Source organism: Stenotrophomonas sp. YJH_SMC_43 (genome assembly GCF_059372535.1).
Window position 1 is genome coordinate 111,044 of sequence record NZ_JCAFVQ010000006.1, and the last position, 44,589, is coordinate 155,632.

General features: G+C 66.2%; 42 protein-coding genes and 2 rRNA genes (1 of these 44 running past the window's edge). 21 read left to right on the top strand and 23 right to left on the bottom strand.

Annotated elements, in window-relative coordinates:
- From AC5QAH_RS19995 to AC5QAH_RS20020, 6 genes are all read left to right on the top strand, one after another.
- Positions 1-1,255, top strand: partial view of an SH3 domain-containing protein gene (locus AC5QAH_RS19995; protein ID WP_311068877.1) — the 3' portion only. Its footprint begins 185 nt before the window's first position; the window shows 1,255 of its 1,440 coding nt (coding positions 186-1,440); its start codon lies beyond the left edge, outside the window; the stop codon is at positions 1,253-1,255.
- On the top strand, positions 1,252-2,346 hold the full coding sequence (locus AC5QAH_RS20000) for a dipeptide epimerase (RefSeq protein ID WP_012478950.1): 1,095 nt from the start codon (positions 1,252-1,254) through the stop codon (positions 2,344-2,346). Before AC5QAH_RS19995 ends, AC5QAH_RS20000 begins: the two co-directional genes overlap by 4 nt.
- A gap of 247 nt (positions 2,347-2,593) precedes the next feature.
- Entirely contained in the window at positions 2,594-3,442 is an 849-nt protein-coding gene (locus AC5QAH_RS20005) for a MurR/RpiR family transcriptional regulator (RefSeq protein WP_010484212.1), read from the top strand.
- A 15-nt stretch (positions 3,443-3,457) separates the two neighbouring features.
- On the top strand, positions 3,458-4,219 hold the full coding sequence (locus AC5QAH_RS20010; RefSeq protein WP_495232534.1) for a L,D-transpeptidase family protein: 762 nt from the start codon (positions 3,458-3,460) through the stop codon (positions 4,217-4,219).
- Positions 4,216-5,517, top strand: coding sequence for an APC family permease (locus AC5QAH_RS20015; protein WP_010484214.1), 1,302 nt, complete (start codon positions 4,216-4,218; stop codon positions 5,515-5,517). The genes AC5QAH_RS20010 and AC5QAH_RS20015 overlap by 4 nt, the downstream gene beginning before the upstream one ends.
- A 110-nt stretch (positions 5,518-5,627) precedes the next feature.
- Positions 5,628-5,951, top strand: a complete 324-nt coding sequence (locus AC5QAH_RS20020; RefSeq protein WP_010484215.1) for a hypothetical protein — start codon at positions 5,628-5,630, stop codon at positions 5,949-5,951.
- A 107-nt stretch (positions 5,952-6,058) separates the two neighbouring features.
- Here AC5QAH_RS20020 and yiaA read toward each other — a convergent pair whose 3' ends face one another.
- A complete protein-coding gene (gene yiaA / locus AC5QAH_RS20025) occupies positions 6,059-6,514 on the bottom strand; it encodes an inner membrane protein YiaA (RefSeq protein WP_010484216.1) in 456 nt (151 codons plus the stop codon).
- 169 nt (positions 6,515-6,683) lie between these two features.
- On the opposite strand from yiaA, the gene AC5QAH_RS20030 reads away from it, so the two are divergent.
- The gene (locus AC5QAH_RS20030; protein WP_019336754.1) at positions 6,684-7,853 is read left to right on the top strand and encodes a PQQ-dependent sugar dehydrogenase; all 1,170 of its coding nucleotides are present in this window, start codon (positions 6,684-6,686) and stop codon (positions 7,851-7,853) included.
- 46 nt (positions 7,854-7,899) lie between these two features.
- On the opposite strand, the gene AC5QAH_RS20035 is transcribed toward AC5QAH_RS20030, so the two are convergent.
- The 4 genes from AC5QAH_RS20035 to folB form a co-directional block, all read right to left on the bottom strand.
- Positions 7,900-8,442: a hypothetical protein gene (locus AC5QAH_RS20035; RefSeq protein ID WP_311068876.1), complete on the bottom strand. Its 543-nt coding sequence runs from the start codon at positions 8,440-8,442 to the stop codon at positions 7,900-7,902.
- 144 nt (positions 8,443-8,586) lie between these two features.
- A complete protein-coding gene (locus AC5QAH_RS20040) occupies positions 8,587-10,761 on the bottom strand; it encodes a glycoside hydrolase family 3 N-terminal domain-containing protein (RefSeq protein WP_311068875.1) in 2,175 nt (724 codons plus the stop codon).
- A 128-nt stretch (positions 10,762-10,889) separates the two neighbouring features.
- Positions 10,890-12,161, bottom strand: a complete 1,272-nt coding sequence (locus AC5QAH_RS20045; protein WP_241874453.1) for a mechanosensitive ion channel family protein — start codon at positions 12,159-12,161, stop codon at positions 10,890-10,892.
- A 62-nt stretch (positions 12,162-12,223) separates the two neighbouring features.
- Entirely contained in the window at positions 12,224-12,577 is a 354-nt protein-coding gene (folB, locus tag AC5QAH_RS20050; protein ID WP_019336361.1) for a dihydroneopterin aldolase, read from the bottom strand.
- A gap of 359 nt (positions 12,578-12,936) precedes the next feature.
- Between folB and AC5QAH_RS20055 the strand changes: the two genes are divergently transcribed.
- Positions 12,937-13,602: a hypothetical protein gene (locus AC5QAH_RS20055; RefSeq protein WP_241874454.1), complete on the top strand. Its 666-nt coding sequence runs from the start codon at positions 12,937-12,939 to the stop codon at positions 13,600-13,602.
- A gap of 33 nt (positions 13,603-13,635) precedes the next feature.
- Here the strand turns inward: AC5QAH_RS20055 and tsaD are convergent, their stop codons facing one another.
- Complete coding sequence (tsaD, locus tag AC5QAH_RS20060) at positions 13,636-14,661, bottom strand: tRNA (adenosine(37)-N6)-threonylcarbamoyltransferase complex transferase subunit TsaD (protein ID WP_010484223.1); 1,026 nt, start codon at positions 14,659-14,661, stop codon at positions 13,636-13,638.
- 166 nt (positions 14,662-14,827) lie between these two features.
- On the opposite strand from tsaD, the gene rpsU reads away from it, so the two are divergent.
- The 6 genes from rpsU (at position 14,828) to AC5QAH_RS20090 (ending at position 19,997) form a co-directional block, all read left to right on the top strand.
- Entirely contained in the window at positions 14,828-15,043 is a 216-nt protein-coding gene (rpsU, locus tag AC5QAH_RS20065) for a 30S ribosomal protein S21 (protein ID WP_002808376.1), read from the top strand.
- A 133-nt stretch (positions 15,044-15,176) separates the two neighbouring features.
- Positions 15,177-15,620 carry a GatB/YqeY domain-containing protein gene (locus AC5QAH_RS20070; protein ID WP_043400028.1) on the top strand — a complete coding sequence of 148 codons (444 nt, stop codon included), beginning with the start codon at positions 15,177-15,179 and terminating at the stop codon, positions 15,618-15,620.
- 103 nt (positions 15,621-15,723) lie between these two features.
- Entirely contained in the window at positions 15,724-16,668 is a 945-nt protein-coding gene (locus AC5QAH_RS20075; protein ID WP_049454527.1) for a YihY/virulence factor BrkB family protein, read from the top strand.
- 60 nt (positions 16,669-16,728) lie between these two features.
- Positions 16,729-18,468: a DNA primase gene (gene dnaG, locus AC5QAH_RS20080; protein ID WP_311068874.1), complete on the top strand. Its 1,740-nt coding sequence runs from the start codon at positions 16,729-16,731 to the stop codon at positions 18,466-18,468.
- A gap of 28 nt (positions 18,469-18,496) precedes the next feature.
- Positions 18,497-18,997: a protein tyrosine phosphatase family protein gene (locus AC5QAH_RS20085; protein ID WP_010484227.1), complete on the top strand. Its 501-nt coding sequence runs from the start codon at positions 18,497-18,499 to the stop codon at positions 18,995-18,997.
- Positions 18,998-19,025: 28 nt separating this feature from the next.
- Positions 19,026-19,997 carry a bile acid:sodium symporter family protein gene (locus AC5QAH_RS20090; protein WP_043400036.1) on the top strand — a complete coding sequence of 324 codons (972 nt, stop codon included), beginning with the start codon at positions 19,026-19,028 and terminating at the stop codon, positions 19,995-19,997.
- Between the two features lie 135 nt (positions 19,998-20,132).
- Here AC5QAH_RS20090 and AC5QAH_RS20095 read toward each other — a convergent pair whose 3' ends face one another.
- The 5 genes from AC5QAH_RS20095 to AC5QAH_RS20115 form a co-directional block, all read right to left on the bottom strand.
- Positions 20,133-20,954, bottom strand: a complete 822-nt coding sequence (locus AC5QAH_RS20095; protein WP_241874455.1) for a calcium-binding protein — start codon at positions 20,952-20,954, stop codon at positions 20,133-20,135.
- A 141-nt stretch (positions 20,955-21,095) separates the two neighbouring features.
- Entirely contained in the window at positions 21,096-21,989 is an 894-nt protein-coding gene (gene cyoE / locus AC5QAH_RS20100; RefSeq protein ID WP_014035731.1) for a heme o synthase, read from the bottom strand.
- Positions 21,990-21,993: 4 nt separating this feature from the next.
- The gene (locus AC5QAH_RS20105) at positions 21,994-23,157 is read right to left on the bottom strand and encodes a COX15/CtaA family protein (RefSeq protein ID WP_019662221.1); all 1,164 of its coding nucleotides are present in this window, start codon (positions 23,155-23,157) and stop codon (positions 21,994-21,996) included.
- 10 nt (positions 23,158-23,167) lie between these two features.
- Positions 23,168-23,737: a redox-active disulfide-containing membrane protein gene (locus AC5QAH_RS20110; protein ID WP_026347289.1), complete on the bottom strand. Its 570-nt coding sequence runs from the start codon at positions 23,735-23,737 to the stop codon at positions 23,168-23,170.
- Positions 23,738-23,750: 13 nt separating this feature from the next.
- Entirely contained in the window at positions 23,751-24,488 is a 738-nt protein-coding gene (locus AC5QAH_RS20115) for an SURF1 family protein (protein ID WP_312386554.1), read from the bottom strand.
- A 57-nt stretch (positions 24,489-24,545) separates the two neighbouring features.
- Between AC5QAH_RS20115 and AC5QAH_RS20120 the strand changes: the two genes are divergently transcribed.
- Positions 24,546-24,764, top strand: coding sequence for a twin transmembrane helix small protein (locus AC5QAH_RS20120; RefSeq protein ID WP_010484233.1), 219 nt, complete (start codon positions 24,546-24,548; stop codon positions 24,762-24,764).
- Between the two features lie 20 nt (positions 24,765-24,784).
- Here AC5QAH_RS20120 and AC5QAH_RS20125 read toward each other — a convergent pair whose 3' ends face one another.
- The 6 genes from AC5QAH_RS20125 to AC5QAH_RS20150 are packed head-to-tail and all read right to left on the bottom strand — an operon-like array spanning position 24,785 to position 29,599.
- Positions 24,785-25,660 (bottom strand): cytochrome c oxidase subunit 3, encoded by an 876-nt coding sequence (locus AC5QAH_RS20125; protein ID WP_049468562.1) that lies wholly within the window; start codon positions 25,658-25,660, stop codon positions 24,785-24,787.
- A gap of 13 nt (positions 25,661-25,673) precedes the next feature.
- The gene (locus tag AC5QAH_RS20130) at positions 25,674-26,264 is read right to left on the bottom strand and encodes a cytochrome c oxidase assembly protein (RefSeq protein ID WP_019336368.1); all 591 of its coding nucleotides are present in this window, start codon (positions 26,262-26,264) and stop codon (positions 25,674-25,676) included.
- Entirely contained in the window at positions 26,261-26,479 is a 219-nt protein-coding gene (locus AC5QAH_RS20135) for a hypothetical protein (RefSeq protein WP_043400048.1), read from the bottom strand. The genes AC5QAH_RS20130 and AC5QAH_RS20135 overlap by 4 nt, the downstream gene beginning before the upstream one ends.
- Positions 26,480-26,487: 8 nt before the next feature.
- The gene (gene ctaD, locus AC5QAH_RS20140; RefSeq protein ID WP_005407790.1) at positions 26,488-28,095 is read right to left on the bottom strand and encodes a cytochrome c oxidase subunit I; all 1,608 of its coding nucleotides are present in this window, start codon (positions 28,093-28,095) and stop codon (positions 26,488-26,490) included.
- Positions 28,096-28,154: 59 nt separating this feature from the next.
- Positions 28,155-29,111, bottom strand: coding sequence for a cytochrome c oxidase subunit II (coxB, locus tag AC5QAH_RS20145; protein ID WP_029379934.1), 957 nt, complete (start codon positions 29,109-29,111; stop codon positions 28,155-28,157).
- 11 nt (positions 29,112-29,122) lie between these two features.
- Entirely contained in the window at positions 29,123-29,599 is a 477-nt protein-coding gene (locus AC5QAH_RS20150; protein WP_004153894.1) for a DUF2244 domain-containing protein, read from the bottom strand.
- Between the two features lie 274 nt (positions 29,600-29,873).
- Between AC5QAH_RS20150 and putA the strand changes: the two genes are divergently transcribed.
- Positions 29,874-33,092 (top strand): bifunctional proline dehydrogenase/L-glutamate gamma-semialdehyde dehydrogenase PutA, encoded by a 3,219-nt coding sequence (gene putA, locus AC5QAH_RS20155; RefSeq protein ID WP_311068871.1) that lies wholly within the window; start codon positions 29,874-29,876, stop codon positions 33,090-33,092.
- Positions 33,093-33,210: 118 nt separating this feature from the next.
- On the opposite strand, the gene pnuC is transcribed toward putA, so the two are convergent.
- Positions 33,211-33,783 carry a nicotinamide riboside transporter PnuC gene (gene pnuC, locus AC5QAH_RS20160; protein WP_019338979.1) on the bottom strand — a complete coding sequence of 191 codons (573 nt, stop codon included), beginning with the start codon at positions 33,781-33,783 and terminating at the stop codon, positions 33,211-33,213.
- Positions 33,784-33,856: 73 nt separating this feature from the next.
- Here pnuC and AC5QAH_RS20165 point away from each other — a divergent pair, with 73 nt between their 5' ends.
- Positions 33,857-35,638, top strand: coding sequence for an FG-GAP-like repeat-containing protein (locus tag AC5QAH_RS20165; protein ID WP_313310998.1), 1,782 nt, complete (start codon positions 33,857-33,859; stop codon positions 35,636-35,638).
- Positions 35,632-36,090 (top strand): FG-GAP repeat domain-containing protein, encoded by a 459-nt coding sequence (locus tag AC5QAH_RS20170; protein ID WP_313310997.1) that lies wholly within the window; start codon positions 35,632-35,634, stop codon positions 36,088-36,090. The genes AC5QAH_RS20165 and AC5QAH_RS20170 overlap by 7 nt, the downstream gene beginning before the upstream one ends.
- 59 nt (positions 36,091-36,149) lie before the next feature.
- Here the strand turns inward: AC5QAH_RS20170 and AC5QAH_RS20175 are convergent, their stop codons facing one another.
- Positions 36,150-37,499, bottom strand: a complete 1,350-nt coding sequence (locus AC5QAH_RS20175; RefSeq protein WP_010484240.1) for an outer membrane protein transport protein — start codon at positions 37,497-37,499, stop codon at positions 36,150-36,152.
- Between the two features lie 227 nt (positions 37,500-37,726).
- Between AC5QAH_RS20175 and AC5QAH_RS20180 the strand changes: the two genes are divergently transcribed.
- Positions 37,727-38,419 carry a rhomboid family intramembrane serine protease gene (locus tag AC5QAH_RS20180; RefSeq protein WP_019662230.1) on the top strand — a complete coding sequence of 231 codons (693 nt, stop codon included), beginning with the start codon at positions 37,727-37,729 and terminating at the stop codon, positions 38,417-38,419.
- 91 nt (positions 38,420-38,510) lie between these two features.
- Here AC5QAH_RS20180 and AC5QAH_RS20185 read toward each other — a convergent pair whose 3' ends face one another.
- Together AC5QAH_RS20185 and AC5QAH_RS20190 are read right to left on the bottom strand one after the other, a co-directional pair.
- A complete protein-coding gene (locus AC5QAH_RS20185; RefSeq protein WP_461288784.1) occupies positions 38,511-40,001 on the bottom strand; it encodes a S41 family peptidase in 1,491 nt (496 codons plus the stop codon).
- Between the two features lie 108 nt (positions 40,002-40,109).
- Positions 40,110-41,408 carry a murein hydrolase activator EnvC family protein gene (locus AC5QAH_RS20190; RefSeq protein ID WP_159359689.1) on the bottom strand — a complete coding sequence of 433 codons (1,299 nt, stop codon included), beginning with the start codon at positions 41,406-41,408 and terminating at the stop codon, positions 40,110-40,112.
- A gap of 95 nt (positions 41,409-41,503) precedes the next feature.
- Here AC5QAH_RS20190 and AC5QAH_RS20195 point away from each other — a divergent pair, with 95 nt between their 5' ends.
- Together AC5QAH_RS20195 and AC5QAH_RS20200 are read left to right on the top strand one after the other, a co-directional pair.
- Positions 41,504-42,166, top strand: a complete 663-nt coding sequence (locus AC5QAH_RS20195) for a DUF4097 family beta strand repeat-containing protein (protein ID WP_143994167.1) — start codon at positions 41,504-41,506, stop codon at positions 42,164-42,166.
- An 86-nt stretch (positions 42,167-42,252) separates the two neighbouring features.
- Entirely contained in the window at positions 42,253-43,962 is a 1,710-nt protein-coding gene (locus AC5QAH_RS20200; protein ID WP_495232535.1) for a M28 family metallopeptidase, read from the top strand.
- Between the two features lie 282 nt (positions 43,963-44,244).
- Here AC5QAH_RS20200 and rrf (AC5QAH_RS20205) read toward each other — a convergent pair.
- Together rrf (AC5QAH_RS20205) and rrf (AC5QAH_RS20210) are read right to left on the bottom strand one after the other, a co-directional pair.
- Positions 44,245-44,359, bottom strand: a 5S ribosomal RNA gene (rrf, locus tag AC5QAH_RS20205).
- A gap of 132 nt (positions 44,360-44,491) precedes the next feature.
- Positions 44,492-44,589: ribosomal RNA gene (gene rrf, locus AC5QAH_RS20210) — 5S ribosomal RNA — on the bottom strand; the annotation flags it as partial.

A 44,589-nucleotide genomic window follows, 5' to 3' on the forward strand; every position in this document is an offset into this window, starting at 1 on the left:
CAACGCCGATGCGCCGATTCTGGACCGCGCGCAGATCGAGGCACAGAACGCGCGGATGCGGGCACAGGACAGCCACATCCAGGACATCGCCGCACTGCCCGCCCAGCTTGATGCAGCGACGGTGCGTGCCAGCATCACCGCGCTGTCGAGTTGGCCCACCCGCGCCCTCTACAACGACAAGGGCCAGGCGATCGCGACCGCACTGCGCAGCGCGATCGAAGCCAACCTCGGCCTCGATGCGATTCCTGCCCAGGTGGCACCGGCCTACGGGCTGGTGGTGAAGCGCGCGGCACTGCGTACCTTCCCCACCCGCGAGCGGGTCTTCAGCACTGCCGGTGACACCGACATCGACCGCTTCCAGGAATCGGCACTGTTCCCCGGCGACAAGGTCGCGGTGGTCCATCGCAGTACCGATGGCCGTTGGCTGTTCGTGCACAGCGAGCGCTACAGCGCATGGATCGAGGCCGATGCCATCGCCAGCGGCGACAAGGCCACGGTGCTCGGCTATGGCACGAAGGGCCCGTACCGCATCGTCACCGGCGCCACCGCGCAGACCGCCTACACCCCGGAGGAACCGCGCGTCTCGCGCCTGCAGCTGGACATGGGCGTGCGCCTGCCGGTGCTGGCCGACTGGCCCGCTTCAGAACCCGTGAACGGCCAGCAGGCGCACGCGTCGTGGGTGGTGCAGCTGCCGGTGCGCGAGGCCAACGGGCGCCTGAAGCTGGTGCCGGCGCTGCTGCCGCGCTCGCAGGACACCGCCGCCGACTACCTGCCGCTGACCCCGCGCCTGCTGCTGCAGCAGGCCTTCAAGTTCCTGGGCGAACGCTACGGATGGGGCCACGACTACGACACCCGCGACTGCAGCGGGTTCGTTTCCGAGATCTACCGCAGCTTCGGCGTGCTGCTGCCGCGCAATACCAGTGCACAGGCGGTCAGCCCCGCGCTGGATCGCCTGCCCTTCACCGGCAAGGACGGCAAAGCGGTACGCGACCGCGCCGTCACCGACCTGCAGGTGGGCGACCTCGTCTACATTCCCGGGCACGTGATGATGGCCATCGGCCATGTCGACGGCCGCACCTGGGTGATCCACGATACGGCGGGCGGCAGCTGGTTCGGTACCGACGGCACGCGCGTACAGGCCCACCTCAATGGTGTTTCGGTCACGCCGCTGGAGCCGATGATGGCCAGCGATACCGTCCGCTACATCGACCGCATCACCAACATCCAGCGCCTGCGGGCCAAGACTCCTGAATGAAGATCACTGCCATCGAACTGGGCATGCTGCGCGTGCCGCTGAAGACGCCGTTCAAGACTGCCCTGCGCACGGTGGAAACCGTGGAAGACGTGGTGGTTCTGATCCGCACCGACACCGGCCACACCGGTTACGGTGAAGCCCCGGCCACTGCGGTGATCACCGGCGATACGCACGGCTCGATCATCGAAGCGATCCGCCACTTCATCGCCCCGCGCCTGATCGGCCAGGACGTGGTCAATCTCAACCATCTGTGCACGCTGGTGCAGACCGCGATGGAGCGCAACACCAGCGCCAAGGCCGCGGTGGAAATCGCGCTGTACGACCTGTGGGCGCAGCTGCACGGTGCGCCGCTGTACCAGATGCTCGGTGGCGGCGACCCGGTGATTACTACCGACATCACCATCAGCGTGGACTACATCGACAAGATGGTGGCCGACTCGCTTTCAGCGATCGAACGCGGCTTCGAGTCGCTGAAAATCAAAGTCGGCAAGGACATCGGCCTGGACATCGAACGGGTCAAGGCGATCCATGCGGCGGTGGAAGGCCGCGCCCTGCTGCGCCTGGACGCCAACCAGGGCTGGACCGCCAAGCAGGCGGTGCATGCGATGCGCACGCTGGAAGAGGCCGGCGTGGTACTGGAGCTGCTGGAGCAGCCGGTGAAGGCGGCGGACATCAGTGGCCTGAAGTACGTCACCGACCGCGTCAACACGCCGGTGATGGCCGACGAAAGCGTGTTCAGCCCCAGCCAGGTGATGGACCTGATCCAGCAGCGCGCGGCCGACATCATCAACATCAAGCTGATGAAGACCGGCGGCCTGTCCAACGCGATCCGCATCGCCGACATCGCCGGCATCTACGGCGTGCCGTGCATGATCGGCTGCATGATCGAATCGAGCATCAGCGTGGCCGCCGCCGTGCACCTGGCGGTGGCCAAGAGCGATGTGATCACCAAGGTCGACCTGGACGGCCCGTCGCTGGGCCAGTTCGACCCGGTCAGCGGGGGCGTGCATTTCAACGAATCGGAGATCAGCATCAGCGACGTGCCGGGCTTGGGCATCACCGAAGTGCGTGGGCTGGAGATGCTGGGGTGACTTCTGCCTTGCGGCTGGCCTGGCGTGCCACTGACGTTGGGTCGGGCGTTACTTTTCTTTTCGCGAAAAGAAAAGCAACCAGAAGACACGCTCCGCCGGCCGCGGGCCGACGTGCTTCGCACGCCGGTGCCCTGTGCTTCTCGGTCGTACGTGCGGCATCCCCCGCAAACCCGACCCGCCCGACCCACTCCATGACACGCTCTACGCTGCCAACCGCAACGCGCCTACACATGTCCGGACACCCCGCATGCCGCCCCTGCTGAAGATCCGTTCCGAGCGCGGGCAGATGTCGGCCATCGAGCGACGCATCGCCGACTTCATCCTCGACAACGCCCACCTGCTGCGCGACTACTCGTCCCAGCAACTGGCCAGTGCGCTCGGCATCAGCCAGTCCAGCGTCGTGAAGTTCAGCCAGAAGCTCGGCTTCAAGGGCTACCCGGACCTGAAGTACTCGATCGGCCAGGACGTGGCTCGCGCCGGTGCCAATCCACAACAGGCCCCCAGCGAACCCGACAGCGGCGATGACTACCTGCGCCTGGGCGACGCCCTGCGCCGCAGCAAGGCGCAGGCCGAAGAGGAAACCCGCCAGGCCAACCCACGCGAGGAAATCGAGCGCATCGTGCAGCTGCTCGACGGCGCACCGAAGCTGTTCGTCCATGGCCTGGGTGACGATGGCCTGTTCGCCCGCGAGTTCGCCATGCGGCTGTCACTGCTCGGCCTGCTGGTAGTGCCGCATACCGACCCGATCCTGATGCTGGCCAATCTGTCGGCCGCACGCCCGGGCGATGCGCTGCTGATGTTCTCCGAGTTCGGCAACCTGCCCCAGCTTTCGCAGCTGTCACGGCAGTTCCAGGACATGGGTGGCAAGGTGATTTCCATCACCCGCCACACCGCCAACCCGCTGCGCGCGCATGCTGATGCTGCGCTGGTGGTGTGTGCGCACGATCGCACGCCGCAGGTCGCGCAGCTGCTGTACCGTAGCGCCATGCACGCCCTGCTCGATTTCCTGTTCGTGCTGCTCTGCCACACCAATCCGGATCGCCAGCAGCAGCTGGCGGTGAACCTGGAGCGGATCGACCACCTGCTGGATTCCTGACCGGAGCACCTGTTGATGAAATCGCTGGTTCGCCTCGCTACCGCTGCGCTGCTGCTTGCTGCGGCGGTGTCCGTCCACGCCGCGCCGCTGGAGGGTGCGCGCCAGCTGATCGTGGTCACCAGCGATGGCTGGGACAGCACCCAGGGCCAGCTGCAGGCCTATGTGCGCGATGGCAAGGGCTGGCACGCGCATGGACAGGCGTTCCCGGTGGCGCTCGGCCGCACTGGCAGTGCCTGGGGCCTGGGCCTGCACCCGGCGCAGGCCGACGGCCCGCAGAAACAGGAAGGCGATGGCCGCAGCCCTGCGGGCGTGTTCGCGCTCGGCAGTTCGTTCGGCTATGCCGTCACCCGCCCGGGTACCGCAATGCCCTACCAGCCGATGCTGGACAGCAGCTACTGCATGGACGTACCCGGTTCACCGTTCTACAACCGCATCGTCGATGAAAGGAAAGTCGGCAGTGCGGCGATCAAGGGCTCCACCGAGCCCATGCGGCTGGACCTGCACAACAAGGGCGACGTGCGCTACCAGGAAGGCTTCGTGATCGCCCACAATCCGGACAACCAGCCGGGCAAGGGCAGCTGCATCTTCGCCCATCTGTGGCGCCAGCCGGGTGAGGCCACCGCCGGCTGCACCGCCATGCCGCAGGCGCGCATGCAGGCCCTGCTGAACTGGTTGCGGCCGCAGGATGCGCCGCGCTTCGTGCTGCTGCCGCGTGCCGAGTACACGCGCCTGCAGGCCCAGTGGCAACTGCCCGCACTGAGCGGAGACGCCCGTTGAGCGCGCAGGACGAACCGCAGCTGCAGCGCGCGGTCAGCCGCTGGCAGATCGTCGGCCTGTCGATCAACGATGTGATCGGCAGCGGCATCTACCTGCTGCCGGCCGCCACCGTCGCCCTGCTCGGTCCCTTCAGCCTGTGGGGCGTGGTCGCCGCCGGCATCGTGGTCGCGCTGCTGGTGCTGTGCTACGCGCAGGCCGCCAGCTACTTCGATGAACCCGGTGGCAGCTACCTGTATGCACGCGAGGCGTTCGGGCGATTCGCCGGGTTCGAGATCGGCTGGATGATCTGGTTGACCCGCATCAGTTCGGCGGCCGCACTGAGTAATGCACTGGCCGATGCGGTCGCGCGCTTCTGGCCGTGGGCCGGCGCCGGCATGGGCCGCATCGCGGTGATCGTGGTGTCGCTGGGCTTCCTCACCGGCGTCAACATCATCGGCGTGCGCTCGGCCGCGCGTACCGGCGTGGTGCTGGTGATCGGCAAGATGCTGCCGCTGCTGCTGTTCGTGGCCATCGGCGCGTTCTACATCGATCCGCAACTTGCGTTCTCCGGCCAGCGCCCGGACCCGCATGACCTGCAGCGCATGGGCGAAGCCGCGCTCCTGTTGCTGTACGCCTACGCGGGCTTCGAGAACATCCCGGCCGCGGCCGGCGAGTACCGCAATCCGCGCCGCGACATTCCGTTCGCGCTGATCACCATGATCATCACCGTCACCGTCATCTACGGCGCGGTGCAGGTGGTGGCGCAGGGCACGCTGGCCGGCCTGTCCAGCTCGGCCACGCCGCTGGCCGATGCCGCCGCCGGCTTCGGTGGCGAAGCGCTTGCGCTGATCCTGACGGTCGGCGCCACCATCTCCATCCTCGGCACCAACAGCAACACGATGATGATGGGCCCGCGCTTCCTGTTCGCGCTGGCCCGCGATGGCTACGGGCCGAAGATCCTGGCGCAGGTGCACCCACGCTTCCACACCCCGGCCGCCTCGATCCTCTGCCAGGGCCTGATCGCGCTCGGCCTGGCCCTGTCCGGTTCGTTCGTGCAGCTGGCCCTGCTGTCGATGACCACGCGCTTGTTCGCCTACATCGGAACGGCCGCTGCGGTGCTGGTGCTGGCCAAGCGCTACGCCGACCGGCCAGGTGCGCTGAAGCTGCCGGGTGGCCCGCTTATTCCGGTGCTGGCGCTGCTGCTGTGCCTGGCGCTGTTCGCCAGTGCCAGCTGGCAGAACATCGCCGCGGCACTGGTGGCGTTTGCCATCGGCGCGGTGATCTACAAGCTGCCGCGCAAGGATGCCGACGCCGGGTGATCGGTAACGCCGCGGCATGCCCGGCGGATTGATCTGGTGATCACGCTGCCGGACCGGGCCGTTAACCGCCACGCAGGCACGATCGGGCTTCGTCCACAACGGAGCCTTCCATGACCGAGTACCAGATCCCCGGCCGCGTACCGGACGACAGCACCCCGCGCGATGCGGTCAGCAACTACTGGCGCGAACGCTACACGGCCGAGCCCTACTACGACGACCAGTTGTTCTTCGAGGACTACGAGCCTGCCTACCGTATCGGCCATGCGGCTCGCGCACAGGACATGATCCGCGCCTACGAACAGGTCGAAGCCGAGCTGGAATCGCGCTGGGCCAATGAACGTGGCCGCAGCCGGCTGGAATGGGCGCAGGCGCGCGGTGCGGTGCGCCGTGGCTGGGAGGATGCACAGCTGGCGGACCCGCGGTTGAAGCGATAGCGCCATGCTCCTGTAGAGCCGAGCCCATGCTCGGCTCTCGCACCACGTCTGTAGAGTCGAGCCATGCTCGACTGAGCCGAGCATGGCTCGGCTCTACACCGGATCGATCACTCCTGTTCCGGCAGCGGCGGCACGCCTGCGCTGCGCTTGCTCTCACCGCCACCGGCGGCGATCAGGTCGCGGGTGTTCTTCTGCACCGCCACCGCACCGAACAGCGACAGCGCGTAGGCCATGCCATAGAAGCCCTTCTCGCTCGATGCCAGGGTGGCATTCCACAGGCCGACCAGCAGCAGCATCAGCGCCGACAGCAGCGCGAACCAGCACAGCGCGTAGTACAAACCACTCACCGGAATACCCTCGACGCGGTCACGCACACTCTTCTGCAGCGACACCGCCGCGAACAGGCCGAACAGCAGCAGGGTCAGGTAGTAGCCCTTCTCGTTGAGCGCCATCGTGGCGGCGTTGAACAGGCCGATCAGGTAGGCCGCCGCGCCCAGCAACAGGGCCACCCACGAGGCGGCGATGAAGGCGGTGGACGGCTTGTGGGGCATGGCAGTGTTCATTGCAGATCCTTGGCAGGCAGTCGGGCACGCGTTGCCCGGGCGTGCCCACCCTAGACGATCCCGCCGCCGTCGCACAGGGGGGCGCAGGACCTTCGGGCCACGACGGTCACCGCTCCAGTGGTATACAAGGGACAGCCCGGCCATCCGCATCCCCGCCCTGGAGATACCCATGACCCGCATGCCCCTGCTGCTCGCCCTCGGCCTGGTGCCGATCCTCGCCACCTCCGCCTGCAATGCCGCCGACCCCGGCGCCAACGGCGCCCAGACCAGCGCGCCCGCAGCCTCCTCCGCCGCCGACCAGCGCCCGTTCACCGCCACCGAAGTCAGCCGTTTTGACCAGCCGTGGGCGATGACCTTCCTGCCCGACGGCAGCCTGCTGGTCACCGAGAAGCGCGGCAAGCTGCAGCACCTGGATCTGGCCAGCGGCCAGAAGCACGAGATCACCGGCGTTCCGAAGGTCGCCTACGGTGGCCAGGGCGGTTTCGGCGACATCATCCTGCATCCCGATTTCGCCCGTAATCACGTTGTGTACCTCAGCTACGCCGAGGAAGGCACGCTGGACACCCGCGGTGCTGCCGTGGCCCGTGCCACGCTGGCGCTGGACGCCAACGGCGCCGGTCAGCTCAAGGACCTGAAGGTGATCTGGCGGCAGAGCCCCAAGGTCAGCGGTGAGGGCCACTACGGCCACCGCCTCGCTTTCGGCCCGGACGGCAAGCTGTGGATCAGCTCCAGCGAGCGGCAGAAGTTCGATCCGGCGCAGGACATGGGCGGCAACCTCGGCAAGATCATCCGCCTCAACGATGACGGCAGCCTGCCGGCCGACAACCCGTTCGCCTCGCAGGGCGGCGTGGCCGCGCAGGTGTGGTCGCTGGGCCACCGCAACATCCTCGGCATGGCCTTCGACGCCAACGGCAAGCTGTGGGCACACGAGATGGGCCCGGCCGGCGGCGACGAACTGAACCTGATCGTGCGCGGCGCCAACTACGGTTACCCGATCGTCTCCAACGGCGACCATTACGACGGCCGACCGATACCTGACCACGACACGCGTCCGGAATTCGCCGCCCCGAAGGTGACCTGGACGCCGGTGATCTCGCCGGCCGGCTTCGTGATCTACAGCGGCAGCCTGTTCCCGCAGTGGAAGGGCAGCGGCTTCATCGGTGGGCTGTCGTCGACCTCGCTGGTGCGTGTGGCGTTCGACGGCGACAGCGCGCGCGAGGCCGAACGCTTCAACATGGGCGAGCGCATCCGCGAAGTGGAACAGGGTCCGGATGGCGCGCTGTGGCTGCTGGAAGATGGCAGCAAGGCGCGCCTGTTGAAGCTGACGCCGAAGGCCTGATCGGCACCTTTTCCCGGAACGGCCCCGCATGCGGGGCCGTTTCCGTTTACTGGATGGTGATGACCTTCACCTCGGTCTTCGTGCAGGCCTGGTCCAGGCACTGCCCGTTCAACCACACCTGTCCATCGCCAATCATCACGCCCTGCTGGTTGACGAAGACCTTGCCGAAGTCCTGCTCGGACACCGCCTTGACCACCGCCGGGGTGATGATCTTCTCGTAGTTGCGCTGGAACTCACCGGGGCGGGTGATCTTCTTTCCGCCGCTGATGTTCAACGGGAAGTGCACTTCCTCGACCACGGCAGCACGATCACCGCCGACCACCGCGGTCTTGAACGCGTTGAACACCTTTTCGTACTGCGCCGCATCGCCAAGCAGCGACTCGATGCGCGCGCGTGCGTCTTCGGAGGGCGCTTCCGCTTCGGACGCGGCCGGTGCGGCGGCGGTGGGCTCAGCGGGGGGTGCCGCAGGCGTCGCTGCAGCACTGGCCTCCATCGGCGGCGGAGCATCCGCCGCAGGCTCGGCCGGCGGCGCCGGCTGCGAACAGGCGGCCAGCATGAGGGCAGGAATCAGACAGGCCATCCGGCGCATGCGCGCGCTCCATCGAAACAGGGAACCCGATGGTAGCGCCGGGCGACGCCCGGCGTGTTCGTGCAATGTGAGCACAGCAACACCGGGCGTGGCCCGGCGCTACCGCTTGCCGTAGATCCACGCCATGCGTGGATGAGGGCGCAATCAGCCCTTCAGCAGCTCGAACTGCACCGCTTCACCGACCGCCGACGAGGCGCATACCCACACGTCGAACACGCCCGGCTCGGCGCGCAGCACGCCGTCGCGGCCGGTGAACGACAGCTGCTCGCGGGTGAGAGTGAACACCACCTCGGTCGACTCGCCCGGCTGCAGTGCCACCTTGCGGAAGTCCTTCAACTCACGCACAGGACGCACGCGGCTGGCCACGCGGTCATGGATGTACAACTGCACCACTTCCTCGCCGGCCACATCACCGCTGTTGGTCAGCGTGGTGGTGAGGGTCAGGGTGTCGTCCCAGCCCAACTGCGCCGCGCTGAGCTGCGGCACGCCGTAGGCGAAGCTGGTGTAGCCGATGCCATGGCCGAACGGGTACAGCGGTTCGTTCGGAATCTCGCGCCAACGGGCCTTGAACTCCGACATGGTCGGCAGTTCCGGGCGACCGGTGCGCGGGTGGTTGTAGAAGTACGGCTGCTGGCCGGATACCTGCGGGAAGCTGACCGGCAGGCGGCCGGACGGACTGTAGTCGCCGAACAGCACATCGGCCACGGCATGGCCGGTCTGCGTGCCCAGGTACCAGGTGACCGCCACGGCGTGCGCGTTGCGCACCGCGCCCTGCAGCGCCAGCGCGCGGCCATTGCGCAGCAACACCACCAGCGGTTTGCCGGTCATCGCCACCGCTTCGGCCAGCGCCTGCTGTGCCGGCGGCAGAGTGATCTCCACGCGCGACTGCGCTTCGCCGCTGTAACGCTGCGGTTCGCCCAGTGCCAGCACCACCACGTCGGCACGCAGAGCGGCAGCCACGGCTGCTTCGGTGCCGCCCGGAATGGCAGTTTCCAGTTCGCAGCCCGGCACGATTTCCAGCAGCGCTTCGTCACCGATGGCGGCACGGACGCCGGTTTCCAGATCCACGTAGCGCTGCTTGTCACCGAACAGCGTCCAGCAGCCTTCAATGTTCTCGCGGTCCTGCACGAACGGGCCGATAAGCGCGATCTTCTGCCCGGTCTTCTGCAGCGGCAGCACGTTGTCGCGGTTGTTCAGCAGCACGATCGAACGGCGCGCGGCGTCGCGCGACAGTTCGTCATGCGCGGCGAGGTGCGAGGTATCCGCTTCGCGCGCCGGGTCCAGCGAACGGTACGGGTCGTCGAACAGGCCGATGGTTTCCTTCAGCCACAGGATGCGGCGCACGCCCTCATCCAGCACCGCCATTGGCACCTCGCCGCTCTCGACCAGGCCCGGCAGGTGCTCGGCGTAGAAGCCGCTCTGCATGCTCAGGTCCAGGCCGGCGGTGAATGCCTTGGCGGTGGCATCGCGATCATCGGCGGCATAGCCGTGCGCGACCAGTTCCATGTCGGCGGTGTAATCAGAGATCACCACGCCCGGGAACTTCCATTCGCCGCGCAGGATGTCGGTCAGCAGTTCGGCATTGGCGCTGGCCGGCACGCCGTTGATGTCGTTGAACGAGGACATCACGGTGATCGCGCCGGCGTCGAAGGCGGCCTTGAACGGCGGCAGGTGCACATCGCGCAGGGTCTGCGGCGAGATGTCCACCATGTTGTATTCCATGCCGGCCATCACCGCGCCGTAGGCGGCGAAGTGCTTCGGCGTGGCCAGCAGCGAATCGGCGGCGCGCAGGTCGCTGCCCTGGAAGCCGCGCACGCGGGCGGCGGCGAACGCACAGCCCAGCACCACGTCCTCACCGGCACCTTCGGCGCCACGGCCCCAGCGCTGGTCGCGGGCGATGTCCACGGCCGGGGCATAGGTCCAGTGCAGGCCGGCAGCGGTGGCCTCGATGGCAGTGGCACGCGCGGTGCGCTCGGCCAGGTCCGGCTCGAAGCTGGCGGCCTCGCCCAGCGGGATCGGGAACACGGTGCGCATGCCGTGGATGACGTCGGCAGCCAGGATCACCGGGATGCCCAGGCGGCTCTCCTCGGTGGCGACCTGCTGGATGCGGCGGCCCAGTTCGGCGCCGACACCATTGAACAGGGACCCGACCTTGCCCTCGCGCACCTGCTGCAGCACCTGGTCGGCATTGCGCACGTTGGCTTCCGGGTTCACGTCCGGGGCGAACGGGCGGACCATGTCTGCGAAGACACCCAGCTGGCCGACCTTTTCCTCGACGGTCATCTGGGCAATGAGGGATTCGATGCGATCGGAGGCCACCGGCAGTCCTTGATGAAAACGTTTACAAGCCCGGCATTCTAGCGATCCCGAGCCGTTTGGCGAGAGGTTTCTTCATTCAGTTTCAGCCACCAGCGGGGACCGTATGGACCCGCCGGGGGCACCGCAGCTTACTCCGAGCCGGCCAACTGGCGCTGCCCGGCCATCAACATGGCGTCGCTGGAGGCCTGGAACACGCGCAGGCCGAAGGCCGGCAGGATCGCCAGCAGGTGGTCGAAGATGTCCGACTGCACCGCCTCGTACTCGCCCCAGGCAGTGCTGCGGGTGAAGCAGTACAGCTCCAGCGGCAGGCCCTCGGTGGTCGGCTGCAGCTGCCGCACCAGCAGGGTCATGTCGGTGTGGATGCCCGGATGGCTGCGCAGGTAGCGCTCCACATAGGCACGGAAAGTGCCCAGATTGGTCACCCGGCGGCTGTTGACCTCGGCCACGCCCTGCTCGCGCAGGCGCCCGTTCCACCGCCCCAGCTCCTGTTCCTTGTCCTGCAGGTAGTCGCGCAGCAGCGCGAACTGGCCGAGGAAGGCCAGGTCGCCCTCGTCCAGGAATCCGACGCTGTGCTGGTCCAGGTACAGCGCGCGCTTGATGCGGCGGCCACCGGCCTCCTGCATGCCGCGCCAGTTCTTGAACGACTCGGTCACCAGCTTCTTGGTCGGGATGGTGGTGATGGTCTTGTCGAAGTTCTGCACGGTGATGGTGTGCAGGGCGATGTCGATCACATCACCATCCGCGTTCTGGCTGGGCATCTCGATCCAGTCGCCGATGCGCACGCGGCCGTCGCCACTGATCTGCACGCTGGCCACCAGCGACAGGATGGTGTCCTGGAAGATCAACATCAGCACTGCGGTGGCCGCGCCAAGGCCGGTGACCAGATAGCGCAGGTCGACGCCGGCCAGGGTGGCAACGATCGACAGGCCGGCGATCACGAAGATGACGATCTTGGCGACCTGCAGGTAGCCCTTGATCGGCTTGTTGCGTGCTTCGGGGCGACGTTCGTAGAGATCGTTGGCCGCATCGAGCGCATGCGAGATGGCCAGCACCACGGTCAGGATCGCCCACGCCTGGCAGGCGCCGATGATGAAGCCCACCAGCCCTGGCGGCAGGTCCGGCACGATGCGGATGCCGGAAGCGATCACCTGGCTGGGCACCACATTGGACAGCCGCGAGATCACCCGCATCAGGTGGCTGCCACGGCCGGTGTCAGCGCCCGGCAGGCGGCTGAGCAGGCGTCGCAGCCCGCGCAGCAGGATGCGCTTTGTCACCCAGTTGGCCAGGCCAGCGGCGATCAGCAGCGCCGAGATCATCAACGCCAGGTAGGCGCCGGGATAGGGTTCCAGTGTGTTCTGCAGCTTTTCCAGCCACTGTACCGCCACCACCGCGTCCACCATCAGTTGTCTCCTTCTTCCTTCATTGATGTTGAGGTTGCCGGCCAGCGGCCGGCACTACAGGGTCAGTCCCGCGTGCGCTCGATGATCACGCCTACCGCGCGCGCGCCGCGCACCGCGCCGGGCTTGCTCAGCTTCAGGCGCAGCCACTTCACGTCGAATTCGGTCAGTACGATCTGCGCGCAACGCTCGGCCAGGGTCTCGACCAGACCGAATTCCGATTCGCGCACGAACTGCTCCAGGCGCTTGCTCACCGCCTTGTAGTTCAGGGTGTGGGCGATGTCATCGGTAGCCGCAGGGCGACGGTTGTCGAAGCCCATTTCCAGGTCGAACACCAGGTCCTGGCGGATCCGTCGCTCCCAATCGTAGATACCGATCAGGGCGTCGATCGTCAGCCCTTCGATGAAAACCTTGTCCATTGCGCTTACCCGCCCGAATACAGGGGACCATGGTAACGGCACGGCGGTGACGCTGCCCGGAACGGGCGATGGGTGGCCGGCACGGGGCGGGCCCGGAAAAAGACAAAGGGCCCCGCTAGCAGGGCCCTTTGATACTACCGTTTGTCCCCAGGGGGAGCTGGAATCCAGCCGCGAGTCCCGGTGGCGCAGGCACGCAGATTAGGCAAGGACCAGATCGCCGGTCAAGGCCAATTCCGACAGGGCAGGTCAGGTATTCGCCCGAGGCGAAACGCAGGAAATCAGCCGCGCGGACAACTACGTTCCCTGATGGTGGTCGCCGCCCACTCTCGCGAACATTGAGCCTTCCTTCACCACCGCACATGACGATGGCTCCATACGATGTACTGCGGCGCGCGTTGTCAGCGGAGCGCCTGTCGACTTACGAGAGAATCGCATCGACCTGCAGCCCTGACGTCACTGCCGATTCCCTGTATCTCTGGAACATGCGGATGTGCGGTGCGCTGATGATGCCGGTCCATCTGTGCGAGGTGGTCATTCGCAACGCCTCAGCAGCTGTGCTTACCCGACAGCACGGCCCGCGTTGGCCGTGGAATGATGCCTTCCGACGCAGACTGCCAACTTCATCCAGTACTTCTCCACGCACGGCACTGGAACAACTTGCCAGCCGCGCAACCGATACACCTGAGATCGTCGCCAACCTGCCAATGGTGTTCTGGCAGCAGCTCTTTACATGTCGCTTCGACTCCACCCTGTGGATACCCGCGCTTGGTGGGGTTCTACGTCATGCGCCTTCGGCCCATCCCAGTGTCATCAGGAAAGCCATCCACGCAGACATTGGACGCATCCGCCACCTGCGCAACCGGATCGCGCACCACGAACCCATCCTGGAACGCGACCTCGGTGCCGACCTGGCCGCGATCGGGCGGCTGATCCACGCCCGCTGCCCGCACACCCTGGGCTGGCTGCAGCGCCATGAGCGGGCGACGACCGTGTTGGCGGCGTCGCCGTTGGCAGGGCGTCGGTAATACGTCCGCCCGGCGTGGCCCGGCGCTGCCGGATCAGACCGCCGGCAGGGTCGCCATGTCCCAGCGCGGGGTCACGTCCACCTTCGGCGGGCTGTGCTGGCCGGCCTGCAGGCGCAGCGCGCCAGCGAAGGCGATCATCGCGCCGTTGTCGGTGCACAGCGCGGGGCGCGGGAAACAGGCGCGGCCGCCCAGGCGCTCGGCCATCTGCTGCAGGCGCGCGCGCAGGCGCTTGTTGGCGCCCACGCCGCCAGCCACCACGATCACGTTGGTCCCGGCCGCTTCCAGCGCGCGCTCGCACTTGATCGACAGGGTCTCGACCACGGCATCCTCAAAGCCACGGGCGATGTCGGCGCGGGTCTGCTCGCTCTGGTCACTGTCACGCCAGGCCATCAGCACCTGGGTCTTCAGGCCGGAGAAACTGAAATCCAGCCCAGGACGGTCGGTCATCGGTCGCGCGAATCGGTACGCACCCGGCGTGCCCTGCTCGGCCAGCCTGGCCAGCTGCGGGCCACCCGGGTACGGCAGGCCCATCAGCTTGGCGGTCTTGTCGAAGGCCTCGCCGGCCGCATCGTCCAGGGTCTCGCCCAGCAGGCGGTACTGGCCGATGGCGTCCACCGCCACCAGCTGGGTATGGCCGCCGGACACCAGCAGCGCCACGAACGGCGCTTCCGGCGGATCGTCTTCCATCAGCGGGGCCAGCAGGTGGCCTTCCATATGGTGTACGCCTACCGCCGGCACCTCCAGCGCCCAGGCCAGCGAGCGGGCCACGCCGGCGCCCACCAGCAGCGCGCCGACCAGGCCCGGACCCGCCGTATAGGCCACCCCATCGATGTCGTCTACGCCCAGACCGGCGTCGGCCAGGGTCTGGCGCACCAGCGGCAGCAGCTTGCGGACGTGGTCGCGGCTGGCCAGCTCGGGCACTACACCGCCGTACTCGGCATGCAGGGCGATCTGGCTGTAGACCGCGTGGGCGCGCAGGGCCGCGCTGCCGGCCAGGTCGGTGTCATACACCGCCACGCCGGTCTCATCACAGGAAGATTCGATGCCAAGGACTCGCATGCCTGCTATTATGACGCCCCTGCCGCCCCCTCGGGGGATGTGCAGATCTCACTGCTTTCGAACTTCCGGCCCGTATTCAGGGTTGGCCGCTTGCAGTTTGTCTATTCGCCGCTATAATGTGCGGCTCGCCGGGCGTGACCCGGTTCTACTGTGTCCCGGAGATTCCATGCCCAGCGTCAAAGTCCGCGAGAACGAGCCCTTCGAGTTTGCTCTTCGCCGCTTCAAGCGCACTTGCGAAAAGGCCGGTGTGCTGGCCGAAACCCGCAAGCGCGAGTTCTACGAAAAGCCGACCCAGGAGCGCAAGCGCAAGGCCGCCGCTGCTGTGAAGCGTCAGCTGCGCCGCTCGTCGCGCGACGTCACCAAGCGTCAGCGCCTGTACTGATCGGACGCATCTTCATTGCGGCGGGTTTGCCTGTCGCGATGGAGCCGAAGCCGGCACGCGCGAGCGTCGCCGGCTTTTTGCGTTTCCGGGTTCGGGCATCCGCCCCGCCCCACCTACCACCACGAGGTTCCTCATGAGCATGAAGCAGCAGCTCACCGAAGACATGAAGGCCGCCATGAAGGCGGGCGAGAAGCACAAGCTGGGCGTGATCCGCCTGATCAATGCCGCCATCAAGCAGCGCGAAGTGGACGAGCGCATTGAACTGGATGACACCGCCGTGATCGCCGTGCTCGACAAGATGGTCAAGCAGCGCAAGGACTCGGTCAACCAGTACGAGGCCGCCAACCGCGAGGACCTGGCCGAGATCGAGCGCGCCGAGATCGTGGTCATCGAAGCCTACCTGCCGGCGAAGATGGGCGAGGCCGAGATCGTGGCCGCCATCCAGGCCGCCATTGCCGAGACCGGCGCCTCCGGCCCGGCCGACATGGGCAAGCTGATGGGCGCACTGAAGCCCAAGCTCGCCGGCCAGGCCGACATGGGCCTGGTGTCCAAGCTGGTCAAGCAGCTGCTGGCATAAGCCATTGCCGGGGTCGGATCCCTTTCGCATCGCGGAAGGGCTCTGACCCCATTGATGCATCCGCTTCACCGCACCTTCGACCCCCGGCTGCTACAACATCCCCATGGTCGAGCAATCCAACGCCCCCACCGGCTCGCGTCCCCACGGCTTCCCCGCACGGCTTCGCCACTACGCTGACCGCCTGCAGGACAGCTTTCCGATGGCGGTCGCCAAGCGCTTCGTCGAAATCGATGTGCTGACCCAGGCCGCTTCGGTCTCCTTCTACGCCCTGCTGTCGATGGCACCGCTGCTGGTGCTGCTGTTGTGGCTGACCGCCTCGCTGTACCCGCCTGCACAACAGACGTTGATCAGCCAGATCGGCTCGGTGGCCGGCAGCAGCGTGGCCAGCGTCGCCGACACCGTGCTGCACAACGCCAACAGCCAGCCCAGCGTGGGTTCGCTGGCCGGGCTGTGGAGCACACTGCTGCTGTTCATCGGCGCCACCGCCGTGTTCGCCCAGCTGCAGAACGCGCTGAACCGGATCTTCCACACCAGCGGCCAGCGCCTGGAAGGCGTCAAGGCCTGGCTACGCAAGCGCGTGTTCTCGTTCGGCGTGGTGCTGGCACTGGGCTTCCTGCTGATCCTCTCGATGACCGCCACCACTGCACTGCAGGTGGTGTTCGCGCAGCTGCCCTCGGTGCTGCCGGCGATCGGCTACCTGACCTCGCTGCTGCTCTACACGCTGGCCTTCGCCTTCCTCTACCACTACCTGCCGGACCGCCGCGTGGCGTGGCGCCAGGCCTTCATCGGCGGCGCCATCACCTCGGTGCTGTTCACCCTGGGCCGGTATGGCATCGGCGTCTACATCGCCACCGTGGCCCCGGGCAGCGCTTACGGCTCGATGGGTGCGCTGGTGATCGCACTGGTGTGGATCTACTACGCCACCGCCGTGTTCTTCGTCGGCGCGCTGATGACCGCGGTGATCGACGAGCGCCTGCATGCACGGGCTCAGCTGGCCAAGGCCGGGGTCGAGGCCGAACAGGCCAGTCCCGACGTCGCCAGCGAGTAAACTAGGGGAACCTGCCGCCCCTGCTGCGCGCCCTGGCGGCCGCGCCCCGTTCTGTTGCCCATGGCCCGTATCCCCGACGCTTTCATCGACGATCTGCTCGCCCGCTCCGACATCGTCGAGGTGGTGGGCAGCCGCGTGCCGTTGAAGCGACAGGGCAAGGAATATGCAGCGCGCTGCCCGTTCCATGACGAGCGCTCGGCGTCGTTCACGGTCTCGCCCACCAAGCAGTTCTATCACTGCTTCGGTTGCGGCGCACACGGCACCGCGATCAGCTTCCTGATGAACTACGACCGCCTCGAGTTCCTCGACGCGGTGGATGAACTGGCCAAGCGCGCAGGCATGGAAGTGCCGCGCAGCGAGAACCCACGCAGCCCCCAGCAGCAGGACGACAGCCGCGAGCTGTACTCGGCGCTGGACGCCGCCACCAAGTTCTTCCAGAAGAATCTGGAAGGCAGCGAGAAGGCACGCGCGTATCTGGAAAGCCGTGGCGTGGACGAAGCGAACCGCGCGCGCTTCCAGATCGGCTACGCACCGGATGGCTACAGCGGCCTGCGCGATGCGCTGGGCAAGGACGAGCGCCGCATGAAGCTGCTCGACCGCGCAGGCCTGTTCTCCAAGAATGATCGCGGCCACGTCTACGACAAGTTCCGCGACCGGGTGATGTTCCCGATCTTCGACCGTCGTGGCCGGGTGATCGCCTTCGGCGGGCGCGTGTTCGAGAAGGACGACGGCCCCAAGTACCTCAACTCGCCCGAAACCGCGCTCTTCCACAAGGGCCGCGAACTGTACGGCCTGTGGCAGGTGCGCCAGGCCAACCAGAAGATCGAGCGGTTGATCGTGGTCGAGGGCTACATGGACGTGGTCTCGCTGTTCCAGTTCGGCGTCACCCAGGCAGTTGCCACGCTGGGCACGGCCACCACGCCGGACCATGCCGAGCTGCTGTTCCGCAACGCGCCGGACGTGTTCTTCTGCTTCGACGGCGACGCCGCCGGCCGCCGTGCCGGCTGGAAGGCGCTGGAGTCGGTGCTGCCGCGCATGAAGGATGGCCGCCAGGCCTTCTTCCTGTTCCTGCCCGATGGCGAGGACCCGGACACCATCGTGCGCAAGGAAGGCGCCGAGGCCTTCAACGAACGCCTGAAGCAGGCCACGCCGCTGTCCCAGTTCTTCTTCGACGAGCTCACCCGCGAGATCAACCTGGGCACGCTGGACGGCAAGGCGCGCCTGGCCGAGCGGGCCAAGCCGATGCTGGCGCAGATTCCCGACGGTGCCTTCGGCGACCTGATGAAGCAGCAGCTGGCGCAGCTGACCGGGCTCGGCGGCAACGCCCCGTCTGTGCGCGCACCGATGCCGCAACGCCAACCACAGCGGGCGATCCAGCCGGTGGCCAGGCGCAGCCTGGTGCGAGGCGCGATCGCTGTGCTGCTGCAGCAGCCCTCACTGGCGCTGACCCTGGGCGGCCAGCACCACTTCCAGGGCCTTCGCCTGCCCGGTGTGGAACTGCTGCTGGAACTGCTGGGGCTGGTCGAACAGCGCCCGGACATCAGCACCGGCGCCCTGCTGGAACACTTCGACGGCCGCGAGGAACAGGCCTCGTTGCATACGCTGGCGGCACAGACGCTGCCCGGCACCGAGGCCAGCTGGACCCAGGAACTGCATGACGCGGTGGCCCAGCTGGAAAAACAGCTGCTGGTGCAACGTCTGGAGGAGTTGTTGGCAAAGCAGCGCCAACAGGGTCTGGACGATACTGACAAATACGAACTGCGCGAGCTGTTGAAGGCCCGCGCCGGGCTGCGCCTGTAGAGGGGCAGACGCTTTCACGGAGAGGACCATGCTGCTGCGCCTGACCTGCCTGCTGTTGTTGTCGCTCTGCCTGCCGCTGGCCGTCCTGGCCGCGGATACCCCGCTCAATGAAGTCCGCCCCGGCCTGTATGCCGGCGGCCAGCCCAGTGCCGCACAGCTGCGCGAACTGGCTGCACAGGGTGTGCGCACGGTGATCGACCTGCGCCAGCCCGACGAAGACCGCGGTTTCGATGAAACCCACGTGGCCGAATCGCTGGGCCTGCGCTATGTGCGCATTCCGGTGGCCGGCGCAGAGGGGCTGGATGCGGCCAATGTGCGCGCCGTGCATCAGGCCCTGCGGCAAAGCCAGGGACCGGTGCTGCTGCACTGCGCCTCCGGCAACCGTGCCGGTGCCGTGCTCGGCTTGGTCAATGCACGTTACGAACACGCCAGCCCGGAACAGGCCCTGCAGCTCGGCCAGCGTGCCGGCCTGAAGTCGCTGGAAGCCGCCACCCGCCAGCGCCTGGCCACGCCATCCATTTCGCCCTGACTCCACCGCACCAAGGACTCTGCCCACCATGACCCGCTGGTGGTCGCGCCTGCGACCGGACAACTTCACCCTCGCCCTGCTGTGCACCGTCGGCCTGGCCTCCCTGCTGCCGATGAAGGGCGCCGCCGCCATCGTCCTCGACGATGTCACCACCGTCGCCATCGCCGCGCTGTTCTTCCTGCATGGCGCGCGCCTGCCGCGCGAGTCGATCATCGGCGGCATGCTGCACTGGCGGCTGCACCTGACCATCCTGGCCTGCACCTTCATCCTGTTCCCGCTGCTGGGGCTGATGTTCAAGCCACTGTCGGGCTGGCTGCTGACCCCGGAGCTGTACCTGGGCGTGCTGTTCCTGTGCACCCTGCCCTCCACCGTGCAGTCGTCCATCGCGTTCACCTCGATGGCGCATGGCAACGTACCAGCAGCGGTGTGCAGTGCCTCGCTGTCGAGCATCCTCGGCGTGTTCCTCACCCCGCTGCTGCTGACCGCGTTGGCCGGCACCTCCGGCGGCGTGCACGATCCGCTGCATGCGATCGGCGGCATCATGCTGCAGTTGCTGGTGCCGTTCGTGGCCGGCCATCTGCTGCGGCCGTGGATTGCCGGCTGGGTGGAGAAGCAGCGTGCACTGCTGCGCTACACCGACCAGGCCACCATCCTGCTGGTGGTGTACTCGGCCTTCGGCGAAGCCGTCACCGAGGGCCTGTGGAGCAAGACGCCGCTGCTGTCACTGCTGGCCGTGGCCGTCGTGGCCGCGGTGCTGCTGGGCATCGCCATGCCGCTGATCACCTTCATCGCCCGCCGCCTGCGCTTCAACCGCGAGGACGAGATCGCCATCGTGTTCTGCGGCTCGAAGAAGAGCCTGGCCACGGGCGTGCCGATCGCCAAGGTGTTGTTCGCTGGTGGCAGCCTCGGTGCCATCGTGCTGCCGGTGATGATCTACCACCAGATCCAGCTGATCGTCTGCGGCGTGATCGCGCAGCGGTATGCGCGGCGCAAGCCCTGACCATCCGGGAAATCATCCACGCATGGAGTGGATCTACTGGGCGCGTGGGCCGCTGCGGGAAAACATCACGCATGGCGTGGATCTACTGTAGAGCCGAGCCCATGCTCGGCTGGCGGTTGAATGGCACGTGGATGATCACCAGACCGAATCGCTGTCCAGCAGCCGCGCCACGCTGAAGCGCGGCAGCCATACCTGCAGGTCAAAACTGCGGTCACCGGCAGTGTGCCGCCTGGGCGACTCACCGTTGTAACTGGGCAGCGGACGTACACCACAGCGTTGAGGTGCCGTGCAGCCCCAGCCCTCCCCGCCACGCGCCTCGATACGCACGTTGTAGAGCTCCAGATCGTTCAGCAATGCCGTCATCGGGGGGTATGCAATCATCTTCGGCTGCGTACGCATGCCATGCACATTGCCGGTCAGCACCAGCAGCCGTGCGTTGTTCGGCAATGCCTTTGCGCGCACGCGGACCTCTTCGGCCATCGCCCGGTCGCGAGCCCCACTACCCGCCGTTTCGGCAGGTAGCACGCGATCAAAACCGAATACCTGCACGTCGCGCCCCCGGGTACGCAGCGCGCGCGCCGCTTCGATCAGGTCGAGCATGTCCTTGCTGCGACGGCCGTCATGCATGCGGCTGCGGACGCTCCAGTACGGCGTGCCACGCAATGCAGCGCGCGCCTTGGCAGTGCCGGAAGACGCCAGATAGGTCGCCAGCGCGGCGTTTTCGTCAGTCGGCAGCTCCAATGCCAACCGCACCGGAGTGCCATCGGCTGCGTATGCCTCCATCAGTTCCCGAACCAGTAGCGGTGTCTCGCGGGTACCGTGGAATTCGCCCAGTACCAGCAGGCGGTGATCACCGGCGTGCTGGCGGATCTGCGCGACGGTGTCGTCGGCATGCGCACTGAAGGCCATGCCCAGCGCCAGAATCAGCGCGGTGGTCCAACGGAAGACCGTATGCATCCCTGCTCGCTCCTTTCCTTGGGGTCAGGAACAGCAATGGCGACGCCGCTGGAAGAGATCAAGTGTAGAGCCGAGCCCACGCTCGGCTGCTCTTCCATCCCCCCCTCAGCCGAGCATGGGCTCGGCTCTACAGGTGGCGCTTTACAACCAGGGCAGGATCCAGTGGTCCACCAGCAGGAAGGCGAACAGCGCCATCAGGTACACGATGGAGTAATAGAACATCTTCATCGAGAACAGTTCGTCCGGCGGGTCCAGCATGCGCCAGGCGTACCAGAGGAACACGGCGTTGAGCACGATCGCGCCGCCCAGGTAGAACGCACCGCTCATGCCCACCAGGTACGGCAGCAGGCAGACCAGTGCCAGCACCACCGAGTACACCATGATCTGCTTGCGGGTGTGTACCACGCCATGGGTCACCGGCAGCATCGGGATTTCGGCCTTGGCGTAGTCCTCGCGGCGGAAGATCGCCAGTGCCCAGAAGTGCGGCGGCGTCCAGATGAAGATGATCAGCACCAGCAGCGACGAGTACGCCCAGTCCGACGAACCCTGCATGCCGGTCACCGCAGCCCAGCCGAGCATCGGCGGCATCGCGCCGGCCAGGCCGCCGATGACGATGTTCTGCGAGGTCGCGCGCTTGAGGTACACGGTGTAGATCACCGCATAACCGATCAGCGAGGCGAAGGTCAGCACCGCAGTGATCAAGTTCACCCACAGCACCAGGATGGTCATCGACAGCACGATCAGCACGCCGGCGAACACCAGCACCTGCCACGGCTTGACCTTGCCCACCACCAGCGGACGCCACGAAGTGCGCGCCATCTGCGCATCGATGTGCGCATCCAGCAGCTGGTTGATCGCGGCCGCGGCCGAGGCCGCCAGCCAGATGCCGAGGAAACCGAGCACGCCGGCGCGCACCTGCTCCCAGCTGGGCACGCCGGGGATGGCCAGGACCATGCCGACCAGGGCAGTGAAGACGATCAGCGCGACGACCTTGGGCTTGGTCAGGTCCCAGTACTGGCGGTAATTGGAAAACATGGAATCAGTCCGGGGCACGCAGGCGGGCCAGCAGGCTGACCAGCACGAACAACAGGGCAACGGCCACGCCGTTGTGGGCCACGGCCACTTCCAGTGGCAGCGCCAGCTTCACATTGAGGATGCCGAGCGTGACCTGCAGCACCAGCAGCGCGATCAGCGCGCTGGCCCAGCCGCGCATGCTCGGCAACCGGAACAGGCGCACGCCCAGCCACAGCAGGTAGACGGCCACCACCACGGCGAACAGGCGATGGGCCATCTGGATGGCGATACGCGAGGCTCCATCGAGCACGCCGCCTTCGTAATCCACGCCGATGCCACGCCACAGCGTGAAGCCTTCGACGAAGTTGTGCTGCGGCCACCACTGGTTGGCGCAGCGCGGGAAGTTGTCCAGCGAGGCGCTGCCACCGCCGCAGGCCAGCGCCGCGTAGTTGGCGCTGACCCAGCCGCCCAGGGCGATCTGGGTGACCAGCACGGCCAGGCCGATGCGCAGCAGCCACTTCAGCTTCGGCGCCTCGGCCAGGGTGATCGGCATGTGCGTGGCACGCCACGCCATCCAAGCCAGCAGCGCGAACATCAGCATGCCGCCCAGCAGATGGCCCATCACCACGATGGGCTTGAGCAGCAGGGTCACCGTCCACATGCCCAGCAGGGCCTGGAAGATCACCACGGCCAGGGTCAGCAGTGCAGCGCGCGCCAGGTCGATGTTGCTCCAGCGCAGCGCGGCGATCAGCAGGATCGCCTCGCCGATCAGAGCCAAGGTACTGGCGGTGCCATGCCAGCCCATCATGTACAGCGGTATGCCGGCGGCCACCAGCACGCAGGCGGTCACCACCGCCGTGCTTCCGAATCGCCGCTTGCGCGTGGCCAGCAGCGCCAGGGTCAGGATCTCGATGCCCAGTGCGCCGGCCAGGAACCGGTGCACCTGTTCACGCCAGGCCTTGTGGGTCTCCAGCGGGCGGATCTCCGCCGCCGGGTGGCCGATGGTCTCTTCCACGTGCTGCGGCCAGGTGGCCTGGCCATAGCAGGTCGGCCAGTCCGGGCAGCTCAGGCCGGCATCGGACAGGCGCACGAAGGCGCCGAACATGATCGTGCTCGCGGTCATGATCATGGCGAACCACGCCAGGCGGTGGAAATTGCGGTGCAGCGCCGGACGCGCGGAAAGGCTCATCAAACGGGACTCACTTCAGTTTCAGCAACGTGGCCATGTCCTTGCGCAGGCCGCCCAGATCACTACCGGGGGCATGGCGCATGATCACGAAGCCGTTCGGATCGATCACGTAGACCGGCAGTCCAGCCGGATCATCGACGCCGGGCAGCGCCGCGCGCAGGGCTGGCGACGGAGCCAGCGGCCGCAGCGCGGGCAGCGAGGCGATCGACGCCGGTGGCGTTCCCAGCCACAGGATCTCGACATTATCGGCGTTATGGCCGAACAGCTGCCACACCTTGCCCAGTCCCTGCGACAAAGTGACGCACTGCGCGTCGCAGACTCCGGCCGGCGCCACCAGCAGGCGCCAGGTACGGGCCTCGGGATTCCACGGATAAGGCTGGCCGCTGGCCAGGGTCGGCGCCTGCTGGCGCAGGTCCACCGGCGGCTTCAGCAGCTGGCCGGCATTGCGGTGCCCGGTGGGCTGCCAGCCGGAGAAGCGCAGCACGGCAGCCAGCGCCATCGCCCCGAAGAACACGGCAAACAGCAGTACCAGGGTCCGGCGGCCAGAGCCGCGCGCCTGCGGGGACGTAGCAGTGTTCATGCGGGGCATTTTCTCATGGTTGGGTACGGGATGCCGGTCGTGCCACGGCGCGCCTCCTGCGCCACTCCAACACCAGCGCAACGACGAGCACGGTCAGGGCCAGGCCGAACCACTGCACGGCGTAGCCCAGATGACGCTGCGGCGGCAAGGTGTTCGGCAGCAGGTCCAGATCACGTTCGTCGCCGAAGGGCAGCGCCGGGTCCAGGCGCAGTACACGATCGGGAAGTGACTGCACCCCCAGCGCCCGGGCCAGGCCTCCGGCCGGCAACCGGCTGGCCAGCCAGCGGCCCGCTTCATCGGTGGTGGAGAACGCCGGGCCCAGTGCCAGTCCCGCTGACGGCGGCGGCGCCAGCAACCCACGTACGGCCACCGGCGAAGGTGGCGACGGCACATCCGGCAGGGTGCGATCAGGCGGCAGCGCGCGCCATCCCAGATCGACCAGCAACACACTGCCCTCGTCACTGCGGAACGGGCGGTAGATCTTCACGCCGGCACGGCCGTGCCGGGTCTGGTTGTCCAGCAGCACCACGCCGGGCAGGAAGCGACCGTGGTCGGCCACGCCATGCAACGCACCGGGCGCTGCCAGCGCCTGCGCCAACGACAGTACCTGCGCTGCGGCTGGACCCTGTGCATCCAACATTGCCTGTTTGGCACGCATGCGCTGCAGCTGCCACAGCCCCAATGCGGTGAAACCGGCCATTGCCAGCACGGCCAGCAGCCATCCGAGCACGCGCGTGTGCTGGCGCATCATGACAAGTCCGCGCAAACGCGGTCAGATAGGCACATCCACCCTGCCCTCAAGCCGCGCATGAGTGATTCGCTGAAGACCCTGCTGGTAATCGCGTTTCTGATCGTCATCGTCTGGAATCTGGGCGCCGGCCTGTATTACCTGCTGGTCGACCGCGGCCAGACCAAGCGCACGGTCAACGCACTGACACGCCGCATCGGGGTGTCGGTGGCCTTGATCGTACTGGTGATCGTGAGCATCTACATGGGCTGGATCAAGCCGCACGGCATCGGCGGCTGAGGCCACCGATGCGTGCGCGGTCAAAGCACGTAGACGAACAGGAACAGCATCAGCCACACCACGTCGACGAAGTGCCAGTACCACGCGGCCGCTTCGAAAGCGAAATGGTTGTCGCGGGTGAAGTGTCCCTTCGCCGACCGCAGCCACATCACGATCAGCATGATCGTGCCCAGCAGCACGTGTGCGCCGTGGAAGCCGGTCAGCATGAAGAATGTGGAACCGTAGATGCCTGAGCCGAGTGTCAGGTTCAGTTCCTTGTAGGCGTGGATGTACTCCTCCGCCTGCAGGGTCAGGAAGCCGAGGCCGAGCAATACCGTCAGGCCCAGCCAGATCAGCAGCTGGCGGCGGTTGCCTGCCTTCAGCGCATGATGGGCGATGGTCAGGGTCACGCCCGAAGTCAGCAGGATCAGCGTATTGATCAGCGGCAGGCCCCAGGCCGGAATGGTCTGGAACGCGCCACCGATCGCTGCCGGGCCATTGGTCGGCCAGCCGGCCGAGTAGCCCTGCCACAGCAGTTCGTTGGTCATCACCCCGCGCCCTTCGCCGCTCAACCACGACAGGCCGAGGTGGCGGGTGTAGAACAGCGCACCGAAGAAGGCACCGAAGAACATCACTTCGGAGAAGATGAACCAGACCATCCCCATCCGGAACGAACCGTCCACCTGCCGGTTGTAGTTGCCGGCCTGCGACTCGCGCACCACGTCGCTGAACCACCAGAACAGGGTCAGCACCAGCATCGCCACGCCGATGTAGAAGGTCCAGCGGCCCCAGCTGGCGTCATTGAGCCAGCTGGCCACGCCCACCATGGTCACCATCATCGCGATGGAACCCACGAATGGCCATTTGCTCTGGGCCGGGACGAAGTACACGTTGGCGTCGGTCGGTGTCTGGGCCATGTCGGTATCCGGGTCAGGGTGCGGCGTGCGCGCCTTCCGAGGTGGCGGCCGGGGCCAGCCGATCGGACAGCGCGTCGTTGCGGTAGAAGGTGTAGGACAAGGTGATCGTCCTGATCTCCGGCGGCAGATCCGGATCGACGATGAAGCGCACCGGCATATCGCGCTTCTCGCCGGCCTGCAGGGTCTGCGCAGTGAAGCAGAAGCACTCGGTCTTGCTGAAGAATCCCGACGCGCGTGCCGGCGCCACCGAAGGCACCGCGCTGCCGACCACCGCCTGCTGGCTGTCGTTGCGTGCGAAGTACAACGCTTCGTTGAGTTCGCCGGGCACCACGTCCATGGTCAGCTGTTCGGGATGGAACGACCACGGCAGGCGCGAGTTGACGCCGCCATCGAATTCCACCCGTACGGTGCGCTTGCCGGACGCCGCACCCGCACTGGCTTCGCTGCCGGGGCCGCGCTCCAGTCGCACGCCGAACACCTTCTCGCAGGCGATGCGATACAGCGGCACCAGCGAGAACGTCAGCAGGAACACCGCCACCGCCACGCCGATCAGGCGCGGCAGCCCGGCACTGCGTGAGGTCGCGGTGGCCGGTGCGTCGCTCATCGGCCGATCACCCCACTGAGGATGAAACCGACGTAGACCAGCACAGCGATGGCGCCGACCCACATCGCCGTGCGCCTGGCGCGCCGGCGTTGCTGTTCGATGCCGTTTTCCGGGGCGTCGCCCGGGCTGTTGTAGAGCCGAGCCATGCTCGGCTGCTTTTCGTCAGCCGAGCATGGCTCGACTCTACAGGTCTGCAGCGGGCTCTCGTTATGCATGCCCCACCTCAGTGCGTGATGTCGTCATGCGCCAGATCCCCCGGGCGGATGGTCGGCGGCGTGGTGAAGGTGTGCGCCGGTGCCGGCGATGGCAGCGTCCACTCCAGCCCACGTGCGCCTTCCCAGGAACGCGCCTCGGCCTTCTCGCCATTGCGCAGCGAGGACAGCAGGATCGCGGCCATCATGAACGGCGTGACGAACATGCCGAATGCACCGATCGAGCTGATCAGGTTCCAGTCGGCGAAGGCCACGCTGTAATCGGGAATACGGCGCGGCATGCCGGCCAGGCCGAGGAAGTGCTGCGGGAAGAACAGCAGGTTGACGAACACGATCGACCACCAGAAGTGCACCTTGGCCCACTTCTCGCTGTACATGCGCCCGGTCCACTTCGGCCACCAGTAGTACACCGCGGCAATCAGTGCGAACACCGCGCCGGTCACCAGCACGTAGTGGAAGTGGGCGACCACGAAGTAGGTGTCGTGATACTGGAAGTCGGCGGCAACGATCGCCAGCATCAGGCCGGAGAAGCCGCCGATGGTGAACAGGATGACGAAGGCCACCGACCACAGCATCGGCGCTTCGAACGTCAGCGAGCCGCGCCACATGGTGCTGACCCAGTTGAACACCTTCACGCCGGTCGGGATCGAGATCAGCATGGTGGCGAACATGAAGTAGATCTCGCCACCCAGCGGCATGCCCACGGTGAACATGTGGTGGGCCCAGACGATGAACGACAGGAACGCGATCGCGGCGGTGGCGTACACCATCGCCTGGTAGCCGAACAGCGGCTTGCGGCTGAAGGTTGGGATGATCTCACTGACCACGCCGAAGGCGGGCAGGATCATGATGTAGACCTCGGGGTGCCCGAAGAACCAGAAGATGTGCTGGTACATCACCGGGTCACCGCCACCGGCGGCATTGAAGAAGCTGGTCCCGAAGAACTTGTCGGTCAGCAGCATGGTCACCGCACCGGCCAGCACCGGCATCACCGCAATCAGCAGGAAGGCGGTGATCAGCCAGGCCCAGCAGAAGATCGGCATCTTCAGCAGGTCGATGCCCGGCGCGCGCATGTTGAGCACGGTGGCGATGATGTTGATCGCGCCCATGATCGAACTGATGCCGGCCACGTGGATGGCGAACACGCTGAAGGCGACGTTGTAGCCGCCCTGCAGCGACAGCGGCGGGTACAGCGTCCAGCCACCTGCCGGTGCGCCGCCAGGCAGGAACAGGGTCAGCAGCAGCAGGCTGAAGGCCACCGGCAGCAGCCAGAACGACCAGTTGTTCATGCGCGGCAGCGCCATGTCCGGCGCGCCGATCTGCAGCGGGATCATCCAGTTGGCCAGGCCCACGAAGGCCGGCATCACGCCACCGAAGATCATCACCAGCGCATGCACGGTGGTCATCTGGTTGAAGAACTCGGGCTTGACGAACTGCAGGCCCGGCTGCGCCAGCTCGGCGCGGATCACCACGCTCATCGCCGCACCGATGATGAACATGATGAAGCTGAAACCGAGGTACAGCGTGCCAATGTCCTTGTGGTTGGTCGAGAAGAACCAACGCTCGAAGAAGCTCTGGTGGTGATGGTGATCGTCGTGCCCAACTGCCGAGTGCGCCATTGCAAAACACCTCTCAGAATCGGTTGTCACCACGGCCGCGAGCGGCCGCGGGCTTTACATCACGCGCCGCTGGCTGCGGTGGCAGGTGCGCTGCCCGCTTCTGCAGCAGCAGGCGCAGCCGGTGCTTCGCCCGCCGGTGCAGTCGGTTCGGCCGGTGCCGCAGGTGCCGCCGGCGTGGCAGGCGCCGCAGGCTTGCGCTGCGCCAGCCACTGCTTGAAGTCTTCCTTGGACACCGCCTCGACCACGATCGGCATGAAGCCGTGGTCCTTGCCGCACAGCTCTGCGCACTGCCCGCGGTACACGCCGGGCTGCTCGATGCTGGTCCAGGCTTCGTTGATGAAGCCGGGGATGGCGTCCTGCTTCCAGCCCAGCGCCGGTACCCACCAGGCGTGGATCACGTCGTCGGAGGTGATGACGAAACGCACCTTGGTATCGACCGGCAGCACCAGGCGGTTGTCGACATCCAGCAGGTAGTGCGGATGGCTCTCGCGGGTCGGCACGACGCCGCTCTGCCGCACACGGTCGGACTCGCGGTCCAGCCGGCTGGTGAAGGTGACGTTCTCGCCGAGGTATTCGTACTTCCACATCCACTGGTAGCCGGTGACCTTCACCGTCATCTCGGCATCGCGGGTGTCGTACATCTTGATCAGGTTGGCCGTGGCCGGCCAGGCCATCACGATCAGGATGATCACCGGGATCACCGTCCAGATCACCTCGGCCTTGGTGTTGTGGCTGAAGGTGGCGGCGACCGCGCCCTTGGATTTGCGGAACTTGAACATGGCGTAGGCCATCGCCCCGAACACGATGACGCCGATCACCGTGCAGATGATCAACGACAGGTTGTTCGATTCCCAGGCCAGGCGCGAGGTCTGGGTCACCCCCTTACCCATGTTCAGCTGCCACGGCTTCGGATCGGCCGCCTGGGCCCAGGCCAACGCTGGCATCAGTCCCCCGGTCGCCAGCACTGCGGCAACCGCGTTCACGCACTTCGTGCCCCACCTGCTGCTTTGCTTCATTGCCTAGACCCTTAGCGTCGTCGGTTGCCGCCATCGCTGGCGGCGAGCAAGCTTTCAAGTGTCTCTGCGAGCGTCTGACGTTCGGCCGGCGCGAGGAAACTCCCCACCTCCACCTGCCGGCCGCTGGATGCCAGCCGGACCCTCTCATCGTCGGTGAGCAGGCGCACCCAGTGGGGGTGGGCCCGGAACACCGGCGATCCACCGGGTACGGGGATGACCTCCACGTACGCCGGCACTACCCGGATCTCCTCCTGCCGTTCACCGCTGCGCCACAAGGCACGCAGCGCGGCCGCCAGCACCAGGCTGTACAGCAGCGCGAACAGGGGGGCGAATGCATTGCCGGCCAACCACCCGAGGGCGGACACCAGCCACATCGCACCCGACAACACGGTGAACAACAGGACGAACTGCCGGGCATCGAGCGCCCGTGGGGGACGCAGCCGCAGCTGCGTACCTGACCCATCCGGAGCTGGAAGCACCTCGATCATGTCGCAACCGCGTTCCTGCCGCGGGAAACGTCTCGATGGTAGCCCCGCCCTCTCGCCGGTAGCAAGGGTGCATTCACACTTTTTCCCATGCTGCAACACAGCATGAGGTCGGCGACACAAATGACGAATTCAGCACAAATTCTTCCGAGCTTGCTGAACACGCTGAATCCACCGCAGCTAGGGGCTATCAGCACTTCATCAAGGTGGCTGCGGGGCACTTCCGGAACCCGCAAAAATGATTAAAATCGCCAAGTTTTCCACTGGCCGGACCGGCATGAACGCACCTTCCTCCTCCCCTGCCGCCCACGACGCTCCGCGTCCCGGCGCGCTGCTGTCGCCGGAACTGCCGGCGCCCCCCAACCCGTTCCGCCAGGCCATCACCGATGCCTGGTTGAAGGACGAGGCCAGCCATGTGCGCGAGCTGCTGGCGCAGGCCCGCCTGCCCGCCGAGGAACAGGCCAGGGTGCAGGCGCTGGCCGCCGACCTGGTCGGCCGCGTGCGCGTGCGTGCCAAGGACCAGGGCGCCATCGAAGCCTTCATGCGCCAGTACGACCTGGGCAGCGAGGAAGGCGTGCTGCTGATGTGCGTGGCCGAGGCGCTGCTGCGCATTCCGGACCAGGACACCGCCGACAAGCTGATCCGCGACAAGCTGGCCGATGCCGACTGGGAAAAGCACCTGGGCGGCAGCGACTCGGTGCTGGTCAACGCCTCCACCTGGGGCCTGATGCTGACCGGCAAGCTGGTGCAGATGAACGATGCCACCCGCGCCGATGCGCCCAGCGCGTTCAAGCGCCTGGTCGGCCGCGTGGGTGAGCCGGTGGTGCGCCTGGCCGTGCGCCAGGCGATGAAGATCATGGGCCACCAGTTCGTCATGGGCCGTACCATCAGCGAAGCGCTGTCGCGCTCGCACAAGGGCGACAACGCGAACTACCGCTACTCCTTCGACATGCTGGGCGAAGGCGCGCTGACCATGAAGGACGCGCTGCGCTACCTGGAAGACTACCGTCGTGCGATCCACGCCATCGGCGGCGATCACAAGGCACGCGGCGGCCGTCCGGACGGCGACGTCAACAACGCCCCGGGCATCTCGATCAAACTGTCGGCGCTGTACCCGCGCTACGAGCACGCCAAGCGCGAGCGCGTACTGAAGGACCTGGTGCCGGGCGTGCTGGAACTGGCACAGCTGGCCAAGAGCTACGGCATCGGCTGCACCGTCGACGCCGAAGAGTCCGACCGCCTGGAACTGTCGCTGGACATCATCGAGCAGGTCTTCTCCGATGCCTCGCTGTCCGGCTGGGATGGTTTCGGCGTGGTCGTGCAGGCCTACCAGAAGCGCACGCCGTACACGATCGACCACCTGGCCGACATGGCACGCCGCGCCGGTCGCCGCCTGCAGGTACGCCTGGTCAAGGGCGCCTACTGGGACGCCGAGATCAAGCGCGCGCAGATCGAAGGCTATCCGGGCTACCCGGTGTTCACCCGCAAGCAGAACACCGACGTGTCCTACCTGGCCTGCGCAAAGCGCCTGTTCACGCATGCCGATGCGATCTACCCGATGTTCGCCACGCACAACGCGCACACCATCGCCGCAGTGCGCAGCATCGCCAATGGCGGCGTGTACGAGCACCAGAAGCTGCACGGCATGGGTGACGATCTGTACGCCGAAGTGGTGCCGGCCGATCGCTTGAACCTGCCCTGCCGCGTGTACGCCCCGGTCGGTTCACATGAAGACCTGCTGCCGTACCTGGTGCGCCGCCTGCTGGAAAACGGCGCCAACTCCAGCTTCGTCAACCGCATCACCGACGAGCGCGTGCCGATCGCCGACCTGATCCGCGATCCGGTCGAGATGGTGTCCTCGTTCGAATCGATTCCGCATCCCAAGATCCCGCTGCCGGTTGACCTGCTGCGCAGCCAGAACCACGACAGGAAGAACTCCATGGGCGCCAATCTCGCCAACGACAACGAACTGCGCGCCCTGGCCGAGCAGATCAACGCGGCTGTGAAGCCCTGGCAGGCCGCGCCGCTGGTACCGGGTGCGAACCCGGCCGGCGCCGCGCTGCCCGTGACCAACCCGGCCGACACCCGCGAAGTGGTCGGCCAGTGGCTGGCCGCCGACGCTGCCACCGTGCAGAAGGCCCTGGCCAATGCCGTGGCCGCGCAGCCGGCCTGGAACCGCACCCCGGCCGCCAGCCGCGCCGCCATCCTCGAGCACGCCGCCGACCAGCTGGAAGCGCGCATGCCGGAGTTCATGGCGCTGTGCGTGAAGGAAGCCGGCAAGAGCCTGCCCGACAGCATCGCCGAAGTGCGCGAAGCGGTGGATTTCCTGCGCTACTACGCCAAGCAGGCACGCGAGCAGTTCAGCCACGCCGAGAAGCTGCCGAGCCCGACCGGTGAATCCAACGAGCTGCAGCTGCACGGCCGCGGCGTGTTCGTCTGCATCAGCCCGTGGAACTTCCCGCTGGCGATCTTCCTGGGCCAGGTGGCCGCTGCACTCGCCGCTGGCAACAGCGTGATCGCCAAGCCGGCCGAGCAGACCAACCTGATCGGCTACTACGCGGTGAAGCTGCTGCACGACGCCGGCGTGCCGGCCGAGGTGGTGCAGTTCCTGCCGGGCGACGGTGCCACCGTCGGTGCCGCGCTGACCGCCGACCCGCGCGTGGCCGGCGTGGCCTTCACCGGTTCCACCGAGACCGCGCGTGCGATCAACCGCGCGATGGCTGCACGTGACGCCGCGATCGGTGTGCTGATTGCCGAGACCGGCGGCCAGAATGCCTTCATCGCCGATTCCTCGGCGCTGCCGGAACAGCTGGTCAAGGACGCGATCGGTTCGGCCTTCACCTCCGCCGGCCAGCGCTGCTCGGCCGCGCGCGTGCTGTTCGTGCAGGACGACATCGCCGACAAGGTGATGACCATGCTGGCCGGTGCGATGAAGGAGCTGAAGGTCGGCAACCCCGGCCTGCTGTCCACCGACGTCGGCCCGGTGATCGACGCCGATGCACTGAAGATCCTGCAGGACCACGCCGAACGCATGGACCGCGAAGCGCGCCTGATCGCTGCCGCCGAGCTGTCCGCCGAAGCCGCCAATGGCACCTTCTTCGCACCGCGCGCGTACGAACTGAAGGACCTGGGCCAGCTGCAGAAGGAAGTGTTCGGTCCGGTGCTGCACGTCATCCGCTGGAAGGGCGACCAGCTCGACGCGGTGATCGACCAGATCAACGCCACCGGCTACGGCCTGACCCTGGGCGTGCATTCGCGCATCGACGAAACCGTTGATCGCATCAGCAACGGCGTCCACGTCGGCAACGTCTACGTCAACCGCAACCAGATCGGTGCGGTGGTCGGCGTGCAGCCGTTCGGCGGCCAGGGCCTGTCCGGCACCGGTCCGAAGGCCGGCGGCCCGCACTACCTGCTGCGTTTCGCCACCGAGAAGACGGTGACGGTGAACACCACCGCCGCAGGCGGCAACGCTTCGCTGCTGACCCTGGGCGACTGATCGCCCGGTTGATGCGGCAAACGAGAAACCCCGCGAAAGCGGGGTTTTTTGTGCATTGCTTGCTGTAGAGCCGAGCCCATGCTCGGCTTGAACGGTCCAGCCGAGCATGGGCTCGGCTCTACACCCGCATCAGATTGCGCCAGTGGCGCAACGCCACCAGTGCGTTGATCCAGAAGCCCACGTACAGGATCGAGGTCAGATGCAGGCCACGGCTGTAGTACAGCGGCACCGCGACGGTATTCACCAGCAGCCACACCCACCACGATTCCAGCTTGCGCCGCATCATCAGGATCTGGGCGATCACGCTCAGCACCAGCACCGCCGAATCGATGTAGGGCGCGTAGGCGTTGGTCAGGCGGGTCAGCATCCAGCCGTAGCCGAAGGTCGCCACCACCGCCAGTGGTGCCAGCCACGCCCAGGCACGCGGTCGCAATGAGGTGATCGGCAGGGGTGCACCGTGGTCGCCGCGCAGCCACTGCCACCAGCCCAGCACGCTGATGGCGATGAAGAAGAACTGCAGCACCATGTCTGCATACAGGTGAGAGCGCTCGAACACCGCCGCGAACAGCGCGCAGCCGACGATGCCCAGCCACCAGGTGTGCACGTTGTTGCGGCCCGCCAGCAGGATCGAGCCGGCGACGGCGATGTTGGCGGCCAGCTCCAGCTGGAAGTTCGGGTCGGACAGGTTCATCGCGCTATTGTCACCCGCCCGTGCTGCGCAGAATACGCCCCCCTTCATCTGGCGGAATCACGAGTTCCAGACCTTGAACTCCCTCGAGATCCCTTGGAGACTCAACACTCCAACCAACGAGGACGACGGAATGCATCGTTTTGGTATGGGAGTGCTGGCAGTCGCGCTCTCGCTATCTGCTCCATTTGCGGCTCTCGCGGCCGACGTGGGAAAGGCCACTAGCACTGGCTTTCTACGGGTGACCAACGGCGCGCTCGATATCGACGGAACCATTCCTGAGCTCCCATCGATCAACATGTTTGATCTTGCTCACTTGTACATGACCGAGCCTGCATCAGGGCGGGCAAAACTGACCCGAGCGCGGGCCGCTGGCTTCCGGATGGTCCGCTTCTTTGCTGCTGGCACATACAACGAAGCCACGACCCGATTCCCTGCGGTTGAGCGCTGGAAATCTGCAGATACGCGGGCCGGGTACTTCGCAGCGTACGACCAACTCGTGCAGGATGCCGAAATACTTGGGATCGTACTGGTCCCCGCTCTTGTCACCGGCTACTACGATCCTGATGAGCGGCTGCGTCCCTCGGGCTCGGCCTGTGCACGCTACCCTTTCTCTCTTCCAATGCTGCCGGGTAGCGAGAATCGCGCCGGCATGAAGTCGTTCGCTCTCGACCTGGTCAGTCGCTATCGTGACTCTCGGGTCGTCCTGTTCTGGGAGCTCACCAACGAGGGCAATCTTGCTGCAAAGCACAGGAATCCCCAAGATCTCTGCGTCACTCGCGAACAGATCAGGGACTATTTCGATGAACTGGCTGCCGCCATCAAGGCCATCGATGGCAATCACCTGATCGCAACCGGCGCAATGCAGGAAGGAGACGGAGACCTTCCTTTGGGGGATGTTGTCGGGACGTTCAACGATGCTGGCGACTACTTCCGTTACTACAACGCCAGCCCCAATGTCGATATCGTCACCGTACATCTTTACAGCCAGTTCGACTTGCAGGACGTTAGCGGTAACACATTGAATGCAGGGGAGATTCTCAGGTATTTCAATGGCATTGCCGTAACGATGGGAAAGCCGCTCTGGATCGGCGAGTTTGGCGTGCCTGGTGGAACGGCTTGGTCGAGCAACAACCTGCACGACACTCCAATGTCCATCATCCTTGCAAGGCACTACCTTGGCATCGACCTGGCAACAGCCTGGAACTGGGAATCGCGCGAGTATGGCCGCCCCGACTATCACCCTGAGATGGTCCAGTACAGCATCGATCCTGGCGAGGACAACGACATTATCCATGTGCTAACGAGCGCACAGGACATGATGGGAGCAAACGATGCGCGCTTCCACTGGGAGCCGATGACCGGCGATTTCAATGGAGATGGGCGCTCCGACCTGCTTGCTGCGTCGGATCGAGGGACCTGGCAAGTCTCACTCATTGGGAATTCGCCCTCGGTCCCCGCGCAGTGGTTCTCGGAATTCGGTGACAATCAAAAGGACCCGGGTGCTGCACCTTTCCAGCGACTCACTGGAGATTTCAATGGCGACGGAATCACTGATATCGCAGTGAAGGGTCAGGATGGACACTGGTTCGTGGCATTGGGCGATGGCCGGAAGTTTGACAGGCCCGGCGAATGGCTGATTGGATTTGGCAACACCCATTCCGATCCTGCAGGGGACTTCGTAGCGATTGCAGGAGATTGGAATGGCGACGGACTCACAGATATCGGCATGAAGGCAAGGGACGGGCATTGGTACGTCGCCTTCAGCGACGGTAGCAGATTCAGAAACCCCGCACTTGTGCTCTCCAACTTCCTCAACGAGAACGTCGACAATGGAGGGGGGGGGTTCATGTGCTGAGCGGCGATTGGAATGGTGACGGACGCACGGACCTAGGCGCAAAGACCTCGGACGGTCGTTGGTACATGGCAACCAGCACTGGCACAGGGTTTACTTATGAGCGTCTTGCGCTCGCGAATTTCGGCAATGATCTGCTCGACCCCGCAGGAGCGCCATTCCTGCCTGTTGTTGGTGATTGGAACGGCGATGGCAAGGCCGATGTCGGCGTGAAGTCACGTGATGGACGATGGTTTCTTGCCGACGGGGATGGCCTGAACTTCATCGCTACCCGTCAGGTTCTGAGCGGCTTTGGCAATGATCTGTCCGACCCTGGCGGTGCTCCATTCACACCATTTGCCGGTGACTGGAACGGGGACGGCAGGACTGACATAGGTATCCATTCCAATGACGGCCGCTGGTTCATTGGAACGAACGACGGAAGGACGTTCGTTGACCTCAAGGTTTGGCATTGACGAAAAAAGGCCCCGCTCGCGCGGGGCCTCCTTCGTACTGCTTCACGCAATCGCCCGAATCAGAACTTGTACTGGAACGAAGCGGCCAGCACGTCGCCACGGACCTTGTACTTGCCCGACAGCGAGTTGCCCTGGTTGGCAGTGGTCGCACGCACGTTCACGTTCGGATCGCTGGTGAACAGGTGGGTGTAGCCAAAGTTCCACTCGGTGTTCTGCGACGGGGTCCAGCCCACGCCCAGCGACAGCCACTTGCGGCTGGTATCCGGCACGCGGACGTCGCGGTGGGCGTCGGTGGTCGGGGTCTGGTCCAGCGCAACACCACCGCGCAGGGTGACGGTGTCGCTCAGCTTGTAGTCGGCGCCCAGCGACACGAAGGTGGTGTCACGGTAGCCGAACTCCAGGACCGAATCCGCCTGCGGCGAAGCGTAGTCGACGGTGACGCTGTCAAAGGCGGTCGACCAGGCGGTGCGGGTCACGTCGCCCATCACGGTCCAGCGGTCGTTGACCTTGTGGGTCACGCTCAGGGTGGCCGAGGCCGGCATGGTCACCGTGGCCTTGCCGCTGGTGTCCATGAACCAACCGCGGGTACGCGGCGAGTTGGTCAGCAGGGAACGGGCGCGGTCGGCGCCGCTGAAGGTCGCATCACCACCGGTGATCTTGTGCTCGACCTTCGAACGGTAGCTCAGGCCGATGTGGGTGTTCTCGTCGATCGAGAACAGGCCACCGACGGTCCAGCCCACAGCATTGTTGTCACCCTCGATCTTCAGGGTGCCATCGGCGCTGCCCGGGGCGAAGCCCGGAGCACCGGCACCGGCCAGGATGCTGCCGTAGTCGACGGCGTTGCTCAGCTCGATGGTCAGGTGCTCGACGAACACCGACGCGCCGAAGGACACGTACGGGTTGACGTCATACGACGCGGCGAAGCCGAGGTCGATGGCCTTCAGATCGGTCTTCAGGCCGCTGTAACGACCGACCCAACCGTTGTCGTATTCGGTCTTGAAGCCGAACGGTGCGGTCAGCGACACACCGAAGTGGGCCTTCTCGCCGATCGGCATGTGGAAGTACGCGGCCGGAACCGGAGCGATCATGCCGGCGTCGCCGCCGTCACCACCGGTCTGCGGACGGCCTGCTGCATTGCGGCCCTGGCCCTTGAACTCGGCCTTGAAGCTGATGGCGCTCAGGTCGCCCTGGACCAGGGTGCCATCGAGCTGGCGCATGCCGGCCGGGTTGACGGCGATGATGGAGGCGTCGCCTTCGGCGCTGCCGGAGCCGGCGAACGCGCGGCCCAGGCCCTTGGCGCTGTTTTCCTTCAGCTGGAAGGCAGCGGCATTGGCGTCGGCAGCAGCCAGCGCACCGGCAACGCCGACGGCCAGCAGGGTCAATCGGGCAATGGTGGAAGCGGTTTGCATCGTAGTTCTCTCTCTCCGGTAAGCGGTGATGGTGCTCTGAGTGCGCCTGCGCCCGGCGGGCCTTGGGGCCCTTCGGAGCGCGCCGGATTCCCCTCCCGACATACGACGCCGTATGCGAGTATTACCCAGACCTGTTAATGAAACAATAACAGCGCAGGCGCTTTTTTCGTCTCAAAAGCTGAACAGGACAATCCCCGCCGTAAGCGCCCTCACGCTAGGCTAGTGCCATGTTCGTCTCCCTCCCGTCGCGCAAGAAGGCAGCCCTGCGCTGGGCCACGCCCGTGCTGTTTGCGGCACTGTGGCTGGCGTTCCTGTGGTCGATCTCGCGTCCGGATGACGCCCGGGGCAGCCTCTGGCTGGACTGGGGCGCCCTGTCCACCGGCCTGACCCACCCGCTGGACTGGTGGGCGACCCTGCAGGACGGCAGCGTGCTGCGCCTGTTCACCGCCCTGTTCCTGCACGCGGACTGGTCACACCTGCTGGGCAATCTGGTGTTCCTGCTGATCTTCGGCCTGCCCGCCGAACGGGTGCTGGGCCCGTGGCGCCTGCTGCTGCTGTTCCTGGTCGGCGGTGCGGTGTCCAATCTGGTGGCCATCTACACCATGGGCAGCCCGGACCAGATCATCATCGGTGCCAGCGGTGCGGTGTCAGCGCTGATCGGCGCCTATCTGGCCCTGTTCCCGGGCGCCCGGCTGGGCGTGGTGATCCCGCTGGGCCTGTTCCTGGAGTTCGTGCGCGCCCCGGCCTACCTGCTGATCGGCGTCTGGGCGGCGCTGCAGGTGGTGTTCGCCCATATCGGCCCGAGCTTCGGCATGGTGGCCTGGTGGGCGCACATCGGCGGCTTCGTGTTCGGCGTGGTGTACGGGGTCTACGTGCGGGCGGCCATTGCCCGCCGGCTGCGCAAGCGGCACGGCTTCTGAACCCTTGGGGAGCCGGCCGCTGGCCGGCGTCACGCTCACCCGCTCGTTCGTTCGTTCGTAGATCAGTCGAGCACGGCTCGACGCTACAGAATCAGGGCTTGGCCGGAGCCGGTGCGGGCTTTGCTTCCGGCTTTGCTTCCGGTGCTTCCGGCTTTGCTTCCGGCTTCGCTTCCGGCTTCGGTTCTACCTTCGCCTCCGGCTTCGCAGCTGTGGCCTTCGTGGCCTTCGCGGCCTTCGCCGCATCCGCTTTCGCCGCTTCGGCCTTCAAGCGTGCAGCCACCGAACCCGGATTCTTCAGCTCGGCCAGCGCGTCGTTGATCGGGCCATCGCCCGGCAGTACGGCGCCGGCGTGGTAGCCCTCGGTGCCTTCGTCGTCACCGCGCAGATGGCCCGGCAGGGTCGCTTCGCTGTAATCGCTCAGGCTGGCCGGCAGCGCCTCGTCTTCCGGGCGCGCCGCAGGCTTCAGTTCGACCTCCGGCACGATGCCGGTGGCCTGGATCGACTTGCCGCTGGGCGTGTAATAACGCGCGGTGGTCAGCTTCACCGAATCACCGTTGTCCAGCGGCAGCACGGTCTGCACCGAGCCCTTGCCGAAGGTGCGGCTGCCGACCACGCGGGCGCGCTTGTTGTCGCGCAGTGCGCCGGCCAGCACTTCCGAGGCACTGGCCGAACCCGCATCGACCAGCACCACCACCGGTGCACCCTTCAACAGATCGCCCGGGGTCGCATCGAAGCGTGCATCGCTGATGCTGATGCGGCCGCGGGTGCTGACGATGTTGCCCTTGTCGAGCAGGTCGTCGGCCACCTGCACGGCAGCGGTCAGCAGGCCACCCGGGTTGCTGCGCAGATCCAGCACCAGGCCCTTGAGCTGGCCACCGGACTGCTTCTGCAGCTGCTGCACGTGCTTCTGGAAGTCCGAACCGGTGTCGGCCTGGAACGTGCTCAGGCGGATATAGCCATAGCCCGGTTCCAGCAGGCGGCTGCGCACACTGGTCACGCGGATGGTCTGCCGGGTGAGGCTGACATCGAAGGCCTTGGGCTTGCCTTCGCGCACGATGGTCAGCACCACCTTGCTTCCGGCCGGGCCGCGCAGCGGTTCGCTGGCATCGATCGCGCTGATCGGCTTGCCGTCGATGGCGATGATCAGGTCACCGGCGAGGATGCCGGCCTTCGCCGCCGGCGTGTCGTCGATCGGCGAAATCACCTTCATGCTGGCGTTGTCGGGCTGCTGCTGCAGCTCCACGCCGATGCCTTCGTAGGCGCCGCTGGCCTGTTCGTCGAACGCCTGCGCGTCTTCCTTGTTGAAGTAGGTGCTGTGCGGGTCGAGGTCGAGCAGCAGGCCACGCACCGCGGCCTGCATCAGCTTCTTGTCATCGACCGGATCGACGTAGGCGGCCCGCACTGCGTTGTAGACGGCCACGAAGCGGCGGATGTCCTCCAGCGGCACCTTCGAGGTCACCGCCTCCTCGCTGCTCGCTGCCTGCCCGCCGGTTTCCTGGCTCGGGGCGGGCGCGGTCTGCTGCGCCCAGGACAGCGCTGGCAACAGGGCCAGCAAGAGGGTGGCGGTACGGGCTGCGCGCATGGATCACTCCTGTCGACGGTGGCATGGTGCCCAAGGCACATGCACCGATTATGCGCGAAGCACAGCTAAATTCCCGTTGAATCCGCCCTGCACGCGGAAGCGCTGGATTCAGCGCCGCTGCAGCCAGCTGTCCGGATTCACCGGTTGCCCGCCACGACGCAGCTCGAAGTACAGCGCGGTGACACCCTGGCCGCCAGAATTGCCGACCTTGGCCACCGCATCGCCACGACTGACCCGTGCACCGGCGTCCTTGAGCAGGGTGTCATTGTGGGCGTACAGGCTCATGTAGCCGTTGCCGTGGTCGACGATCAGGATCATGCCGTAACCGGTCATCCAGTCGGAGAACACCACAGTGCCATCGGCCACCGCAGTGACGGTGCTGCCGGCCGGTGCACCGATCAGCACGCCACTGCTGGTGCGGCCATCAGGCAGCTTGCCGCCATAGCGGGCCAGCAGGTTGCCGGACAAGGGCCAGCCCAGGCCACCGACCTTCGGCGCCGGTGCCGACGCCACCGCCGGCGGAACCTTGGTCGGCGGCGGCGGGCGGCCCTGCGCAGCGGCCTGGCGTGCGGCCCGCTCGGCAGCGGCCTTTTCGGCGGCGGCTCGGCGTGCAGCCGCGCGACGCTCGGCCTCGGCGCGGGCGGCGGCCGCGCGCAGATTGGCCAGCAGTGTTTCCAGCGCCTTGGCGTCCTGGCCCAGCGCCTGTTCCTTCTCGCGCTGGTCCTTGAAGCGTTCGTCCAGCGAGGCCACGGTCTTGGCGCGATCGCGACGGTCGGCTTCCAGCGCCGCCGCCTGCTGCTTCTGGTCCTGTTGTGCACCCTGCAGCTTCTGCTTGCGCTCGGCGATCTGCGCCTGCAGCGCTTCCAGTTCCTTCAGGTCGGCGGTCAGCGTGGTGATCCGCTGCGCACGCTCGCGTTGCAGGTAACGATGGTAGGCCAGGGCGCGATTGGCATCGGCTACCGTGTCCTGCGACAACAGCAGCTTCAGTGGTGCGTGGTTGCCCAGCTGGTAGGCTGCACGCAGCAGGCCGGCCAGCTCGCGATGCTGCTGGGCGAGGTTGGCCTGCAGCGTGCTGCGGCGTTGTTCGGCCTCGGCCAGGGCCCTTCCCTGCTCGCGCAGCGCGGTTTCCGTCTGCGCAAGCGCACGGCCGGTGCGGGCCACCTTCTCATCTGCCTCGCGCAGCTGCTGCGAGGCCTGGCCACGCTGGCCTTCGATCTGCCGGCGCTCCTGCGCCACGCCCTTCAGCTCACTGCGCAGTTTCTGCAGCTTGCGCTCGGTCTCGCGCGTGGTCTGCGCGGCACCCGGCAACGGCAACGCCAGTGCCAAGGCCAGCCCCAACAGCAGGCCGCGCCCGCCGCGGGCAGCGGCGATGTGATGTCGGCGTGATGGGAAGACGTTGTTGCGCAAGGGCTTTCCAGTGACTTCAGGCAGTTGCGGGGGATACCGGGGAATGGTGACATCTCCGCACGCGGCCTGCCAGCCGCACATCCATCGAGGTCCCCATGAAAGCTCTCTCCATTCCGCTGCTGTTGGGCGTACTGCTGGCCACCGGACCGGTCTGCGCCCAGGAGAACATCAGCAAGGTCAACGGCAGCATCAGCGCCGAACCCGGCCAGCGCTACGGCAAGCTGGACACCGTCAACGGCGGCATCCGCGTCGGCGAAGGCGTCGAGACCGGCAGCATCGACACCGTCAACGGCGGGGTGAAGGTCGCCGATCGCGCGCGCACCGGCAAGATCGAAACGGTCAACGGCGGTGTGCGCCTGGGCCGCGAAGTGATCGCCCATGGCAACGTCAGCACCGTCAACGGCAGCATCTTCAGCGATCGCGGCAGCCAGATCGAAGGCGGCGTTGAAACCGTGAACGGTGGCATCGGGCTGGTCGAAAGCCGCGTCGGCAACGACGTGGAAACCGTCAACGGTGACATCACTGTGGGCATCGGTTCGCAGGTCAAAGGCGGTGTGCACGTGCGCAAGCCGAACTTCAGCGTCTCGCTGACCGCCAGCCGCAAGCCACGCGTGATCATCGGCCCGAATGCCGTGGTCGACGGCCCGTTGCAGTTCGAGCGCGAGGTGGTGCTGTACGTGCACCGCACGGCCCGCATCGGCCCGGTGACCGGCGCCGACCCGATCCCGTTCGACACCGAAACCGCTCCGGCGGACTGAGCACACCGCGCCCATCGGTTCGGTGATACTCGCTGTTACCGGTCGTACACGAGGTACGGCCGCCCTTTGTTTTCCAGGAATCGACGATGCCCCGCAAACTCCTCCTGTGCCTGGCCGCTGCGGCCGCGCTCAGTGCCTGCAAAGGCGAAGACACGCCGGCGCCCGCGCCGGCCACCGACACCGCCGCTGCCAAGCCGGCGACCCATGCGTTCTCGCCGGAGATCAACGCCGGCGACTTCGCCGAGATGGTCAAGACGCTGGCTTCGGATGAATTCGAAGGCCGCGCCCCGGGCAGCAAGGGCGAGGAACTGACGGTCAACTACATCCGCGACCAGATGCAGCGCATCGGCCTGCAGCCCGGCAACGGTGACAGCTGGTTCCAGGATGTGCCGATGACCGAGACCACGGCCGACGCGTCGACCGTGCTGAAGATCACCCAGGGCGGCAAGACCACCGAGCTGAAGTTCGGCACCGACATGGTGGTGGGTACCCGTACCGGCCAGGCCGAGGTGAAGGTCGATGCCAGCGACCTGGTGTTCGTCGGCTACGGCGTCGATGCGCCCGAACAGAAGTGGAACGACTACGCCGGCCAGGACTGGAAGGGCAAGACGGTCGTGATGTTCGTCAACGACCCGGGCTTCCATGTCGATGACGCGAAGCTGTTCGACGGCAAGCGCATGACCTACTACGGCCGCTGGACCTACAAGTTCGAGGAGGCAGCGCGCAAGGGCGCCGCTGCCGCGCTGATCGTGCACGACACTGCCGGTGCCTCCTATGGCTGGGACGTGGTGAAGAACTCCTGGGCCGGGCCGCAGTACGACCTGCCGGCGAAGGATGACCCGGATGCCCGCATTCCGGTGCAGGGCTGGCTGAGCGCCGACGCCGCCAAGGCGCTGTTTGCCCGTGCCGGCCTGGACCTGGCGCAGGCTTACAAGGATGCGAGCAAGCGCGGCTTCAAGCCGGTGCCGCTGAAGGCCACCGCCGCGGTCGACCTGAAGAGCCAGATCGCGCAGAAGCAGTCGCGCAACGTGGTGGGCGTTTTGCCGGGCAGCAAGCGTGCCGACGAAGCCGTGCTGTACATGGCGCACTGGGACCACCTGGGCAAGCACGAGGGTGAAACCGGCGACAACATCTACAACGGTGCGGTCGACAACGCGACCGGCGTGGCCGGCATCCTCGAGGTGGCTGAAGCCATGGCCCACCAGGAGCCGAAGCCGGAACGTTCGGTGGTGTTCCTGGCGGTGACTCTGGAAGAGTCCGGCCTGCTGGGTTCGAAGTACTACGTCTCCCATCCGACCTTCCCGCTGGACAAGATCGCCGGTGTGATCAACATCGATGCGATGTCGGTGGCCGGCCGTGCCAAGGACGTGACCGTCACCGGCTTCGGCAGCTCGGAGCTGGAAGACATCCTCAAGCCGCTGGCTGCGGCCCAGGACCGCACGCTGCATGGTGAGACCTCGGTGCAGAGCGGCTTCTACTTCCGTTCGGATCACTTCAACTTCGCCAAGGCCGGCGTGCCGGCCCTGTACGCCGATGGCGGCGAAGACCTGCGCGAGGGTGGCGTGGACGCTGGCCGCAAGGCCGCGGCGGACTACGGCGCCAACCGCTACCATGGCCCGAAGGACGAGTTCGACGCGGCCACCTGGAAGCTGGACGGTACGGTGGAAGACCTGCAGCTGATGTACGGCGTCGGCAAGGAACTGGCCGGTGGCGATCGTTGGCCGAACTGGTATGAGGGCAACCCGTTCAAGGCGGCTCGCGACGCGATGATGAAGGACAAGGCCCCGGCCAAGTAAGTCGGGCCATGCTCGACTGAACATCGTTGAGAGCAGAGCGGCGCCCCACGGGGCGCCGTTTTTTTTTGTGCGCTCCGCCATTGGTGGGTGCCAACCCTGGCCTGCTGTGTGTAGCGGCCAACCTGGGTTGGCGCCTTGGTTCCTTGCGGGGAGCATCCACGCATGGCGTGGATCTACCGCTGATCCCTCTGCTATCGGTAGTCGCCAACCGTGGTTGGCGCCGCCGCTCGCGGCGGTCAAAGAAAAACCCCGCTGCGTGAGCAGCGGGGTTTTGGGTGTAAACCCTGGCGATGACCTACTCTCGCATGGCTTGAGCCACACTACCATCGGCGCAGCCGCGTTTCACTTCCGAGTTCGGGATGGGATCGGGTGGTTCCACAGCGCTAATTTCACCAGGGAGACGGTTGCAGCAGCGCTTGCAGCGCCAGCTTCGCGATCTTGCCCTTGGGGCGGAAGGTATCCAGAAAAGCAATGCCTTCACTTAATAAGAAAAACCCCGCTGCGTGAGCAGCGGGGTTTTGGGTGTAAACCCTGGCGATGACCTACTCTCGCATGGCTTGAGCCACACTACCATCGGCGCAGCTGCGTTTCACTTCCGAGTTCGGGATGGGATCGGGTGGTTCCACA

Bases quoted from the DNA above. Each gene is read 5' to 3' on its own strand.
- AC5QAH_RS20000 (WP_012478950.1), top strand. From the start codon at position 1,252: ATGAAGATCACTGCCATCGAACTGGGCATGCTGCGCGTGCCGCTGAAG.
- AC5QAH_RS20005 (WP_010484212.1), top strand. From the start codon at position 2,594: ATGCCGCCCCTGCTGAAGATCCGTTCCGAGCGCGGGCAGATGTCGGCC.
- AC5QAH_RS20010 (WP_495232534.1), top strand. From the start codon at position 3,458: ATGAAATCGCTGGTTCGCCTCGCTACCGCTGCGCTGCTGCTTGCTGCG.
- AC5QAH_RS20020 (WP_010484215.1), top strand. From the start codon at position 5,628: ATGACCGAGTACCAGATCCCCGGCCGCGTACCGGACGACAGCACCCCG.
- yiaA (WP_010484216.1), bottom strand. From the start codon at position 6,514: ATGAACACTGCCATGCCCCACAAGCCGTCCACCGCCTTCATCGCCGCC.
- AC5QAH_RS20030 (WP_019336754.1), top strand. From the start codon at position 6,684: ATGACCCGCATGCCCCTGCTGCTCGCCCTCGGCCTGGTGCCGATCCTC.
- AC5QAH_RS20035 (WP_311068876.1), bottom strand. From the start codon at position 8,442: ATGCGCCGGATGGCCTGTCTGATTCCTGCCCTCATGCTGGCCGCCTGT.
- AC5QAH_RS20045 (WP_241874453.1), bottom strand. From the start codon at position 12,161: ATGGTGGACGCGGTGGTGGCGGTACAGTGGCTGGAAAAGCTGCAGAAC.
- folB (WP_019336361.1), bottom strand. From the start codon at position 12,577: ATGGACAAGGTTTTCATCGAAGGGCTGACGATCGACGCCCTGATCGGT.
- AC5QAH_RS20055 (WP_241874454.1), top strand. From the start codon at position 12,937: ATGACGATGGCTCCATACGATGTACTGCGGCGCGCGTTGTCAGCGGAG.
- tsaD (WP_010484223.1), bottom strand. From the start codon at position 14,661: ATGCGAGTCCTTGGCATCGAATCTTCCTGTGATGAGACCGGCGTGGCG.
- rpsU (WP_002808376.1), top strand. From the start codon at position 14,828: ATGCCCAGCGTCAAAGTCCGCGAGAACGAGCCCTTCGAGTTTGCTCTT.
- AC5QAH_RS20070 (WP_043400028.1), top strand. From the start codon at position 15,177: ATGAGCATGAAGCAGCAGCTCACCGAAGACATGAAGGCCGCCATGAAG.
- AC5QAH_RS20075 (WP_049454527.1), top strand. From the start codon at position 15,724: ATGGTCGAGCAATCCAACGCCCCCACCGGCTCGCGTCCCCACGGCTTC.
- dnaG (WP_311068874.1), top strand. From the start codon at position 16,729: ATGGCCCGTATCCCCGACGCTTTCATCGACGATCTGCTCGCCCGCTCC.
- AC5QAH_RS20085 (WP_010484227.1), top strand. From the start codon at position 18,497: ATGCTGCTGCGCCTGACCTGCCTGCTGTTGTTGTCGCTCTGCCTGCCG.
- AC5QAH_RS20090 (WP_043400036.1), top strand. From the start codon at position 19,026: ATGACCCGCTGGTGGTCGCGCCTGCGACCGGACAACTTCACCCTCGCC.
- AC5QAH_RS20095 (WP_241874455.1), bottom strand. From the start codon at position 20,954: ATGCATACGGTCTTCCGTTGGACCACCGCGCTGATTCTGGCGCTGGGC.
- cyoE (WP_014035731.1), bottom strand. From the start codon at position 21,989: ATGTTTTCCAATTACCGCCAGTACTGGGACCTGACCAAGCCCAAGGTC.
- AC5QAH_RS20105 (WP_019662221.1), bottom strand. From the start codon at position 23,157: ATGAGCCTTTCCGCGCGTCCGGCGCTGCACCGCAATTTCCACCGCCTG.
- AC5QAH_RS20110 (WP_026347289.1), bottom strand. From the start codon at position 23,737: ATGAACACTGCTACGTCCCCGCAGGCGCGCGGCTCTGGCCGCCGGACC.
- AC5QAH_RS20115 (WP_312386554.1), bottom strand. From the start codon at position 24,488: ATGATGCGCCAGCACACGCGCGTGCTCGGATGGCTGCTGGCCGTGCTG.
- AC5QAH_RS20120 (WP_010484233.1), top strand. From the start codon at position 24,546: ATGAGTGATTCGCTGAAGACCCTGCTGGTAATCGCGTTTCTGATCGTC.
- AC5QAH_RS20125 (WP_049468562.1), bottom strand. From the start codon at position 25,660: ATGGCCCAGACACCGACCGACGCCAACGTGTACTTCGTCCCGGCCCAG.
- AC5QAH_RS20130 (WP_019336368.1), bottom strand. From the start codon at position 26,264: ATGAGCGACGCACCGGCCACCGCGACCTCACGCAGTGCCGGGCTGCCG.
- AC5QAH_RS20135 (WP_043400048.1), bottom strand. From the start codon at position 26,479: ATGCATAACGAGAGCCCGCTGCAGACCTGTAGAGTCGAGCCATGCTCG.
- ctaD (WP_005407790.1), bottom strand. From the start codon at position 28,095: ATGGCGCACTCGGCAGTTGGGCACGACGATCACCATCACCACCAGAGC.
- coxB (WP_029379934.1), bottom strand. From the start codon at position 29,111: ATGAAGCAAAGCAGCAGGTGGGGCACGAAGTGCGTGAACGCGGTTGCC.
- AC5QAH_RS20150 (WP_004153894.1), bottom strand. From the start codon at position 29,599: ATGATCGAGGTGCTTCCAGCTCCGGATGGGTCAGGTACGCAGCTGCGG.
- putA (WP_311068871.1), top strand. From the start codon at position 29,874: ATGAACGCACCTTCCTCCTCCCCTGCCGCCCACGACGCTCCGCGTCCC.
- pnuC (WP_019338979.1), bottom strand. From the start codon at position 33,783: ATGAACCTGTCCGACCCGAACTTCCAGCTGGAGCTGGCCGCCAACATC.
- AC5QAH_RS20175 (WP_010484240.1), bottom strand. From the start codon at position 37,499: ATGCAAACCGCTTCCACCATTGCCCGATTGACCCTGCTGGCCGTCGGC.
- AC5QAH_RS20180 (WP_019662230.1), top strand. From the start codon at position 37,727: ATGTTCGTCTCCCTCCCGTCGCGCAAGAAGGCAGCCCTGCGCTGGGCC.
- AC5QAH_RS20185 (WP_461288784.1), bottom strand. From the start codon at position 40,001: ATGCGCGCAGCCCGTACCGCCACCCTCTTGCTGGCCCTGTTGCCAGCG.
- AC5QAH_RS20195 (WP_143994167.1), top strand. From the start codon at position 41,504: ATGAAAGCTCTCTCCATTCCGCTGCTGTTGGGCGTACTGCTGGCCACC.
- AC5QAH_RS20200 (WP_495232535.1), top strand. From the start codon at position 42,253: ATGCCCCGCAAACTCCTCCTGTGCCTGGCCGCTGCGGCCGCGCTCAGT.